Here is a 55,189-nt window from a genome sequence, read left to right as displayed (position 1 = left end):
TGATGCCGGGCAGGCGGGTGAACAGCTCGCGGAACATCACGCTCATCTCCCTGCGCGCCAGGTGGGCGCCCAGGCAGTAGTGCGGCCCGGGGCCGCCGAAGCCGACGTGCGGGTTGGGGTCGCGGGTGATGTCGAAGACGTCCGGGTCGGTGAAGACGGACTCGTCGCGGTTGGCCGAGTTGTAGAAGAGCAGCACCTTGTCGCCCTTCTTGTACGGCACGCCGTTCATCTCGTGGTCCCGGGTCAGCGTGCGGCGGAACTGGATCACCGGGGTCGCGTAGCGCACGATCTCGTCGCACGCCCGGCCGACGCGCGCGTCGAAGTCGGCCAGCAGCAGCTCCCGCTGCTCGGGATGGTCGGTGAACAGCTTCAGCCCGTAGGCGATGGCGTTGCGGGTGGTCTCGCTGCCGGCCACCACCAGCAGGATGAAGAACGAGCCCAGCTCCTGCGAGCTGAGCCGTTCCTCGCCGCCCACGAGCAGGCTGACCAGGTCGCCGGTCGGGCGTCTGCGGCGCTCGTCGCCGAGTCGGGCGGCCATCCGGTTCAGCGAGTAGCCGGCGCGCAGCAGCTTGGCCAGCCCGCGGGCGACGTTGGCGCGGCTGAAGTTCGGGTCGATGCCGGTGTACTCGGGGTCGGCGTTGCCGAGGATGACGTTGGTCCGCCGCAACACCAGGTCATGAAATTTCGGTGGGATCCCCATCATGTCGCAGATGACCCGTACGGGGAGCCGGGCGGCGACCTGCGCCACGAAGTCGCCCGGACCCTGCTCGATGGCCTCGTCCACGATCTCGGCGGCGGCCCTGGCCAGGTCCTCCTCCATCTTGGACAGGATGCGCGGGGTGAAGGCCCTGGAGACGATCCTGCGCAGGCGGGCGTGGCGCGGGTCGTCCATGTTGATCATTGAGCCGAAGTAGACGCTGAGCCAGCGCGGCATGTCGGGGATGCTGTTGGAGCACGGCTCGCTGCTGAAGACGGCCGCGTTCCTGCTGGCCTCGGTGACGTCGGCGTGACGCACGAGGGCGTGGTAGCCGGGCCCGCCGCCGATGAACGGCACGGCCTGCTCCGGCACGAAGAGGGGCCGTTCGAGCCCGCGCAGGCGGCGGAAGGTCTCCATGCGGTCCGCCTGCGGCAGTCCCCAGAACGGTATCTGCGAGATGTCCAGATCCGCGGAGAGCGTCATACCACACAAGCCTTGGGCAAGTGCTCACTTACGTCAAGGTCCGCCGCGTCGCGGCGCCCGGCTACCGGTCCCCCAGGATCAGGTCGGAGCCCTTCTCGCCGATCATGATCGCCGGGGCGTGCGTGTGGCCGCGGTTGAGCGTCGGCATGACGGACACGTCCACCACCCTGAGCCCTTCCAGGCCGCGCACCCGGAGCGACGGGTCCACCACCGACCCCTCGTCGGTGCCCATCCGGCAGGTGCCCACGGGGTGGTAGAGGGTCTCGCCGCGTTCGCGCACCCACTGGGCCAGCTCCTCGTCGCTCTCCGGCCCCCAGTACGGCGCCATCGGCCCGCCCGCGTACCGCTTCATCGCGCTCGTCGCGAACACCTGCTTGGCCGTCTTCAGCCCGGCGACCAGGCGCTTGACGTCGGCCTCCGCACTCAGGTAGCCGGGGTCGATCAGCACGTCGCGGCCGCTCAGCCCGACCCTGCCGCGGCTCTGCGGCTGCAGCAGCACGACGCCGACGGTCAGGCCGTGGCCGGTCGGCGGGGTGAGCCCGTGGTCGACGAACGGGCCGGGGGCGAAGACCAGCTCGATGTCGGGGGCGGGCTCCTCGGCCGAGGTCCGGACGAAGGCGACCGCCTCGCCGACGTTCGTGGTGAGCATGCCCGAGCGCAGCACGATGTAGCGCAGCAGGTTCACCAGGGACTCGGCCTTGGTCAGCGTCACCGGCTCCTTGCACTCGACGTACACGCCGGAGGCCAGGTGGTCCTGGAGGTTCTTGCCGACCTCGGGCAGCTCGCGCACGACCGGCACGCCCGCGTCGCGCAGCTCCTCGGCCGCGCCGACCCCGGACCGCAGCAGCAGGTACGGCGAGCCGATCGCCCCCGCCGACAGGACGACCTCCCTGGCCGCCCTGACCAGGGTGCCGCCGCTGTGCTCGATGCCGACGGCGCGGGAGCCCTCGAACACCACGCGGTCCACGGTCGCGCCGGTGAGCACGGTGAGGTTCGGCCGGGCGGCGGCCGGTCGCAGGTAGGCGTCGGCGGCGCTCCACCTGCGGCCGCGGTTCTGGGTGACGGGGGTGGGGCAGTAGCCCTCGTTGGAGCGGCCGTTCAGCTCCGGCAGCCGGGTCAGGCCCAGCTCCTCGCAGGCCCGCAGGAAGGCCGCCGTGGTGACGTTGGGGCTGCGCAGCTCGGAGACGTAGAGCGGACCGGAGGTGCCGTAGACGCCGCCGTGGTTGCTGCCGACGCGCTGCTCAGCCCTGGTGAAGTAGGGCAGGACCTCCTCGTACGTCCAGCCGGGCACGCCCCACTGGTCGTAGTCCTGCTGGCAGCCGCGCACCCACATCTGCGCGTTGAGCGAGGACGAGCCGCCGATCACCCGGCCGCGCGGCCAGTAGAGCTCGCGGCCGGACATCTCGCTCTGCTTGGCCGTCGTGAAGTTCCAGTCGTAGTCGGTCTTGAACAGCTTGGCGAAGCCGGCGGGCATGCGGATCTCCAGCTTGTCGTCATGCCCGCCCGCCTCGACCAGCGCCACCGACACCGACGGGTCCGCCGACAGCCGGTTGGCCAGCACGCACCCGGCGGACCCCGCTCCGACGATCACGTAGTCGTACTGCATGAGCACTCCAGGGGGCTAAGTAACCTGTCACTTGCTTACTCCAGGTGAGCTTTCGCGTCCATATGCATCTGTAACCTTGGTTACCTACCGGTCGGTATGGGCTGATGCCAAGATGGCGGCAAGCGCGTACAGAGGAGGAAGGCGTTCATGCTCAACTTGTCGGTCGTCCTGGAGGACAGCGCCAGAAACAACCCCGACGGCACGGCGATCGTCTTCGGCGACATGCGCCTGCCGTACGGCATGATCGACACTGTCGCCCGCCAGGTGGCGAACCTGCTCGTGTCGCGGGGCATCGGCAAGGGCGACAAGGTGGCGCTGGCCTGTCCCAACCTGCCGTACTTCCCCTTCGTCTACTTCGGCATCCTCAAGGCCGGCGCGACCGTGGTGCCGCTGAACGTGCTGCTGCAGGGCCGGGAGATCGCCTACCACCTCGACGACAGCGACGCCAAGGCGCTGTTCTGCTTCGAGGGCTCGCCGGAGCTGCCGCTGGGCGAGCGCGGCAAGGCGGGCTTCGAGGCCGCGGACGGCTGCGAGCACTTCTTCGTGCTGCCCGCCACCCCCCTGGCCACCGAGTCCCCGTACGGCGAGACGGTGTGGGCGGCGCTCAACGGCGTGCCGGCCGACTTCGAGACGGTGCAGACCGACCCCGAGGACACCGCCGTGATCCTCTACACCTCGGGCACCACGGGCCAGCCCAAGGGCGCCGAGCTCAGCCACCAGAACATGCTGATGAACGCCCTGATCAGCGACCGGATGTTCCCCCGCAGCGAGGGCGGCGACACCTACCTCGCGGTGCTGCCGCTGTTCCACTCCTTCGGCCAGACGACCGTCATGAACACCGCCTTCATGCGCGGCGCGACGGTCGTGCTGATGCCGCGCTTCGAGCCGGGCGAGGCCCTGGAGCTCATGCGCAAGGAGAACGTGACGACCTTCGCGGGCGTCCCGACGATGTACTGGGGCATGCTCACGAAGATCCACGCCGAGGGCGCCGAGGTGCCGCGCAGCCTGAAGGTGGCCGTGGCCGGCGGCGCGTCCTCGCCGGTGGAGGTGCTGAAGGACTTCGAGCAGACCTTCGGCATCGGCATCCTGGAGGGGTACGGCCTGTCGGAGACGTCCCCCGTGGCCAGCTTCAACCAGCTCGGACGGCCCACCAAGCCCGGCACGATCGGCACGCCCATCTGGGGCGTCGAGATGAAGCTGATCGACGGCGACTGGAAGACGGTCGAGGGCGAGGGCCCCGGCGAGATCGCCATCCGCGGACACAACGTCATGAAGGGCTACTACGGCCGCCCGGAGGCGACGGCCGAGGTGCTCAAGGACGGCTGGTTCCGCACCGGCGACATCGCCACCCGCGACGCCGACGGCTACTACGCCATCGTCGACCGGGCCAAGGACATGATCATCCGTGGCGGCTTCAACGTCTACCCGCGCGAGCTGGAGGAGGTGCTCATGACCCACGAGGCGGTGTCGCTGGCGGCGGTCGTGGGCGTCCCGCACGAGTCGCACGGCGAGGAGGTCAAGGCGTACGTCATCCGCACGCCCGGCTCGTCGGTCACCGAGGACGAGCTGATCGCCTGGGCCAGGGAGAACATGGCGGCCTACAAGTACCCGAGGATCGTCGAGTTCCGCGACGCCCTGCCGATGACGGCCACGGGCAAGATCCTCAAGCGCGAGCTCCGCTGACCGGCCACGGCGCGGGCCCCGGCCCGCGCCTCCCGGCCGCGCCGCCCCCTGCACCGGCCACCGGGACGGCCGGTGCGCCGACCGCTGCGCCGACCACTGCGCCGACCACTGTGTCGGCCACTGTGCCGATCATCGAGCCGACCGCTGCGCCGATCACCGAGGCCCGCCCGCTCGTGCTGTTCGACCTGGACAACACGCTGATCGACCGGCTGGCCGCATTCCGGCTGTGGGCGGCCGAGTTCGCCGCGGGGCGCGGGCTGGGCCCGGACGCCGTGGACTGGCTGGTGCGGCTGGACGCCGACGGGTCCGTGCCGATGGACGCCTTCTTCGCCCGCGTCCGCGAGCGCTTCGCGCTTGCCGAGCCCGTCGAGGAGTTGTGGCGGGCCTACCGGGCCAGGCTGCCGTACCTGGTGGAGTGCCGTGCCGAGGTGCTGGCGGGGCTGGACCGGCTGCGGGCGGCGGGGTGGGCGGTCGGGATCGTGACGAACGGGATGGCCGACAACCAGACGGGCAAGATCCGGCGTACCGGGCTGGCCGAGCGGGTGGACGGGTGGGCGATCTCCGGCGCGGAGGGCGTGCGCAAACCCGGCGCCCGGCTGTTCCGGATCGCCGCCGACCGGTGCGGATCCGTGCCGGCCGGCGGGTGGATGGTGGGCGACGACCCGGACAAGGACATCGCGGGCGGACGCGCGGCCGGATTGCGGACGATCTGGATCGACCGCGGGACGGGCGCGGCGGCTCCCCCGGCGGACCTGACGGTGGACGACGTGCTCGCGGCCATGGAGCTGATAATCGGGATGCCCGGCGGCGGGGACGCTCGCTAGTGTGGCCCGATGCGTGACAGACCCGCGGACCTGGACGAATCGCTGCTGGCGCCTGCTCTGGAGGCGTGGGGGATCAAGGCCGTCGGGCTGGCGTACGCGCCGGTGGGCTTCGGCGACCACCACTGGATCGCGACCGGCGCCGACGGACGGCGCTGGTTCCTCACCGCCGCCACCCTGTCCCCCGAACCGGACGCCGTGCCGTCCCGCGAGCCAGAACTACCGGCTCCAGCCGGCCGCCCCCACGAGCCGCGGGCGGCCGGTGACCTGGGCGGGGTGGCGCGGGTGGCGTTCGGGGAGCTGGGGCGGGCGCTGGAGACGGCGGCGGCGCTGGCCGCGACCCTGCGGTTCGTGGTCGCGCCCGTGCCGGACCTCGACGGCGGCGCGCTGCTCCGCCCGCTCGCCGCCCGGTACGCGCTGAGCGTCTTCCCGTTCATCGACGGCGTCACCGGCGGCTTCGACGACGAGCCGGCCGAGCACGACCGCGCCCAGGTCATCGACCTGCTGGCCGAGCTGCACGCCACACCCCCGCCCCCGTCGACCCCGTCCCGCCCGCTGCAACCGCCCGGACGGGCGGCGCTGGAGCGGGCCCTGACCGAGACCGGCCGCCCGTGGACCGGCGGCCCGTACGCCGAGCGGGCCCGAGCCCTGCTCGACCGGCACGCCGGAACCCTGCACGCCCGGCTGCGCCACTTCGACCGCGGCTGCCGCGACCTCGGCCCGCCCGTCGTCACCCACGGCGAACCGCACCCCGGCAACCTGCTCCGGCACGAGGGCCGCTGCCTGCTGGTCGACTGGGACACCGTCGGCCTGGCCGTGCCGGAACGGGACCTGTGGCTGGTCGCCAGGACCCCCGCCGACCTGGCCAGGTACGCGGCCGCCGGCGGCCGCACGCCCGACCCCGCCGCCCTGGCCCTCTACCGGCTGCGCTGGAGCCTCGACGACGTGGCCCAGTACGTCGCCCTGTTCCGCGGCCCGCACGGCCACACCCGCGACGCCGAGCTGAGCTGGCACTTCCTCACCCGCACGCTCGACGGCCTGGCCGCCGGCGGGCCCTGCGCCCGCTGAGCGTTCCCGGTGGTCAGGCGTTGAGCAGTTCGGCGAGCAGTTCGGCGAGCACCGCGGCCTCGCTGATCTCGGGCTGCCTGGTGGCGGTGAGCAGGGTCAGCGGGCCCTTCCCGGCGAGCTCGCGCAGGTGGGCCACCGCCTCGGCCCGCTCGGGCTCGGCCAGCTCGTCCCGGTAGCGGTGGCCGAACTCCGCGAACCGGTCGGGGTCGTGCCGGTACCAGGTGCGCAGCTCGGTGGACGGAGCGACTTGTTTGCACCATTCGTCGAGGTGGGCGCCGGCCTTGGCCAGGCCGCGCGGCCACAGCCGGTCGACCAGCACCCGGGCGCCGTCGTCCGGCGCGGGCTCGTCGTAGACCCGGCGCACCTGAACCTTGTTCCCAGCCGTCACCGTCCGCCCCTCCTGCCGACCGTGAGACCACGCTACGCCGGGCGATGCCAAGCGCCGTTCAGGGACCCGGCGGGTGACGTCCAGGATCCGGGATGTGGACGAGCCGATCCCCGACGCGCTGCTGCCCGTGCTCCGCGACCTGCGCGCCACCTGCGGGGTGCGTCCGGACCTGCGGGAGGAGACGCCGCTGTGGGGCGGCGAGCGGGTGCTCATGCTGTTCGCGCCCGACGGCAGCGGCGTGGGCCTGCGGCTCGGCGTCGCCGGTAGCCCGGCCGAGCAGGTGGCCGACCTCGCCGACCAGGTGCAGGAGTGGGCGGTCGAGGCGCTGTGGGGGCAGGGGCTGCCCGCGGTGTGGCCGGAGTGCCCCGAGCATCCCGGCACCCACCCGCTGACCGCGACGGTGGCGGACGGCGTCGCGACATGGTCGTGCCCGCACACCCGCACGCCCGTCGCCGCCGTGGGCCACCTCTGACCCCGGGCACACCCAGGTCAGCCGGCCGCTCGGACAGCACCTCGGAGCGGGGTGAGCCGTGGGGAGAGGGCGACGGGCCCTCTCCCGCCCGTCACGGCCAGTTGACCGCCGGCCGCAGCTGCACGCCGGACCTGCCGTCGTCGTCGAGCTTGACACCCAGCACCTGGTGCAGCTGGACCTTGTTGCGCTCGAAGCCCACGATGCAGCCCGCCATGTACAGGGCCCACACCCTGGCCGTGCCCATCCCGACCTCCTGGACGGCCTCGTCCCAGTTGGCGTCGAGGTTGTCGCACCAGTGGCGCAGGGTCTTGGCGTAGTGCTCGCGCAGGTTCTCCTCGTGGCGGATCTCGAAGCCGATGTCCTCCATCTGCCTGATCAGCCAGCCCACCGACTCCAGCTCGCCGTCGGGGAAGACGTAGCGGTTGATGAAGCCGCCCTTGTTGAACGTCTTCTCCTTGCCCGTCGGACGGGTGATGCAGTGGTTGAGCAGCCGGCCGCCGGGCTTGAGCTTGCCGTAGAGGAACTCGAAGTACGACGGGACGTTGTCCTTGCCGATGTGCTCGGTGAGGCCGATGGAGCTGACCGCGTCGAAGCCGGTCTCCCGCACGTCGCGGTAGTCCATGAAGCGCACCTCGGCGAGGTCCTGGAGGCCCGCGTCGGCGATCGCCTTCTGGGCCCACTCGGCCTGCTGGCGGCTCAGCGTCACGCCCAGCGCCTTGACGCCGTAGTGCTTGGCGGCGTGGATCACCATGCCGCCCCAGCCGCAGCCGACGTCGAGCAGGCGCATGCCCGGCTTGAGGTCGAGCTTCCTGGCCACCAGGTCGAACTTGGTGTACTGGGCCTCCTCCAGCGTCGCGTCCTCCTCGGGGAAGGTCGCGCACGTGTAGGCCATGGACGGCCCCAGCACCCACCGGTAGAACCGGTTGGACACGTCGTAGTGGTGGTGGATCGCCTCGGCGTCACGCTGCTTGGCGTGCCGCGAGCCGAGCCGGGCCAGGGCGCTCTGGCGCACCTCCTGCGGGGGCGGCGGCATCCGCATGAGCAGCGGCTTGACGCCCAGCGACCGTACGGCGGCCAGCTTCTCGCCCGCGGTCAGGTCGTTGGTGGTGATGTTCCACATGCGGTCGAGCAGGGTGTACAGGTCGCCGTGCACGTCGATGTGGCCCGAGATGTACGCCCTGGCCAGGCCCAGTTCCCCGGGGGCCTGCGCCAGGTAGGCCACCGCGATGGGCGACTTGACCTCAAGACCGAGGTCGGCGCCGTCGGGACCGGCCTTGCTGCCGTCGTAGGCCATGAACGAGATGTTCGCGTCAGAGCCGACGATCTTCTCAAAGATGCTTGCGAGAGCCATGCTCACCTTCCCCGTACACACTTTTCGTACAGGTCCAGCAGGCGACCGTTCGGGTCGTATTCCCGCTTGACCGGCCAATAAGCATCACCGTTGTACAGCTCCCAGAACTGCTCACGGGCGTAGAAGGAGGTCGAGTAGAGCGACTTGTGGCCGTCCAGCTCGTGTACCGAGTCCTCGATGAGCCTGTTGTAGTAGCCGTCGAACTGGCCGCGCGGCAGCGGGACCATGCCCCAGAAGCCGAAGTTGACGTAGAGCTTGCCCGGCTCCAGCGGGTACAGCGGCCACTGGGAGCCCGACCGCAGCGGGCACATCCAGACGGGGGTCATGCCCACCTTGTCGTGGAAGAACTCCAGGAACTGCGCGCCGCGCTCGATCGGCACCTCGACGTCCTGGATGACCGACTCCTGGACGGGCTGGTCGCGCCAGCGATCGATGCGGGCGGTCAGCCCGGTCCGCCGGTCGAGGGCGACGAGCTTGCGGTAGACGTCGGAGCGCATCCAGCGGCGCGGCATCAGCGAGCGGACCACCGGCTGCTGCACGCCGAACGCCCGCGAGCACCAGAACCAGTCGGTGTCCCAGCGCCACAGGTAGTCGTGGATGCTCAGCCAGTCGCGGCTGCGCTGCCTGATCGACTGGTAGTAGATGCGCATGCCGGTGTAGTCGGAGACGTAGGGCGCGCGGTCGGCGAAGCGGCCCAGCGTGATGTACATCTCCTCCGGGTCGAAGAAGACGCCGTCCACGAAGTCGACCTGCTCGCCGTCGTGCACCATGCTGTCGCAGATCTCCTGCATGGCCAGCATGCACTTGGCCGCGTCGGTGAACCTGATGTGCGTCAGGTGCACGTACGGCTGGACCTTGCGGAGCTTGATCCGGATGCGCAGGGCGTAGCCGAGCGTGCCGTAGGAGTTGGGGAAGGCGCGGAACAGATCCTGGTGCTCGTTGTCGTCGCGGGCCACGACGATGCGGCCGTCGCCGGTGAGGATCTCCAGTTCCTCCACCGACTCGTGCGGCAGGCCGTCCCGGAAGCTGGTCGACTCGATGCCGAGGCCGGTCACGGCGCCGCCGAGCGTGATCGTCTTGAGCTGCGGCACCACGTACGGCATGAGCCCGTGCGGCAACGTGGCCTCGACGAGGTGCTCGTAGGTGGTCATGCCCTGGACCTCGGCCGTCATCGTCGCCGGATCGACGCTGATGACCTCGTCGAGGTCTCTGGCCGACAGCTTGGCCGTCCTGCCTCCGTCACGGAACCTGAACAGGTTGGACGTGGACTTGGCCAACCGGGGAGCGGCGTCGCCGGGGATCTCGGCGTAGGACTGCCGGATCTGCTCTACTGCCCGTTGGTGTGTCGACATCGTCGTCGTCACGGAAGCACCCCCTTGAGCTGGTAGAGATCGTCCGTAAGACCGTATCTCCCGCGGCCCGGCTCGAACAGACCGGGGTCGTTAAAGACACGAAAACTGTTCATCGTGCCAGGTGAAACGCCTATGTGGTAGGCAAATGCGGAAATCTACGCCGAACCAGGGGTGAGACCCCATTGAGCACGGCCCGCACCTCTCGTCCCTCCAGTGCCGCCGTCAGGTTGTCCAGCACGGCCGTGAGCAGGCGCGTCGTCGCCTCGGGCGTCACCCCGGCGGCGTGCGGCGACAGCAGCACGTCCGGCAGATCGCGCAGCGGGTCGCCGGCGGGCAGCGGCTCGGTGTCGAACACGTCGAGCGCGGCCCCGCCGAGGTGCCCGTCGCGCAGCGCGGCGACCAGCGCCGCCTGGTCGACGACGCCGCCCCTGGCCGCGTTGACCAGCAGCGCACCCTGCTTCATGCGGCGCGGGTCGATCAGCCCGCGGGTCTCCTCCGACAGCGCGATCACCACGACCAGCACGTCGCTGCCGGCCACCAGCGCCTCCAGGTCGGCGCGGCCGGGCGCCTGCCGCGGGGATCTGGTCCAGTAGGAGACCTCGCAGCCCAGGGCGCCGAACAGGCGCACGCAGTTCTCGCCGATCGGGCCGTACCCGACGACGCCGACCCGGCGGCCGCTCAGTTCGCGCGGGCGCAGGCCCTGCTGCGGCCACTCCCCCGCGCGGACGGCGGCGTCGGCGGCCCCCAGCCGGCGCGACAGCGAGAGCGTGGCGGCCAGGCACCACTCCGACACCGCGACGGCGCTGACGCCCGGCGTGTTGGCCAGCGGCACCCCGGCCTCGGCCAGGGCGGCCAGGTCGTGGCCGTCGACGCCCACCGAGGGCTGCTGCACGAAGGCCAGCGCGGGCGCGTGCTTGACCGCCTCGGCGTCGAGCACGAGCGTGGAGGTCCAGTCGCCGAGCACGATCTCGGCCTCGGGCAGCGCGGCCAGCAGCCCGGCCCGGTCGCGGGTGGCGGGCACGCGGACCGTCACCCGGTCGCCGAGCGGGGCGAGCAGGCCGCGCGTCGCCTCCTCGGGCAGCGGCGGCAGGGCGAGCAGGTTCCAGGGGCTCATGCCTTCACAGTAAAGCTGTCGATCACCTGTCGCATCAGTGTCCTGTTGCGCAGCCACTGGTCCTGGGTGACCGTCCAGGACAGGATGTAGGCCGTCTCGCCGGACACCACCGCGCGGCGCACCTCGTGGTAGGTCATGCCCGGCCTGATCCAGTGCGTGCCGGCGGCGCTGGCGGCGGTCCAGGAGAACTCCCACTCGACGGCCTTGACGCCCCGGTGGTTGACCACGCGGCGGCCGCGGCTGATCACCTCCTGGCCGTCCTGCCGCAGCGTCTCCTCCGAGTCGCGCAGGATCTGGTTGGCGTCGAGGCTGGAGTACAGGGCCTCGACGCCGAGGTGGGCGTTGCCGTCGCGGCGCGTCCACTCGGTGACGGACTCGCGCAGCGCGCCCCGCCAGCCGATCGGGCGCAGGATCGACCAGCCCTCCCGCGAGGTCCACGCGCGTACGGCCGGGCGCACCCGCCGCACGGTCGGCGTGGGGGTCGCCGACGGCGTCCGGCTCGTCGTGGGCTGCTGCGAAGGCGACGGGCTCAGCGGGCTGGCCGCGGCGGCCGGCTGGGCGGTGCGCGGGGCGCCCTCCGCGGGCGTGGCGAGCTTGAAGTAGGCGACCGCGCCGCCCGCGACGACCACGACGGCGGCGGCGGCCACGGCCAGCACGGCCCGCCCGCGCCCGCTGCCCGGCTTCTTCTCCGGCAGGTCGGTGTAGGACGGCTTGGCCGCCACCTCGATGGCCGCGAGCAGCCGGTCGGCCTCCTCGGCGTCCACCCGGTCGGCGGGCTCCTTGCGCAGCAGGCCCTTCAGGATCGGGTGCATGATCGGCGGGATGCGCCGGTAGTCGGGCTCCTCGTTGAGCAGCGCGTTGATCGTCGCCATGGCCTCGCCGCGGTCGAAGGGCGAGCGGCCGACCATCGCGGCGAACAGCGTCGCGCCGAGCGACCACAGGTCGGAGGGCGGTCCGGCCTCGTCCGCGCGCACCCGTTCCGGGGCCAGGAAGCTGGGCGAGCCGGTCACCATGCCCGTCCTGGTCAGCGAGGCGTCGCCCTCGACCGTGGCGATGCCGAAGTCCATCAGCACCGCGCGGCCGTCGTCGGCGAGCAGGATGTTGGCGGGCTTGACGTCTCTGTGCAGGATCCCGGCCTCGTGGGCGGCCCTGAGCGCCGACAGCACCTGACGGCCCACGTCGGCCGCCTGCCGTACGGGCAGCGCCCCCGAGGTGGCCACGACCTCTTCGAGCGAGGGGTGCGCGACCAGCTCCATGACGATCCAGGGCCGGCCGCCCTCCTCGACCACGTCGTAGACCGAGACCACGGAGGGGTGGTTGAGTTTGGCCGCCGTACGGGCCTCGCGGGCGGTGCGCATGAGGTGGCGCTCCTGCTCGCCCGGCGACAGCCCCTCGGGCAGCAGCACCTCCTTGATGGCCACCTGCCGGTTGAGCAGCGTGTCGTAACCCTCCCAGACGACGCCCATACCCCCGCGGCCCAGTTCGCGCAGTAACTGGTAGCGCCTGGCGACAAGCCGGTTGCTCTCCGAAACCATGTCCTACCCCTGTAGCGGCGCGAGCGCCTGCTGCAGACAGCCGCTGGACGCCGGCGATCTGTAGACCACCCGAACAGTGGGCAAGTTTCCCATACCTCCCACGAGTTCGCGGGAAGGACGCAAAAGGCCGCTTGCCACGACGTGCCGAATGTTGTTCTACTGAGGCGGGTTCGGAGCCGTGAAGCCAAGCGTTCGCCTGTGCGACTGTCGAGGAGATGTCCATGTCGAAGGGTAGTGGCGGCCCGCTGGCCGGGGTGCGCGTGCTGGAGCTCGCGGGGCTGGCCCCGGGGCCGTTCGCCGGGATGATGCTGGCCGACCACGGCGCCGAGGTGCTGCGGGTCGACCGGGTGAAGGCCGTCTCCGACCGACCTCGTACGGACGTGATGGACCGCGGGAAGCGGACGATCGGCCTGGACCTGAAGTCGCCCGAGGGCGTGGCCGCCTTCAAGGAGCTGGCCCGCAACGCCGACGTGGTGATCGAGGTGTTCCGTCCCGGCGTCGCCGAACGGCTCGGCATCGGCCCCGCGGACCTGCACGCGGTGAACGAGCGGCTGATCTACGGCCGGATGACCGGCTGGGGGCAGGACGGCCCGCTCGCGCCCACCGCCGGCCACGACATCGACTACATCGCGATCTCCGGCGTGCTGTCGATGCTCGGCCGCGAGGGCGGCAAGCCCACCCCGCCGATCAACATCCTCGGCGACTTCGCCGGCGGCGGCCTCATGCTCGCCTACGGCGTGCTGCTGGCCCTGTTCGAACGCGAGCGCACCGGAAGGGGCCGGGTGATCGACGCCGCCATGGTGGACGGCGCCGCCCTGCTGTTCTCGATGTTCTACCAGGCCGCCCAGAGCGGCTTCTGGGGCCCGCGCGGCACCAACCTGCTCGACACCGGCGCCCCCCAGTACGACACCTACGAGACCGCCGACGGCGGCTTCCTGGCCGTAGGCTCGCTCGAACCGCAGTTCTGGGACGCCATGGTGAACCTGATGGGCCTGACCGGCCTGCCCGACCGGAACGACAGGACGCAGTGGCCCGCACTCAAGGCCCGGCTGGCCGAAGAGTTCGCCAAGCGCACCCGCGCCGAGTGGGAGGCCCGGTTCGAGGGCTCGGACGCCTGCGTCTCGCCCGTGCTGTCCATGGCCGAGGCCGCGCGGCACCCGCACAACGTCGCCCGGGGCGCGTTCGCCGAGGTCGGCGGCGTGACCCAGCCGGTGCCCGCGCCGCGCCTGCTCGGCGTGCCGGCCCCGGACCTGTCGCCGGCCACCCGCCTCACGGACCTGTCCGCGTGGGGGCTGCCGGCCGCGGAGGCAGAGAAGCTGCGGGAGCAGGGCGTGCTGGCCTGAGCCTTCGTCAGGGGCGGGACGTCACCGGTCGCGCGTGGGCGGCATAGTCCTTGAGCCGGATCGAGTCGTGCAGGCGCACCCCCTTGCTGCTGATCTTGGTCGCGGCCCTGGTGAGCGCGACCGGCAGGTGGTTGACCAGGCGGATGCCCTGGGTGAGCGCCCACACGTCGAAGCGGCTCCCGGGGACGATCCCCGCGGCCGCGCGGCGGGCGAAGGCGCGGCTGCGGCGCACGTACTCGCCGATCTCGGCCTCGTAGGCGGGATAGGCCGTGCGGTGGTCGCCGCCGTGCGCGGCCAGCTCGCCGGCCAGCACGTACGACCCCACGACCGCCAGGCTCGTGCTGCCGCCCACGGCCGGCCCCGGGCAGTAGCCGGCGTCGCCGGCCAACGTCACCCGGCCGCGCGACCAGGAGTCGAGCCTGAGCTGGGTGATGGAGTCGAAGTAGAAGGCGGACGTGCGGTCCACCTCGTCCAGGATCCTGGGGACGTGCCAGCCCAGGCCGCCGAACCGCTCGCGCAGCAGTTCCTTCTGGCGGGCCACGTCGCGGTAGTGGTAGTCGAGCGGCTCCGTCGTCCTGAACAGGAAGCCGGCCCGCGCGTCGTCCATGTGCGCGGCGCTGTAGACGGCGGCCATGTAGCCCTCGCCCGCCAGGGCCTCCATCCGGCCCTCGAGGCCCAGGAAGTCCGGGACGGAGGCGACGGCCAGGTACGCGCCGATCCAGGTGGCGAAGCGCTCCTCGGGGCCGAAGGTCAGGCGGCGCACGTTGGAGTGCAGCCCGTCGGCGCCGATCACCAGGTCGAAGCGGTCCTGCCGGCCGCTGTCGAAGCGCACCTCGCCGTCCTCGGAGATCGAGGCGATGGAGTCGCCGAAGACGTAGGCGGCGTCGTGCCGGGTGGCCTCGAAGAAGACCTCGCTCAGGTCGTCGCGCATGATCTCGACGTGCCGGTCGGAGACGGCGGCGAGGAGGCGGCGCAGCTCCAGCTCCACGGGCCGCGCCCGGCCCTCCCGGTGGACGCTGAGCCGGTCGGTGCCGGTCTTCTTCGCCAGGACCGCCTCCAGGAGGCCCATCTTCTCGACGATGTCCATGGCGGGCCGGAACAGGTCCACCGCGTGGCCGCCCGACTTCCTGAGCGCCGGGGCGCGTTCGACGACCGTGACCTCGAAGCCGTACCTGGTCAGCCAGTACGCCAGCACCGGTCCGGCGACGCTGGCGCCCGAGACGAGCACCTTCATGGCCACCTCCTTACTTAACGGTTGGTAAGTGCACGCTAGCACGCGTCCTTACTTAACGGTAGGTAAGGGATAAACTTCAGGCATGCCCAGTGACACCAAGTCCCGCATCCAGGCGGTGGCCCGCGAGCTGTTCGCCGAGCAGGGCGTGCAGAACACCAGCCTGCGCCAGATCTCCGACCGGCTGGGCATCACCAAGCCCGCGCTCTACTACCACTTCGCCTCACGCGACGACCTGGTGCGCAGCATCGTGCAGCCGCTGGTGGAGGACTTCGAGCGCTTCGCCGCCAGGCAGGAGCCCGGCGACCCGCGCGCGCTGCTCGACGACTACTTCGAGCTCATGTGGCGCCACCGCGACGTGACCGGGATGATGGTGCGCGACCTGTCGATCCTGGCCTACCTCGACCTGGGTCAGCGCATGTTCGAATGGCGGCGCGAGCTGATCGCCCTGCTGCTCGGTCCCGAGCTCACGCAGGCCCAGCAGATCCGCGCCACGCTGGCGCTCGGCGGCATGGCCGACTGCACGGTCGAGTACGCCGGCCTCCCCCTGGAGGAGGTCAAGCCGACGGCCGTCGCGGCGGCGGCCGAGGCGCTCGGGTTGTGACCCCTGGGCCTAGACGGCCACGTAGAGGTCGGCGCCCTCGAAGTGATGGACCTCCAGGTCCGTGGTGAAGGCGCGGGAGGGCTGGCCGCCCGACTCGGTGTGCCGCCACACCTGCTGCCACGCCTCGATCAGCGCCTGCGGCAGCTGCCCGCGGGCCTCCAGCCGGATCGACTTGGCGGCCGGCACGCGCACCGCCACCATGCCCTCGGGCAGGCGCGGCACCGTGCGCACGCCGATGCCGACGATCTGCGTGTAGGCGCCGGTGTGGTCGCTCTCGTAGTCGGTCAGCACCGCGTAGAGGTTCTCGTCGATGCGGCCCGGCACGTGCGCGAAGGCCCCCGGCGCGCCCGCCCGCTGCCACAGCGCGGGCAGCGCCGCCCGCGCCGGATCCGCCTCGTCGGCGTTGGTCGTGCGTACGGCGAAGCCGACAACGATCAGCTCGGCCCGTTCGACGATGTCCACGACATACCTCCCCCAAATGTGTCCCCGGCCGATCATAAGCCCCGGAGAACGGGGGAAACCCCTAGTTAGCCCTGTCACCCCATAAGATGGATGAACGTGAAGTTTCTCAACGACCAAGAGCCTCGTTACGATTTGACTTACAGCGACGTGTTCATGGTGCCGTCGCGCTCCTCGGTCGGATCGCGGCTCGCGGTCGACCTGTCCACGAACGACGGCACGGGCACCACGATCCCGATCGTCGTCGCCAACATGACCGCGGTCGCCGGCCGCCGCATGGCCGAGACCGTGGCCCGGCGCGGCGGGATCACCGTGATCCCCCAGGACATCCCCCTCGACGTCGTCGCCGACGTGGTCGACTGGGTCAAGAAGCGCGACCTGGTCCACGACACGCCGCTCACCCTCACCCCGCACGACACCGTGGGCGAGGCGCTGCAACTGCTGCCCAAGCGCGCCCACAACGCGGTCATCGTCGTCGACTGGGACAACCGGCCCGTCGGCGTGGTGACCGAGGCCGACTGCCAGGGCGTGGACATGTACACGCAGCTGTCCGAGGTCATGTCGAGCGAGCTGCTGACGCTGCCCGCCGGGCTCGACCCGCGCGCCGCCTTCGACCGCCTGCACGAGGGCCGCCACCGCCTCGCGCCCATCGTGGACGACGAGGGCCGGCTGGTCGGCATCCTCACCCGTACGGGCGCGCTGCGGGCCACCCTCTACCAGCCCGCGCTCGACGCCCAGGGCCGCCTGCGCATCGCCGCGGCCGTCGGCGTGAACGGCGACGTCGCCGCCAAGGCCAAGGAGCTGCTGGAGGCCGGGGCCGACTGCCTGGTCGTGGACACCGCCCACGGCCACCAGGAGAAGATGATCGCCGCCCTGCGCGCCGTCCGGGCGCTCGACCCCGGCGTGCCGGTCGCGGCGGGCAACGTGGTGACCGCCGAGGGCGTGCGCGACCTGGTCGAGGCCGGGGCCGACATCCTCAAGGTCGGCGTGGGGCCGGGCGCCATGTGCACCACGCGGATGATGACCGGCGTCGGGCGTCCGCAGTTCTCGGCGGTGCTCGAATGCTCGGCCGAGGCCCGCCGGCTCGGCAGGCACGTCTGGGCGGACGGCGGCGTCCGGCACCCCCGTGACGTGGCCCTGGCGCTGGCGGCCGGGGCGTCCAACGTGATGATCGGCTCGTGGTTCGCCGGCACGTACGAGTCGCCCGGCGACGCCCGCACCGACGCCGACGGCCGCAAGTACAAGGAGAACTTCGGCATGGCCTCCTCCCGGGCCGTACGGCTCAGGACGGCCGAGGACTCCGCCTACGACCGGGCCAGGAAGGCGCTGTTCGAGGAGGGCATCTCGACCTCGCGCATGTACCTCGACCCCAAGCGGCCCAGCGTGGAGGACCAGATCGACGGGATCGTCGCCGGCCTGCGGTCGTCGTGCACGTACGCGGGCGCGGCGAACCTGGAGGAGTTCCACCAGCAGGCCGTCGTCGGCATCCAGAGCTCCTCCGGCTACGCGGAGGGCATGCCGCTGCACCAGAGCTGGTGACCCCGGCGGCGCGCCCTTTCTCCCGGCGCCGGGCGGCCCGGCGCCGGGAGAAGGGAACGGCCCGGCGCCCCGAGAAGGGGCGGCCATGAACGACGGCCGTACCCCGACGGCATAGAGTCGTCGGGTTATTGTCATCGTCAACAGGAGCACATTCGTGGCACTCGAGAAGCCCGAGATCGACTTCCCCGAGGGCAACCCGCCCGCCGACCTGGAGATCGTCGACCTCGTCGAAGGCACTGGCCCCGAGGCCAAGCCGGGCCACAACGTCAGCGTCCACTACGTGGGTGTCTCGTTCTCGTCCGGGGAGGAGTTCGACGCGTCGTGGAACCGCGGCCAGGCGTTCGAGTTCCCGCTCGGGGGCGGTCGCGTCATCGCGGGCTGGGACCGCGGGGTCGCCGGGATGAAGGTCGGCGGCCGTCGCAGGCTCGTCATCCCGCCGCACCTCGGTTACGGCGACCGCGGCGCGCCGCCGCGCATCAAGGGCGGCGAGACGCTGATCTTCGTGGTCGACCTGCTCGGCGTCAGCTAGACCGGGAACGGGCGGGCCGCGGACAGTGGCCCGCCCGGCTACCCCTGCTTTGGAGAACCCGGGACATATCGGGTGGGGAAATGTCGGCGTGGTGAGGCACGATAGCGGTGTGCTTCTGATCGACGTGGTCCGGACCTCCGACGCGGTGACGCGCACCTCCGCACGGCTGGGCAAGGTCGGGCATCTGGCCGAGCTGCTCGCCCGGGTCGGCCCGGACGAGGCAGAGATCGCCATCGCCTACCTGTCGGGCGACCTGCCCCAGCGCCAGATCGGCGTGGGCTGGCGCTCGCTGGAGGACGTCCCGCAGCCCAAACTCGCCGCCACCGCCACCCTCACGACCGTCGACGCGCTGCTGACCCGGATCAAGGCCGTCTCCGGCCCCGGCTCGCAGGCGGCGCGCAGAGCGCTGGTCGCCGAGCTGTTCGCCGGGCTGACCAGCCAGGAGCAGCAGTTCATGCGCAGGCTGCTCAACGGCGAGCTGCGCCAGGGCGCCCTCGACGGCGTCATGATCGAAGCGCTGGCCAAGGCGTCCGGCGCGCCGTCGGCCGACGTGCGGCGGGCGCTCACCCTGCGCGGCTGGCTGCCCGCCGTGGGCGCGGCGGCGCTGACGGGCGGCGTGGCGGCGCTGCACGCGTTCAAGCTGGAGGTGGGGCGGCCGGTCTCCCCCATGCTCGCCGGCAGCGCGCCCAACGTGGCCGCCGCGCTGGAGAAGGCCGGCTCGCCGGCGTCCCTGGAGTGGAAACTCGACGGCGTACGCGTGCAGGCCCACCGCTCGGGCACGCAGGTGCGGGTCTTCACCCGCACCCTCGACGACATCACCGCGCAGGTGCCCGAGCTGGTCGAGGCGGTGCTCGGGCTCGACTCCGCCGACCTGGTGCTCGACGGCGAGGTCCTCGCGCTGCGGCCGGACGGACGTCCCCACCCGTTCCAGGTGACCGCGAGCCGCGTCTCCAGCAAGACCGACGTCGCCAGGCTGCGCGAGCAGACCCCGCTCAGCGTGTTCTTCTTCGACGCGCTGCGCGCCGACGGCGCCGACCTGCTCGACCTGCCGTACTCGCAGCGCCAGGAGGCCCTGGCCCGCGCCGTCCCGCCCGGCCTGCTGACGCCGCGGCTGATCACCGCCGACGTGGCCGAGGCGGAGAAGTTCTTCACCGACGTGGTCAAGGCGGGCCACGAGGGCCTGGTGGTCAAGGCCCTGTCCTCCCCGTACGCGGCCGGCCGGCGCGGCGCGGGCTGGATCAAGGTCAAGCCCCGGCACACGCTCGACCTGGTGGTCCTGGCGGCCGAGTGGGGCCATGGCCGGCGCGAGGGCAAACTGTCCAACCTCCACCTGGGCGCACGCGACCCCGAGGGCGGGTTCGTCATGCTCGGCAAGACGTTCAAGGGGCTCACCGACGAGCTGCTGGCCTGGCAGACCGAACGCTTCCTCGAACTCGCCGACGGCCCCACCGACGAATGGGCGGTCAAGCTGCGGCCCGAACTGGTGGTGGAGATCGCCTTCGACGGCGTGCAGCGTTCACCGCGCTACCCCGGGGGGATGGCGCTGCGCTTCGCCCGGGTGCTGCGCTACCGACCGGACAAACGCCCTGAGGACGCCGACACCGTCGCCACCGTCCGCTCCCTCATGCTCTGATCCCACCCGGCCGTCCGGCACGCGGAGACCGGCTCTCAGAGGTGGACGAGGGGTCCCCTGGTGCTGCCATCGATTCCGCCCGCGCGCACGCACGGTACGTCCGCGCGCTGACCGCCGCCCCCCTCGCCACCCCTGCCTCCTATGAGGGACTGCTCACCCAAGAAGCAGGCACAGCAGCACGCGAAGGCCGGCGAACTGGGTTGCCCGCCTTGCCACCCGATCGCAGGTCCGGTGGGGCCTTCGCGGCCGCGGAGCAGGTTCGCCCTCGGTGGGGCCTGAGGTCGGATTGGTCTGGGGCGTGGTGTTAGACGAGTTCTGTCGTTCTTCGGAAACCCCAAGATCCTCGGCGTACGCTCGGCGTTCTGGGCCTCTTGCGCCCTTAAGTGAGATATGTCACTGTATGTCGCATTAAGTTGTCTTTACCTGCTGTTTGTCGCATATGTTCTTCCTCGCCCGCCGGATCCCCCATCCCTTGCGGGCGGACAGGCCGTCACAAGCCTCTCACCCCCTTGACCTGGCCTTTCCCTTTCATGTCCCCTAGCTAGGACCGTGGTTTACCTTGGGCCAGCACTCCCACAAATCGTCCCCCAACGACCGCAAGCTCTCCCCGGGCAAGCGGCGCTGGACCGCTATCGCCGCTGGGGCCGCCGTAGTGGCCGCCGCCTCGACCACCGCCTGGGCCGCCGTCGGCAACGACGCCCCCAGCACCACCGCCGCCAAGGACGCCGCCACGGCGACCACCTCCACCGGCACCCCCAACCCGCCGGTCGCGGCCAACGTCTCCCAGCCCAGGACCACCACCCCGGCTCCCACGGCTTCGACCCCCAGCGCCTCGACCTCCACCGCTTCGGGGCCCAGCGCGAAGGGCGTCCCGAACGCCCCGCACGGCGCCAACCCTGCGCCGAAGGCCCCTGAGGCCGCCCGGCCCGACGCCACCGAATCGTCGGCCCCCGACACGGCCGCGTCCGACACGGCGGCCCCCGACACGGCGGCGTCCGACACGGCGGCGTCCGACACGGCGAAGAAGACGACCAAGACCGTCAAGCCGGTCAAGCTCCGGACCACGAAGCCGAAGGTCCGCGTCCTGTCCTCCGGGACGTGTGGCGCCTCGTACTACGGCGAGCCCCAGATGACGGCCAGCGGGGAACGCTTCAACCCCTCCGCCATGACCGCCGCCCACAAGACCCTTCCGCTGGGCAGCCGTGTCCGCGTCACCAACCCGCGCAACGGCTCGTCGGTCACCGTACGCATCAACGACCGCGGCCCGTACGTGGGCGGCCGGTGCCTCGACCTCTCCACGGCCGCGTTCGACGCGATCGGCAGCCTGGGGGCGGGCGTGATGACCGTCCGCTACGAAGTCCTGGCCCGCTGACCGCGTTCGGCCTCTCCTCGGCCGTCCATCGACGTACGTCCCTCGACCCCGATACCGCGGGCCCGATCCGGATCCCCGGTCCCCGCCATTCCCGGACGTCCCCGCAATCGCGCAGGCCGCCGGACATGCCCTCACCAGTCCCCTGCCGTTCACGGACGTCCCCCGACATCCGCTCTCCGCGGGCGTTACTTGACCAGGCGGACTGTCAGCGGGTAGCGGAAGCTGCTTTCGGCCAGGGCCGAGATGCCGCCGACGATGCCCAGGACGACGGCGGCGACCCAGATCACCGGCAGCAGCACGATGCCGATGACGGTGAGCGGCAGGATGCAGGTCGCCCCCACCACGGTGAGCTGGAAGTTCAGGGCCTCCAGCGCCTGCTGCCGCAGGTAGGGAGAGGTCTTGGCCGCCGTGAGGAGCAGGATCAACGGGCCCACCACCGGGATCCCGATGGCCATCAGCAGGTGGCCGAAGGCGGCCTGGACGCGTTCGTTGCTCTCCGAAGCCCGTTCCGGACGGACCGGCCGGGGCGTCGGCGGCGCGAATCTCGGCACCGCCATCGTCCCGTACAGCTCGTTCATGATGGGCATCAGGTCGCCGTGCGTCCGCGCGGTCATCGCGCGTTCCAGCCGGTCGTCGAACTCCAGCTTGTCGAAGCGGCCCTCCGCGTAGGCGGCCTTGACGTGCTCGACGACGTGCTCTCGGTCCTGGTGGGTGACGCGCAGATGAGCTGGCGGCACCTGTCCCGGCCCGGGGGTCTTGGGTACCCCAGCCATGATGGTCATGCCTCTCCTTGGATTCGGCAGTCAACTTTCATACTGCGTCCTCGGAGCCGGACGTGCCATCGGGAGAAACCCCGAGCTGTCCCCGAGATCATCCCCGACACCGGCGCTCCGGACGGTATAAAAAGGATCCATGAGATGGCGAGACCGCTACGGTATCCGTCGGCTGCGCGGGCAGAAGATCGCGCGGTTCGACCGCGAGGCGACCGATGCCGACATCGAAGCGCTCATCGCCTTCGCACGTTCGCGGCGTGGCGTCGAGTTCTACGTCGAGCCGGAGACGTTCGCCACCGACACGACAGCTGTGGCGGTGGCCGACGACGGCGAGTGGACCAGGCGCAGGGTCGGGTCGCCCGCGGTGATCCACAAGGTGGCCCGGGATCTGGCGTTACCGGTGTACGACGTGCAGCTGACGGGCTATCCCCCTCGGATGCGTGCGTACAACGAGCGCCGGCGCCGCGAAGAAGGCAGCCTGTAGTTCCGACGGGAAGGGTGCTGGTGGAGGCCACCGGCACCCTTTCTTCATGCGCTCCCACCCGCCCCCCGGTGCCGGTCGGGCCCCGGCGGGGACGGGACGTCGTCGAGCAGGCCGAGCATGGGGATCAGCCAGCCGCCGTTGACCGGGCCCATGGCGGTGTCGAGCTCGGCGGGGGTGGGCAGGCGGTCTCGCACGACGGCGGGTGAGAGCAGGCTCTGCAGGGCGTGCATCAGGAGGTTGGCCATCGAGTAGTGGGGGTCGGTGGTGAGGGCACGTTCGAGGGCGATGGTGGCCAGGATGTTGTCGCCCGTGCGCCAGGCCGCCATGGCCAGCAAGGAGGCGGCCGGCGGGACGAAGCGGGGCTCCAGGCGGCGAGTGAGGTCTTTCCACAGGGGCAGGTGGGCCTCGCGCATCATGGTCCAGGCTTCGTCGCGGACTCTGATCACGGTCAGGGCCAGGCCCAGCCGGGCGGCTGCGAGGTCGTCGAGGCGGGCGCCGCGGGCGTGGGCGGTCAGGGTGGCGCGGACTTCGGCGAGCGCCTCGGCGACGTAGCCGCGGGCGAAGGTGTCCAGGTCTGGGGCGGCCACCAGGCGGGCTCGCACCTCGGCGACGGCGGTGGCGGTGGCCTGACGCATCGCCAGGCGGACCGGGCCGGCGGCGGGGGCGATCGTGCGTTCGAGACTGCGGCGGTCGGGGAGGGCGACCAGGCCGCGCACGGTGGCCTCGGCGGCGATCTGGCTGGTGGTCGGGTCGTACGGGGTGCCTTCCGGCGGGCAGCAGCGGGGCAGGTCGCAGACGTAGGACCAGTAGCGGCCTTCGTGGGCGCGGAGCGCCTCGCCCACACGGATCTCCAACGCGGCGGCCAGCCGCCTGGCCTCGTCGACGGCGGGCGTGACGGTGTCGCCTCTGCCGTAGCCGACGATGACCAGCTCGGTGACGCCTTCGCGGGACAGCAGGCCGGTAAGGGGGTCGAGGGTGCCCTGGGGGAACGGGAGGTCCCACCTCGCCGCCACCTTGGCCTGGCCCCGGTGGAGGCCGATCACGACCAGGCTGTCGTGGGGGTGGAAGCCGACCAGGTAGGGGACGGCGGCCAGGATGTCGGCCGGGCTGGTGAGCGTGAGGCAGGAGGCCGGGGCGTTGGTCGTCATGAGCGTCAAGGGTGCCGGGGAGGCACGTCCCGAAAACGCCCGAGCGCGATTCTGTGGATGACGAGCGCCCCGACACCTCATCCTGTGGACGGCAGCGCGGGTGGAACAACCCAGCAGGTCAGGGGATGGGCTGCGGGTGGGGACCAGCCTGGTGGGGGTTACGCGGGTAGGAGTCAGGCCGCTGGGAGCACGCGGGCGGAGGTCACGTCGGTGGGATCACGTGGGTGGGGTTGGGGGTGGGGTCGGGGGGTGGGGTGGGGGATATGCGGGTGCGTACGAGGAGGGCGGCGCCGGCCACCGCGGCCGGCATGGCCACCACCGCCACGAACGGCACCAGGAACAGCAGGAACCCCACCACCCCGAACCCCAGCGTGACCCCCATGTTCCGGCGCAGCAGCGCGAAGCGTTCCTTCCTGGCCACCCCCCGGCGTTCGAGGGCCAGCGTGGTCAGCTCGACCGTCAGGAAGAACCCGGAGATGAAGGCGCCGATCACCGGCACCACCGTCTGGCCGATCACCGGCACGAACCCCAGGAAGAACAGCGGCACGGTGAACAACAGCACGTAGAACAGGGTGACCAGGCTGTCCCTGATCGAGCGGGGCAGCGTACGCCACCACGGCTGCTCCACCGCGCCGGGCAGCGGGTCGGCCTCGGCCGATAGACGTTCGTAGAACGGCTCGCCGATCGCCAGCGTCAGCGCCGTGAACGTCAGCACCGCCAGCGCCAGCCCGCCGAGGAAGAGCGCGATGCCCACCAGCGTGCGGAACAGGTCGGCCCAGCTCCACGAGTCGGCGAACGGGGTGAAGAACTCGGCCAGGTCGCGCGCGTGGGTGCCGAGCAGGATCAGCGCCGCCACGTAGACGGCGAACGCGATCACCGCAGGGATCAGCCCGAACAGCCACCACCGGCCGTGCCGCGACACCCATCCCAGACCCTGGAAGAAGAAGCCGACGCCGGCGGCGAAGTCGCGCAGAGATCGCATGCCCGGCAGGCTAGCGCCAGAACGACGTGACCGCGTAACCCAGCTCGTCGAACAGCTCGCGCAGCAGCGGCAGGGACACCCCGAGCACGTTGCCGTGGTCGCCCTCGATGCCCTCGACGAACCAGCCGCCGCGCCCCTCGATGCTGAACCCGCCGGCCAGGCCGAGCGGCTCGCCGGTGGCGACGTAGGCGGCGATCTCCTCCTCCGACGGCTGGCCGAAGCGCACCACGGTGGTGGCCACCTGCGCGGCCTGCCGGCCGGCCGGCACGTCGATCACGCAGTGGCCGGTCACCAGGCGGCCGGTGCGCCCGCGCATGATGCGCCAGCGCTCGACGGCCTCCTCGGGCGTGCCGGGCTTGCCGTAGGGGCGGCCGTCGAGTTCGAGGATCGAGTCGCAGCCGATGACCAGCCCCTCCTCCAGCCCGCTCGCGACGGCCTGCGCCTTGGCCTTGGCCAGGACGAGGCTGAGCGCCGCCGGCGAATGCGCGGAGAAGGCGTCCTCGTCGACCCCGGAGACGATCACCTTGGGGTCGAGGCCGGCGTTGCGCAGCACGGTGAGGCGGGTGGGCGAGGCAGAGGCCAGAACGATCACCGTCCCAGCTTACCGAAGGCCCGCGCGGTCACCAGTCGTGGTTGGGGGTGCCCCTCGCGGGCTGCCGGTCGGCCGGGTCGTACGGGCCGCCCTGGGCCGGGACGGTGCCGCCGAAGATGCCGCTCAGCAGGCCGTCGAGCAGGTGGCCGAGGCCGCCGGGCAGCGAGGCGTGCTCCTCGCGCAGCTCGGCGGCCAGGGCGGAGGCGTCCATGTTGGCCTTGGCGGCGCGGGCCGCCAGGAGGGACATGACCATGGGGGCGACCAGCGGGAGCAGCCGCATGATGGTGCCGGAGCTGACGCCGGCCAGTTGCGAGAGCCCGGCCGCGGCCCGTTCGGTGCCCTGGCCGCCGAGGACGTGGCCGAGGATGCTGTGGCCGTCGCGGGTCAGCGAGGCGACGTCGCCGTTGAAGGGGTCGGCGTCGACGTGGTCGTCGAGGGCGGCGCGCAGGGCCTCGGCGCCGTCGGGGTGCTCGGCGTTGCGGGCCATGCCGCCGATCACGGTGCCGGCCACGGCCTCGACGACCTTGCGCGCCGTGGCCGTGTCGGTGCCGAGCATGCCGGCGATCTGGTCTACGCCTGAGTCGCCGAGCTGGGTGAGGAGCTCGTCATTCAGTGTCAAGGCAGTCCCCCGATCCGAGTCGCGGGAGACGTTCCCCGGCCGTGATCGAGGCAAGGCCGGGGTTCCGCTAAGTCTCGGGAAAGGCGGGTCTGCCGGGGCTCAGTCGAGTGCGGGCTGCTTGCTGCCGCTGGTCAGGCCGGCGGCGGCGTACGCGCTCGCCTCGTCGAGCGTCTCGTGTTCGAGCAGGGCCGCCACGATGCCGTCGAGCCGTTCGCGGTTCTCGGTGAGCACCTGGACGGCGCGCTCGTAGCACTCGTCCACGATGCGCCGGGCCTCCTCGTCGACGGTGGCCAGCGTGGCCGGCGACGCCTGCGGCGAGGAGCCGTCGTTGGGCAGGATGGTCAGCGGGCCGATCTTCTCCGACATGCCCCAGCGGCCCACCATGCCGCGCGCGATCATGGTGACCTGTTCGAGGTCGTTCTCGGCGCCGGTGGTGATGATGCCGTAGACGACCTGCTCGGCCGCCATGCCGCCGAGCGCGCCGGTGATGCGCCCGCGCAGGTACGGCTCGTCGTAGGCGTAGCGGTCGGTGTCGGGCGTGGACAGCGTGACGCCGAGCGCCCGGCCGCGGGGGATGATCGAGATCTTCCTGACCGGGTCGGCGCCGGGCTGGAGCATGCCGAGCAGGGCGTGTCCGGCCTCGTGGAAGGCGGTGCGGGTGCGCTCCTCCTCCGGCATCACGATGCTGCGGGCCGCGCCGAGCTGGAGCTTCTCCAGCGCGTCCGCGAAGTCGGACATGTCGACCTTCTCCTTGCCGCGCTTGGCGGCGAGGAGTGCGGCCTCGTTGACCAGGTTGGCCAGGTCTGCGCCGGTCATGCCGGGGGTGGTCTTGGCGATGCGGTCGAGGCTGACCTCGCCGTCGAGCGGCACGCCGCGCGAGTGGACCTCCAGGATGGCCGTGCGTCCGGCCGCGTCGGGCAGGCCCACCTGCACCGTACGGTCGAAGCGCCCGGGACGCAGCAGCGCCGGGTCGAGGATCTCGGGCCGGTTGGTGGCCCCGATGACGATCACGCCCTCGGCGCCGGAGAAGCCGTCCATCTCGGTGAGGATCTGGTTCAGCGTCTGCTCGCGCTCGTCGTGGCCGCCGATGCCGCCCGCGCCGCCGCGGGCCCGTCCGATGGCGTCGATCTCGTCGATGAACACGATCGAGGGCGCGACCTTGCGGGCCTCCTCGAACAGGTCGCGGACGCGCGAGGCGCCCACGCCGACGATCATCTCGATGAACTCGGAGGCGCTGGCCGAGAAGTACGGCACCTTGGCCTCGCCCGCCACGGCCCTGGCCAGCAGCGTCTTGCCGGTGCCGGGAGGGCCGGCGAGCAGCACGCCCTTGGGCAGCTTGGCGCCCAGCCTGCGGTACTTGCCGGGGTCCTTCAGGTAGTCGACGACCTCGACGAGCTCGTTCTCCACCTCGTCGATGCCGGCGACGTCGTCGAACGTGACGCGCACCTTGCCGGCCTCGACCGGCTTGGCGGCCTTGGACTTGCCGAGCCCGCTCAGGCCGCCGCCCATCATGCTGGCGCCGCGGCGCATGATCCAGATCCACAGGCCGGCCAGCAGCAGCACGGGCAGCAGCGACAGCAGCAGGTTGGAGAAGAAGCCGCGGGTCAGCGGCTTGGACGTGGTCTCCACCTGGGCCGACTTGAGCTGCTGGTCGAGCTGGTCGGTGTTGGCGAAGGCGGGGATCTCGGTCTGGAACTTGGTGTAGGACTCGTTGCTCTCGGGGTTCTTGGCCGCGCTCCTCAGGTCGCCCTCGACCGACAGCCCCTGGGCGTAGATGTCCTTGACGTTCTTCGCCTCGACCTGCTTGGTGAACTCGGTGTAGGAGATCGTCTCGACCGAGTTGTTGTCGACCAGCGAGGAGACGACGAAGAAGCCCGCGTACACGACGAGCAGGGTGACGACGAAGCGCCACCAGTTGATCTTCGGCCGCCCGCCTGGCGAACCGGGCAGGCCTTCCGAGCGCCAGGGCGGCTTGACCTTGCCCTTGTTCGGTGCCTGCGGCGGTCCAGAGCGTTCCACGGCGTCACTCCCCCACATCGCCGCATACATGATCTTTCTAGCCTAGAACACGCACTCCTGAGACGACGCGGCCAATATCACGCCAGCGCTTTCTCTGCGAGTCAGGCACTGTGACGAACGCAAGTCCCGGCTTGCTCATTCCCCCGTCCATCACCACGACGGCCGCTCGAGAGGAATGTTTGCCGTATTTGACGCGGTATACGAGCATCCATCCGGTTTTGACGCGTTGTGAGGCGAGCCAGCTGATCTTGGAGCCCTTGGGGTGGTGGTTGAGCGTCCAGCGCGCGGCCAGCAGCGCCGTGTCGCGCGGCGACTTCTGCTCCATGATCGGCAACGGGCAGGTCACCAGCATGCCGCGCAGCCTGCCGCCGCGCACCGCCGGCAGCACCTGCTTGCTGGTGAACGGCGCCGCCCCGTGCGTCTTCCACGGCTTGCCCAGCCGCGGCACGGCCAGGCCGGTGCGCCGGTCCTTCATCAGCCGCCTGGCCGGCCGGGGCAGGGCCATCCGCTTGACCCGGCCGGTCAGGCGGGGCACCCGCGGGTCGGCGTACAGGGCCTGCATGGCGGTGTAGCCGGGCGCGAGCGAGGCGCCCGGCGACGGCGACGGGGTCGCCGTGAGCGCCGACGTCGGCGTGAGGGAGGAGGTCGGCGTGGCGGACGACGTCGGCGTGGGGGTGGCCGACGGGGTGGGGGCCGGCGCGGATGGGGCCGGTGCGGACGAGGCGGGTGCGGCCGGCGGCGCGGTTACCGGCCCCGCCACGACCTCGTCCGGCCCGGACGGGAGCGCCAGGACGATCACCGTGGCGCCGACCGCCACGGCCGCCACGACGGCGAGCCCCCGATAGATCGACCGCATGCGGACATCGCCGATGCGGGAGCGCCTGGGCGGTGAAACAGGGTTCGCAGGGCGGTCTGTGGTTCTCACTCGTGAACCCTCGGTCTCATCTTCCCCATGGAGCACGACGGGAGCGTACGACATATCCCGCCATTGCGTGTGTGAAGCGACCGAAGTGCAATCATGGCGGGGTGGAACAGGTGGAACTGCGGTTCGGCGAGGACTCCCGGTTCGCCCAGACGCACACGAATCTCTCCGCGGTCAGGTGGGAGCCGTCGGGCCTGTGGGTGGCCGGCGACGAGACCGCCACCGTCGAGCGGCTCACCTGGACCGGCGACCACTACGGCGACGAGCGCTCGTTCTTCCTGGCCGACTACGTGAACCTGCCCGCCGGACGCTTCGACGAGGCCGACATCGAGGGCCTGGCCAGGGCCGACGGCCATCTGTGGGCGGTCGGCTCGCACAGCCTCAAGCGCCGCAAGGCCAAGCCGGGCTCGCCGGAGAAGTCGATCAGACGGCTGGGCACGGTCGTCCGCGAGGAGAACCGGTTCATCCTGGTCCGCCTGCCGCTGGACGGCACCGGCGAGCGCCCGCTGCCCGGCGCGATCCTGTCCGGCGAGCGCAACGTCGCCGCCATGCTGGCCGATGACCGCCATCTGGCGCCGTTCCTGGCGCTGCCGGGCAAGGACAACGGGCTCGACATCGAGGGCATCGCGGTCGTGGGCGAGCGGGTCTACCTCGGGCTGCGCGGGCCGGTGCTGCGCGGCTGGGCGGTGGTGCTGGAGATCCGTCCGGTGGACGACGGCGGCGGCCGGTTACGGCTCGACGGGCCGTACCGCAAGCACTTCCTCGACCTCGGCGGGCTGGGCGTGCGGGACATGTGCCCGCACGGCGGCGACCTGCTGCTGCTCACCGGCCCCACGATGAGCCTGGACGGCCCGGTCCGGGTCGTGCGCTGGCGGGAAAGGCAGGACGGCGGCCTCGTGCCCGCGCACGACCTGGAGACGGTCCTGGAGCTGCCCTACGGCGTCGGCGACGACCATCCGGAAGGGCTGGCCGTGCTGCCCGACGGCCGGCTCATGGTCGTCTACGACAGCCCGTCGCCCGCCCGCATCACCCCGGCGGGCGGCGTGCTGGCCGACGTCTTCACGATCTAGCGACCCGCCCGAGCAGCCAGGGCGCCTCGGCGACGAACGTGCACGAACCCGGCTCGATCTCGGTGAACCCGGCGTCGCGCACCACGGGCAATCCGGCGGCCACCTTGGCGTCGAAGTCGTCCCTGCCGGACGCGGCGCGCACGGAGACCGCCAGGCCGTCCGCCCGCCAGGCGGCCCGCTCGGCCTCGTCGCTGGCCCACCAGGCGAGCTGCGCGGCGTGCCCGGCCTGGGCCATGGCCTTGCCCGCCGACATGGTCAGCGCGGGGTTCTCCCACAGGACCGGCGGCCCGGCGGGCGGCTCGCCGGGCTCGGCGGCGTCGCTCAGCTCGGTGCCGCCCACCTGGAGCCGGGCCAGATCCTTGGGCCAGGCGTCGAGCGGGACGGGCGGGTGCACCCGCACCTGCGCCGTGCGGTGCTCGACCGTGCGGCCGGGGAGCGCGGCGGCCCTGCGCCACTCGGCGCCCCTGGCGCGCCGCACCACCTTGCGGATCTTGCCGGTGGACTGCCAGGCGTGCAGCTCCGCGGCCCACTCCCCCGGGTCGTCCAGCAGGCTCAGCACGGCCATGGCGGCGGCCTCCAGCGCGTCGGTGCGCTCGGGGGGAGCGGCCCTCTCGATCCTGACCACGAGGGGGAGGACCATCAGTTCGGTCTCGTTCATCACCGTCTAGCATGCCGGATGGCCAGAGACATTCCCGCGGCCAGCAGGCAGAGGGCGCCGGCGGCGTACCAGGCCAGGTCGTAGGCGCCGAGGTGGTCGCGGGTCAGGCCGGCGCCCACGGCGGCGACGGCGGCGCCCACCTGGTGGGAGGCGAACACCCAGCCGAACACGACCGCGCCGTCCTGGCCGTAGATCTGGCGGCACAGGGCGACGGTCGGGGGCACGGTGGCCACCCAGTCCAGGCCGTAGAACACGATGAAGATCAGCATGCTGGGCTCGGTGGTGGCCGCGAACAGGCCGGGCAGCAGCATCAGCGACAGGCCGCGCAGGCCGTAGTAGACGCCGAGCAGCAGCTTGGGGTTGACCTTGTCGCTGAGCCAGCCGGAGGCGACCGTCCCGGCGATGTCGAAGATCCCGATGATGGCGAGCAGGCCGGCGGCGACCGGCTCGGCCATGCCGTGGTCGTGCGCGGCGGGGATGAAGTGCGTGCCGACCAGGCCGTTCGTGCTCATGCCGCAGATCGCGAAGCCGCCGGCGAGGAACCAGAAGGGCCGCGTGCGCGCGGCCGAGCGCAGCACCGTCAGCGCCCGCGCCGCCGCGTTCCCGCCGGCCGGCCCGGTCCGTACGGCGCCCGCCTCGGCGCCGAACGCCGTCGTGCCCACTTCCTCGGGGTGGTCGCGCAGCAACCACCAGACGAACGGCACCACCGCGAGCGCGGCGCCCGCCACCGTCAGGGAGGCCACCCGCCAGCCCGGCCCCTCGGCGAGCCAGGCCAGCACGGGCAGGAAGATGAGCTGCCCGGTCGCGCCCGCCGCGGTCAGGATGCCGGTGACGAGCCCCCGGTGCCGGACGAACCAGCGGTCGGTCACCGTGGCGGCGAACACCAGCGCCATCGACCCGGTGCCGAGCCCGATGAACACGCCCCAGAACAGCAGCAGGTGCCAGCTCGCCGTCATGATCACGGTGAGCCCGCTGCCCACCGCGACCAGCAGCAGGGCCAGCGACACCACGCGGCGCATGCCGAAGCGGTCCATCAGCGCGGCGGCGAAGGGCGCGGTGAGCCCGTAGAGCACCAGGTTGATCGACACTGCCAGCGAGATCGTGCCCCTGCTCCAGCCGAACTCGTCGTGCAGCGGGGTGATCAGCACGCCGGGGGTGGCGCGGAAGCCGGCCGCGCCGAGGATGGCCACGAAGGCCACGGCCGCGACCCACCAGGCGCGGTGGATCCTGTGGGTCCGCGTGGGGGTGGGGGTGGTGCTCAACGTCATGCGCCAATCCTGATTCATCGCATTTTGACGGCGCGAGTGGCCCGAAAGCCAATATGTGCAAGAATCGGGCCATGGCCCATCGTGTCGCGGTCGTCGTGCTGAACCACTTCGCCCCGCTCGACCTCGGCGTGCCCGGCCAGGTCTTCGAGTCGGCCGAGACGCCGGACGGCGAGAAGCTCTACGAGGTCGTGACCTGCTCCCCCGACCGCGAGCCGGTCCGCTGCACGGCCGGTTACACCGTGCTGCCCGACCACGACCTCGACGTGCTGGACACGGCCGACACGGTGCTGGTCCCCGGCATCCACGCGGGCCGGGCGATGAAGGACGGCACGATCACCGCCACCCTGCGCGCCGCCCTGCAGGACCGGCCGCGGGTCATGTCGATCTGCACGGGCGCGTTCGTGCTGGCCGCGGCGGGCCTGCTGGACGGCCGTCCGGCCACCACGCACTGGCGCGAGGCGGCCCGGTTCGCCGCCCTGTTCCCCCAGGTCAAGCTGGACCCCGACGTGCTCTTCGTGGACGACGGCGACGTGCTGACCTCGGCCGGGGTGGCGGCGGGCCTCGACCTGTGCCTGTACGTGATCAAGCGCGACCACGGCACCGAGGTGGCCAACCGGGCCGCCCGCCGCTGCGTGATGCCGCCCTGGCGGGACGGCGGCCAGGCGCAGTACATCGAGCGCCCCCTGCCGCACGACGGCGCCGGCGGCACCGCCGCGACCCGCGACTGGATGCTGGCCCACCTCGACGCCCCGCTCGACCTCAACGCGCTGGCCGCGCACGCCAGGATGAGCGTGCGCACCTTCACCAGGCGCTTTCGCGAGGAGACCGGGATGAGCCCGGCCAAATGGCTGTCCGGCCACCGCGTCCGCCACGCCAGGCGGCTGCTGGAGACCACCGACCTCGGCGTGGAGGAGGTGGCCAGGCGCTCCGGCTTCGGCACGGCGGTCTCGCTCCGGCAGCACCTGCACGCGGCCGTCGGCGTGGCGCCGCTGACCTACCGGCACACCTTCCGCAGCTCCTGAGAGCCCCTACTCGAACAGGTCGGGCTGCTCGCGCACGATCTGGTCGTGCAGCGGCTGGTAGTTGATCCAGCCGGCCAGGTCGTTGCCGATCTGCTGGTGGGTCAGCGCGGCGTTGTCGGGCTCGATGGGCACGACCTGGCCGGCGGCCTTGGCCAGGAGCTGCACCTGGGCCGAGCGTTCCATGGTGATGAACCACCAGGCGGCCGCGTCGACCGTGTCGCCGACCGTCAGCAGGCCGTGGTTGCGCAGCACGAGGGCCTTGTTGCCGCCCAGCGTCGCGGCGATGCGCTTGCCCTCCTCCAGGTCGGTCACGACGCCCGTGTAGTCGTCGAACAGCGCGTTGTCCCGGTAGAAGGCGCAGGCGTCCTGGGTGATGGGCTCGATGGTCTGGCCGAGCGCGGACAGGGCGCGGCCGTGGATCGAGTGGCTGTGGGCGGCCGCGACGACGTCGGGACGGGCCTGGTGCACCTGGGAGTGGATGGCGAAGGCGGCCTCGTTGACGTGGTGGCGGCCCTCGACGACCTGGCCCTCGTGGTTGACCAGGATGAGGTCGCTGACCCTGACGTGCTTGAAGGACATGCCGAACGGGTTGACCCAGAAGTGGTCGCTCAGCTCGGGGTCGCGGGCGGTGATGTGCCCGGCCACGCCCTCCTCGAAGCCGAACCTGCCGAAGATGCGCAGCGCCGCCGCGAGCCGTTCCTTGCGGTGCCGCCGCTCCTCCTCGATCGTCTCGAACGTCGGCGGCAGGCGGAAGATGAGGTTGTCCGGCAAGGTTCTCCTTGTGCACAGAATGTTGTTCTGACCGCAGACTAACGCCTGACGGCACGCCCGCCGTCCATGCCGCTGCCTACGCCGCCACCTCCACACCCTTGCCGAACCAGGTCTCCAGCGCCTGGGTCAGCGTCTCGTCCGGCGTGCCCGCCCAGGCCACGTAGCCGTCGGGGCGCACCAGGACGGCCTCGGCCGGGCACGACGGCATGGTGACCGTCTCGACCCGCTCGTGGCGCACGCGCAGCTCGCCGGTGCGGTCGAGCAGCAGCGGGCGGGCCCGGGAGGCGGGCTCGGCGGGCAGGTCGGCCAGGAACCGGCCGGCGAGGGGATGCGCGCTGCCGGGCGCCTGGTAGGGCAGGTCGGAGCCCGCCATGAGCGCCGCGACGCGCCGCCGGTTGGCGTCGTCGTCCAGCAGCTCGGCGAACAGCGTGCGCAGCGCGGTGACGTCGGGGCCGGGCGCGGCCAGGGCGAGCTGGGCGCTGGAGTGCACGGCCACCCGCTCGGCGGCGGGCCTGCGCTCGGCGTCGTAGGTGTCGAGCAGCCCCTCGGGCGCCCAGCCCTGGAGCGCGGCGGCCAGCTTCCAGGCCAGGTTGGCGGCGTCCTGGAGGCCGAGGTTGAGCCCGGGCGCGCCCATGGCCGAGTGCACGTGGGCGGCGTCGCCGGCCACGAACACGCGGCCGGCCCGGTAGCGGTCGGCCACCCGGGTCTCGCGGCCGTTCAGCCGCCGGAGCAGGTGGGGGCCCTCGCCGGTGGGCGGGGCGAGCGGCAGGTCGGCCCCGAGCACGCGGGCCAGGCTCGCGCGCAGCTCGCCGATCGTCATCGGCACGTCGTCGCCGGGGGCCTCGCCGTCGCCGGAGGTCTCGCCGCTCCACTCCATCGCGGTGACCGAGAGCACGCCCGGCCCCGTGGGCAACATCGCGTACGCGCCGCGCTCGGTCCGGTGCCAGGTGTAGAGCACGAACGTGCCGTGGCCGGGCACCTCCATCTCGGCCGTGCCACGCCGCACGACCGCTCCGGGCACGGTGACGTGGGCCGTGCGGCTGATGACGTCGGGCGCGCTCACTCCCGGGAAGCCGATGCCGGCCCGCTTCCTGACCAGGCTGTGGGCGCCGTCGCAGCCCACCAGGTAGCACGTGCGCAGCTCGTAGGGGCCCTCGGGGCCTGTCACGGAGAGCGTGACGCCGTCGGCGTCCTGCTCGAAGCCGGTCAGCTCGTGGCCGCGCCGGATCTCCACGCCCAGCTCGGCGGCCCGCCGCTCGAACAGCTCCTCCAGCTCCGGCTGCCGGACGTGCAGCGCGCGCAGCGGGTTGTCGTCGAGCCTCGCCAGGTCGAGCGGCATGGCGCCGAAGACGAACGCCGGCACCGGCACGGGCGCCGCGGCCAGCCCCCGCTGGTGCAGCAGGCCGACGACCTGGCCGACGATGCCGTTGGCCTTGGGCCGGTCGCTGCGGGCGGGCAGGCGTTCGAGCACGACGGGCCGGACTCCGGCCAGGCTGAGCTCGCAGGCCAGCATCAGGCCGTTGGGCCCGGCGCCGACGATGACGACGTCGGCGACCGTGGGGTCCGCTGCGGTCATGGGGTGTCTCCTTCGGTTCGGGGGTGGGGGGCGGGCAGCCCCGCGGCCAGGCGGTGCAGCGCCTCGCGCAGCACCGGCACCAGCGGGACGGGCGGGTCGGAGCGCAGCCAGTGGCCGACGGCCACCTGCACGGCGGCGCTTACGGTGGCCGCCACCAGGTGCGGGTAGAGGTCTCGGTCCGGATCGGCGCCCGTGCGCTCGGCCACGGCCGCGGCCAGCTCGCCGTCGGCCGCGAACTGGGCCTTCAGCGCCTCGGCGCGCAATGCGGGCTCCTCGGCCAGCAGCCTGGTGAGGGCCAGCCGGTCGGCGCCGGGCGGCCCCGGGCTGGTCAAGGCGTGTTCCCAGGGCTCGGCGACGGCCGCGATCAGCGCCTCCCACAGCGGCTCTGCCGCCGGGCGGGCCCGCAGCACGGTCACCGTCCGGCGGACGCGGTCGGTGTGGCGGGCGGCGAGGGCCTCGTACTTGCTGGAGAAGTAGTTGTTGAACGTGCGCGGCGACACGCCGACCAGCTCGGCGACGTCCTCCACCCGGACGTTCTCCAGGCCGCGTTCCAGGGCCAGCCGGAGCGCCGCGTCCATCAGCGCCTCGCGGGTCGCCTGCTTCTTCCGTTCCCTCAATCCGGTCACCCTTTCAGATTACGCAGTTTTTCCGATCACGCAATCTTTCTGGTTAAGCAATTTTTTGCCTAACGGGGGCACGAGCCAGCTGCCGTTAGATTGGAGGCATGTCCACCACGCTGACCATGGAGTTCGCCGGCACGGTCAGGGCCGACCGCTCCGGGCCCGTCGACCGGCTGCGCGACGCCGCCGCGATGACCGAATGGCTCCGCGAGCACGCGGCCGACCTGGACGTGCCGCCCGGCTTCACCGCCACGGAGGAACTGCGCGAGCAGACCGTACGGCTGCGCCAGGCCGTCCGGGCGCTGCTGGCCAAGGCGATCGCCCCGGCACCGCCGAGCGTCGCGGACGCGGCCGGCCTGCCCGGTTTCGCCGAGTCGCTGGCCCTGGTCAACGCGACCGCCCTGGCCGCCCCCACGGCCCCGCAACTGTCGTGGACCGGCGAGCCGGCGCTGACCATGGCCCCCGCGACCAAGGCGAACCCGTCCACGCGCCTGCGGGGGCGGCTCGCCGTCGCGGCGGTGGAGTTCCTGGCCGGGCCCGACCGCGCCCTGCTCCGCACCTGCGGGGCCCCGCGCTGCGTGCTCTATTTCGTCAAGGAGCACCCGCGCCAGGAGTGGTGCTCACCGGCGTGCGGCAACCGCGCGCGGGCGGCCAGGCACTACCGGGAGCACAAGAAATAGCCTCCTCTAACGCCAACGACCTACTTTTGCCGTTATATTGATTTCTAACGGCCAATCAGTCGTGCAACCGTTAGACGAGGAGAGTCGTATGTCATTCCGGACCGGGCACGTCGGGCTCAACGTCACCGACCTCGACAGGTCGAAGGAGTTCTACGGCCGCGTCTTCGGCTTCACCGTCGCCCACGAGTCCGCCGAGGACGGCCGCCGCTACGCCCTCCTCGCCCAGGACGGCGAGCTCGTCGTCACGCTCTGGCAGCAGAGCGACGGCCGCTTCCCCACCGCCCTGCCCGGCCTGCACCACCTGTCCTTCCAGGTGGCGGACCTCGACGCGGTGCGCAGGGCCGAGCAGGTCGTCAGGGAGGTCGGCGCGAAGCTGCACCACGACGGCGTGGTCCCGCACGGCGAGGGCGCCTCCTCCGGCGGCGTGTTCTTCGAGGACCCCGACGGCATCCGGCTGGAGATCTCCGCCCCCGGCGCGGCGGGCGATCGTCCCGCTCCCACCGCCGGCGCCCCCACCTGCGGGTTCTTCTAAATGAGACATCCAGGCGAGATCGCCGTCCAGGCCCGCGCCGGGGTGCGGACGCCGGGCGCGTTCGGCAGCTCGCGCACCCGACCCGAGATCCCCGAGGTGGCCGCCGCGTTCCTGCGGGCGCAGCACCTGCTGGTCGCGGGCGCGGCCGACGACCTCGGCCAGGTGTGGGCCGACGTGCTGACCGGGCCGCCCGGGTTCGCCGACGCCGACGACGACCGCACGATCACCGTCCGCGCCCTGCCCGCGGCGCCGCTGCGGGGCCTGTTCACGGCGGAGCGCGACATCGGGCTGCTGGCCATCGAGCCGCACACCCGGCGCCGGATGCGCGTGAACGGCACCGCCGTGCAGGCGGGCGAGGGCCTGGTGGTCTGGACGGAGCAGGTGTACTCCAACTGCCCCAAGTACATCCAGGCCCGCGAGCCCACCGCCGCGCCCGGCGTCCCGGAGGTCGTCGGCGGCGGGACGCGGCTCGCGCCGGGCCACGTCGGGTGGATCGAGCGGGCCGACACGTTCTTCATCGCCACCCGCGCCGCGGGCCTGGGGGCCGACGTCTCCCATCGCGGCGGCAACCCGGGGTTCGTCCGGGTGACCGGGCCGGGGTCGCTGGAGTTCCCGGACTACGTCGGCAACTCCATGTACATGACGCTCGGCAACCTGGAGCTCGACCCGGCCGCCGGGCTGCTGTTCGTCGACTGGGACGCCGGCCGGACCCTCCACCTGACCGGCCGGGCGGAGGTGGACTGGGCCGCGGAGCAGCGGTCGGTGCGGTTCGAGCTGACCGCGTACACGGAGGTGGACGGCACGGTCGGGGCGGGCTGGACGCCGCCGGAACACCACCGCTTCAACCCGCCCGTCACCCGCTGACGCCGGGCGGCGGGCTCAGAGGTTCTCGGGCATCGAGGTCATGCCGTTCAGCAGCGGGACGAGCTGTTCCTCCTCGTAGTCCAGGTGGGCCTCCAGCTCGGCGGCCAGCCGGTCGAGCTCGTCGCCCGCGCTCGCGCCCGCGCCGGCCAGGTCGCGGACGCGGGCGACCAGCCGGGCAACCACGCGGTGCTCGGCGCCCAGCCGGGCCAGGACGTCGGCCAGCTCGGGACGCTCGGCGGCCAGGTGCGGGAACAGCACCGCGTCCTCGCCCTCGTGGTGGGCGTGCAGGGCGTCGCAGAACGCCAGGCAGTGCGTACGCAGGTCGAAGCCGTCGCCGCCGGCCCGCAGGCGTGCCAGCTCCCGCCGGAAGCCGTCGTGCAGCTTGACCAGTTCGTCGCCCCACGCGATCAGGCGCTGTTCCTCGCTCATGCCCACGCCACCGCCCTCGCCCGGTGGACGGCCGCGAACACGGCGGCCAGCAGGGCGGCCCCGGCGGCGACGCCGAAGCTCCAGCCCGCTCCCCCGGCGGCCGACACGGCCGCGCCGACGGCTCCGGCCACGCTGCTGCCCACGACCCTGACCAGCGCGTTCACCCCTCCGGCCGCCGCGGTCTTGGCCGGTTCGACGTGCTCGACGGCCATCGTGCCGAGCGCCGCGTACACCAGGCCGACGCCGAGGCCGAGGACGGCGGCGGCCCCGTACAGGTCGGCCGCGGTGTCGCGGAAGACCGCCAGCCACACCGCGGCGGCGGTGACCAGCGCGGAGCCGCCGGAGACCAGCGCCGCGGCCGGGAAGCGCCGCATCAGCGGCCCGGCCAGCATCGAGACGGCGAGCATCAGCACCGTGGTCGGCAGCAGGTACAGCCCCACCTGCAGCACCGAGGCCCCGAGAGAGCCCTGGGCGACCGCCGACAGCGTGGTGATCGCCCCGAACAGCGCGAACCCGATGAGGAACGAGGCCACCGTGGCCCCGACCGTGCCGCGGTGCAGCAGCATGGGGATCTCGATCAGCGGCGAGGCGGTGCGCCGGGCCGTGACCACCCACGCGACCGCGAGCACGACCGCCCCCGCGAGCAGCCCCAGCGTCGGCGGCGACGTCCAGCCCCAGGCGCCGCCCTTGCTGATCGCGAGCAGCAGGCAGACCAGCCACCCGGCGACGAGCACGGCCCCCACCAGGTCGGGACGCCCCGCGCGTCCGGCCGGCGCCGCCTCTCGCACCAGCGCCGCCACCAGGACGAGGCTCAGCGCGCCCAGCGCCGCCAGGATCCAGAACATGGCCCGGTGGTCGCCGCCCACCAGCCCGGCCAGGATCATGCCGCCGCCGCTGCCCACGCCGATGGTGGCGCTCAGCACGCCGATCGCCGTGGCCAGCCGCTGGGCGGGGACCGCCTGCCTGGCCAGCCCCATGGCCAGCGGGAGCAGCGCGGCGGACACGCCCTGCAGCGTCCGTCCGGTGACGACCGCGCCGAGCGTGCCGGACAGCGCGGCGACCGCCGAACCGGCCACGAGCAGGGCGAGCGCGGACAGGGCGACGGCGCGGCGGCCGTACATGTCGCCGAGCCGGGACAGCAGCGGGATCGCGACCGCGCCGGACAGCAGGCCGGCGGTGAGCGTCCAGGAGATGGAGGTGGACGACGCGCCGAACTGCCTCTGGAGCAGCGGGAGCAGCGGGACGACGACGGTCATCTGGAGTGACCCGACGGCGACGGCGAACGCCAGGACCACCACCGTCGTCCACGGCGATGTCTTTTTATACATGTATAGAAAGTAACATGACGGCATGCCCGCACGCACTGGAAGGCCGCCCCGGATCTCGCGGGCCGACATCGTGGCAGCGGCGCACCGGGTCATCGAGGCCGACGGCGTCGGCGGGCTGACCATGCGCAGGCTGGCCAAGGAGGTCGGCAGCACGCCGATGGCGCTCTACCACCACGTCCGCGACAAGGAGGAGCTCCTGCTGCTCCTGCTCGACGAGTACGCGGCCGGGCTGCCGCGCCCCGACCTGCCCGCCGACCCGCGCGAACGCGTGGTCGTGGTGGCCCTGGCCATGCGCGACGGGGTGGCCGGCTGTCCCTGGGCGGTGGACGTGCTGCGCGCCGACGACCTGCTCGCGGTCGGCGCGCTGTGGTACCCGGAGAAGATCATCGACGCGGCCCTCGACGCGGGCCTGACGGCCGAGCGCGCCGTGCACCTCTACCGGATCATCTGGCACTACACGGCCGGCGAGATCGCCATCCGCGCGGCGGCCGGGCGCAGGCGCGAGGAGGGCCGGCCGACCTACCGCGACCAGGTCTTCGCCGGCCTCGACCCGGCGGCCCTGCCCCGCCTGGCCGAGCTGGGCGGCCGCTGGGCCGAGCTCACCGCCGCGGACACCTACGAGCTGGGGCTGCGCGCCCTGGTGGACGGCCTGCTCCCCGGCCACACGGCGAGGGGTTGAGTCAGGGGCCGAAGGCGCGGCGGTAGGCGGAAGGGGAGGTGCGCATCGCGCGGGTGAAGTGGTGGCGGAACGTCGCCGGGCTCTCGAACCCGACCGCCGCCCCGACCTCCTCCACCGGCGCCGCCGTCGACTCCAGCATCGGCAGGCTCGCGGCCACCCGCTGCGAGATCACCCACCGCAGCGGGCTGGTCCCGGTCTGCCGCTTGAAGTGCCTGATGAACGAGCGTTGCGACATGTGCGCCACCGCGGCCAGGTCCGCCACGCCGATCGGCTCGGCCAGGTGGTCGAGCGCCCACCCCATCGCCCTGGCCACGCCGCCGTCGTCGGCCACCGGCGTGACGGCGGCCTCGATGAACTGGGCCTGACCGCCCTCCCGGTGCGGCGCGACGACCAGGCGGCGGGCCACCGCGTTGGCCACGTTCGGCCCGTGGTCGGTGCGTACCAGGTGGACCAGCAGGTCGAGGCCGGCGGCGCTGCCCGCGCTGGTCAGCACGTCGCCGCCGTCCACGTACAGGACGGAGGGGTTGACGCGGACGGCGGGGAAACGCCGCTGGAGCAGGTCGGCGTACTTCCAGTGGGTGGTGGCCTCGCGGCCGTCCAGGAGACCGGCGGCGGCCAGGGCGAACGCGCCGGAGCAGATCGACACCATCCGGGCGCCCCGGCCGTGGGCCTGGCGCAGCGCCTCGACCAACTCGCCGGAGACCTCGCCCCGGACGTCGGCCACGCCGGGCACGATCACCGTCCCGGCCCCGGCCAGGACGTCGAGCCCGTGCCCGGCCTGCATGGTGAACCCGCCGACCACGCGCAGCGGCTCGGCGGTCTCGGCGCACACCTTCAGGTCGTACCAGGGGACGTCCAGCTCGGGCCTGGGCAGCCCGAAGAACTCCACGACGCAGCCCAGCTCGAACGGCGCCATCCCGTCGAAGGCCAGCACCGCGACCGTGGGCAACCGGGCGGGAACCGGCAGCCGGGCGGGGGCCGGTAGCGGGGCGGGGGCCGGTAGCGGGGCGGGGGCCGGTAGCGGGGCGGCGGAGATCATGGGCGGTCGGCCGGAGGTCGGAAGCGGCACATACGCATATTAACCGCCCATATCCGGCGCGAGCAGGTTAGCGCTCCCCTCCCTGCGGCAGGAGTGATATATGCATATTTCGGGGGTAGAGACCGTTTTCCCCGATCACCGCTACGAGCAGGCGGAGATCACCGAAGCGTTCTCCCGTCTGACGGACTGCGACGAGGAGTTGCTGCGGCGCTTCCACGCGGCCACCGGCGTCGTGGGCCGCAACCTCGCACTCCCGCTGGACGGCTACACCAAGCTCGACTCCTTCGCCCGCGCCAACGCCATGTACGTCGAGATCGCCCTCGACCTGGGCGAGCAGGCCGTCCGAGGCGCCCTCGAAAAGGCCGACGTGCCGCCGGGGAAGATCGACCACCTGCTGTTCTGCTCGACCACCGGCCTGGCCACGCCCTCGCTGGACGCCAGGCTCGCCCAGCGCCTCGGGCTGCGCGGCGACGTCAAGCGGGTGCCCGTGTTCGGCCTCGGCTGCGCGGCCGGGGCCTCGGGCCTGTCACGTCTGCACGACTATTTGCGCGGCTGGCCCGATCACGCCGCCGTGCTGGTGTGCGTGGAGCTGTGCTCGCTGACCATCCAGCGCGACGACTCCTCGATCGCCAACATGATCGCCAGCGGCCTGTTCGGCGACGGCGCGGCGGCCGTCGTCGCCACCGGGCGCGGCCAGGGCCCCGAGGTCGTCGCCACCCGCAGCAGGCTCTACCCCGACACCGAGCACCTGATGGGATGGGAGGTGGGCGACCACGGCTTCCACATCGTGCTCGACGCCGACCTCACCCACTTCGTGGACCAGGTGCTGGCCGACGACATCAGGGCCTTCCTGGCCGACTACGGCCTGACCCCCGACCAGGTGCCGACCTGGATCTGCCACCCCGGCGGCCCCAAGGTCATCGACAAGATCGTGCAGAGCCTCGACCTCGACCCCAGGGCGCTGGACGTGACGTGGCGGTCGTTGCGGACGTACGGGAACCTGTCGTCGGTCTCGGTGCTCCACGTGCTCCAGGAGACCCGCGGGCACTCCGGCCGGCCCGCCGTCCTGATGGCCCTGGGCCCCGGCTTCTCCGCCGAACTGCTCCTGCTCCACTGGTGAGGACGACCGGCCGACGAACGGGCGAAGGCCGATAACGACCGGGCGACGGCCGGTAACAACGGGGAGACGGCGGCCTGCTCCGGGTCCGCGCCGCAGATCCCATCAATTCTGATTTGTCACAACTGATCACGTGACGATCGCGGTTTGTGCTCGCTTGCGTCTCCGGCCCGGCCGCTGCCACACGGATCTCCGTCATAGGACGCGGAGGTGGTTGCGATGAGATGTCGCCCCTTAGCCATTCGTCCCCTGGCCATCAGCGTCGGGCTCGCCGCGCTTCTCGGACTCGCCGCGTGCGGCGGCTCCGGCGGATCGTCCAGCGGCAGCGCCGCGCGGGCCCCCCTGTCCGACACGCAGCGGCAGCCCGCGCCGAGCGCGTCCCCGGCCGGCACCCAGGAATCCGAGAAGGACACGACCACGGCGCAGATCTCCACCTTCGCCCTGGACGTGGACACCGCCTCGTACGGCTACGCCCGCCGTACGCTCCAGGAAGGCCGCTGGCCCGCGCCCGGCGAGATCCGCCCCGAGGAGTGGGTCAACGCCTTCGGGCAGGACTACCCGCAGCCCTCCGACGACGGCTTCGCCGTGCACGTGGACGGCGCGCGGCTGCCCGCCCGCGACGAGGCCGTGCTCCGCGTGGGCCTGCAGACCCGCGCCTCCGACCCGGGCGCGCGCCGCCCGGCCAACCTCACGTTCGTGGTCGACGTGTCCGGCTCGATGGCCGAGACCGGCCGCCTGGACCTGGTCAAGTCGGCCCTGCACAAGCTGCTCGACCAGCTCGCGCCCGGCGACCAGGTGTCGCTCGTGGCCTTCAGCGACGAGGCCGAGGTGCTGGCCTCCATGACGCCGCTCACCGCCAGGAGCCAGCTCCACGCCGCGGTGGACGAGCTGGCCACCGCCGGCGGCACGAACCTGCAGAGCGGCGTCCTGACCGGGTACCGCGAGGCGTCCCAGGCGTTCCGGGCCGCCGCCACGAACCGGGTCGTCCTGCTCTCCGACGGCCTGGCCAACCAGGGCGACACCGAGTGGCGGACCATCGTGGAGCAGGTCAAGGAGTACGCGGGCAAGCAGGTCACGCTGCTCACCGTCGGCGTCGGCCGCGAATACGGCGACGAGCTGATGGAGCAGCTCGCCGACAACGGCGACGGCATGGCCGTCTACGTGGACTCCGAGCAGGAGGCCGAGAAGGTCTTCACCACCCAGCTCCCGGCCACCATCGAAGTACGGGCCCGCGACGCCAAGGCGCAGGTCGTCTTCAACCCCTCGGTCGTGGAGAGCTACCAGCTCATCGGCTACGAGAACCGCGCGATGTCGGCCGAGGAGTTCCGCGACGACAGCCGCGACGGCGGCGAGATCGGCCCCGGCCACTCGGTCACGGCCCTGTACGCCCTCCACCTCAAGCCGGGCGCGCGTGGACAGCTCGCCCAGGCGACCGTGCGCTGGCTGGACCCCGACACCCGGGCGGCCTCCGAGGCCGGCAAGTCGCTGCGGGCCGACGACCTGAAGCCCTCGATCTGGACCGGCACGCCGATCCGGCTGCAGGTGGACGTGGTCGTCGCGGCCTTCGCGGTCTACCTGCGCGACAGGAAGGCGTTCGGCCTGGACCTGCCGGCGCTGCGCGAGCACGCCGAGCGCCTGTCGGGGAGCTCGGAGGACCCGATGGTCGCCGAGCTGGTCAGGCTGATCGACATGGCCCGCTCGGTCGGCTGACCGCCCGCCGGGGTCAGGCGGGGTCGGGGGCCGGCCGGGAGGCGACGAAGCCCTGGTGGGGCGAGCGCGAGACGGGCAGTGTGCCCGCGTAGAGCTCCCCCACCAGCGGCATGGGCTCAGGGTGGCAGAACACCGACGAGCCCGTGCGCAGGATCGCCGGGCTGTTCAGCACCAGCGGCAGCCCGGCCAGCAGGAAGGGCAGCGCGTTCGCGGCCTGCTCGGGGGTGAGCTCCCGGCCGCCGACAAGCGGCAGCACCGCCGCCACGCAGCGCGCGCGGAACGCGGCGTCCTTGGCGGCCAGCCGCTCCAGCTCCCGACGGGAGCGCCGGTAGGCGCGGTTGCCGGCCAGCTCGTTCCAGTCGAAGACGGTGGCGTTGGCCGCGCCCATGCCTTCGAGCACCCGGATCACCCGGTTGCGCGTGTTGTTGGCCGCCGACCGCGCCTTGATCAGCGCCGCCCCGGACGGCAGCCCGCGCGCGACCAGCGTGCCGGCCAGCTCGACGCCCGGCACGAGCACGTGCACGCCGGTGAACGTGCGGGTCGCCCACTCCAGCAGGCTGCGGATGGCCCGCAGGGTGAAGAACCCGTTGAACGCGCTGACCTCGACGACGGCATGCTCACGAGCGGCGAGGATCTTCGCGCACCGCGGGGTCAACGGGACGGCCTGCACGCTGGACATGGCACGGAGAGTAGCAAGATTTGACTCAGCGTATGCCTGGTACGCGCATGTGTGTCGCGGGTCCCGGAGTCCGATACACTTGTGACCGCAGCAAGGGGCTATGGCGCAGTTGGTAGCGCGCCTCCATGGCATGGAGGAGGTCTGGGGTTCGAATCCCCATAGCTCCACCCCTCATCCACCCGGGCGTTCGCCCGGGTCACTCCCTCTCCCGCAGCTCGTAGTCCAGGGTGTAGGAGTGCGAGCCGTCCGGGGCGATGGTGATGTTCATCCGTCCCGTGATGCCGGTCAGCTCGCCCACGCCCGAGTCGGGCACGATCGTGATGGTGAGCGACTGCCCGCCGCGGTCGCTCAGCGCCTGGTGCGCCACGACGAAGCCGCCCTTGCGGCCCTCCAGGGTGCCCTCGATGCGTTCCATCGCCACGTACGCGCGCGACTCCTCCACCGGGGTCGAGGCCACCATCAGATGGACGACGCTCGTCCCGGTCAGGTCGCCGTGGAAGGTCTTGGTCATGCTGACGAGGCCGAGCGCGACGCCGTCGCGGTCGTCGAAGGGCGGCTTGGCGTCCCAGCCGGCGGTGTCGAAGGTTCCCTGTGCGGTCATGGGAGCCATCCTGCCGGTCTTACCTGTCAGCTTCCGTCAGGTACCGGCCAGCCGTTCCACGACGGGCGCGAAGGCGTCGACGAACTGGGCGTTCACCGTCACGTACGAGATCCCGAGCCGGTCCCTGCGCCGCCGCAGGACGTCGGCCATCTCGTCGGGGGTGCCGGTGAGCAGGCCGGTGGCCTCGGGGCCGAGCGGGCCGAAGCGGCCGGCCAGCCAGGCGGGCGGCTCGCCGCCGGCGGCCACCAGGTTCATGCCGAGCTCCAGGTCGTGGAAGCGGTCGCCGGCCAGCTCGTAGAGCTCGTCCAGCTTGGCGGCGAGCTGGTCCTCGGTGTGCTGCGGCGGCACGCCGAGCGCCACCGTGTCCGCCTTGCGCGCGGCCAGGCCGAGCACGCGGGCGCCCGTCGCGGCGACCAGGATCGGCACGTCCTTGACCGCGTCGATCGTGGCGGCCAGGCGGGCCACGCGCTCGGCCGGGGTGCCGAACGGCACGCCGAGCGCCGCCGCGTCCTGCTCGGCGCCCGGACGGCCGGCGCCCAGCCCGAGCTCGAAGCGTCCGCCGGTGAGCGTGTGCAGGGTGGCGGTCTCCCAGGCGACGGTCTCGGGCGTGCGGTACGGGGCGCTGACCACGTACGTGCCGACGCGCAACGTCGAGGTGACGGCGGCGGCCGCGGCCGCGGCGGCGAACGGCGACAGCGTCCCGAGCGTGTCCGGGACGAGCAGGGTGGAGAAGCCCAGGCTCTCGACCCTGCGGGCCAGCCCGGTCCAGGCCTGCGCGGTGGGGGCGTAACCGGCGACGGCCCCGAATCTGAACGGGTGATCGGTCATGCGCTCCACGATGCCGCGACGGCCCGGCCGGCACATCGTCCGCCGGACCGGTGGCCCGCTACGACGGCGGGCGCACGCCCGGCGCGGCCCGCTACTCCCCCAGCAGTAGCCGGACGAAGTCGTTGGCGAACTTGCCCGCCGGGTCCAGCCGCCCGGCCAGCTCGCGGAAGCCGGCGGGGCAGGCGGGGCGGCGGATGAACAGCTTGCCCCAGTGGGGCCGCGGGTCGAAGGGGGCGAGCGTCCGCTCGACCAGGTCGATCGCCGGGAGCACGGCGGCGACGTCCCTGATCCAGGTGAAGTGCACGCCGACGCTGTCGCGGTCGCGGAACGGGCTGAGCCACAGGTCGTCGGCGGCGATCGTGCGCACCTCGGAGATCTGCAGGGCCGGGCGGACGCGGTCGCCGACGGCGTACAGCGCGCGCAGCGCCGCGACCGCGTGCGCGCGGGGCAGCAGGAACTCCGACTGGAGCTCGTCGCCGGCGCCGCTCGGCGGGGCGTCGGGCCGGAAGTGCGGCAGCCGCTCGTGCCAGGGGCCCGGCACGCCGAGCTGCGTGGTGCAGGCGTCGGCGGGCATCCCGGGCAGCGGGTGGCGGGGTTCGGGGGCGGGGCGGGTGCCGTGCCAGGAGCCGGCGGTGAACTCCTCGCGGCGCTTCAGCCAGATCCTGGTGTCGCGCCAGTCGGTGAACAGGCTGACGCTGTGGCCGCCGGCCATGATGGCGTCGAACCCGTCGAGCGCGTCGGGCGTCAGGTCCTCGCGGACGTACTGGCGCAGCTCGAAGGCCGGTACGAGGTCCAGCGTCAGCGTGTGGACGACGCCGAGGGCGCCCAGCGCGACGACCGCGCCGGCGAAGTCGTCGTCCCCGCGGGACAACGAGAGCAGCGAGCCGTCGGCGGTGACCAGCTCCAGCCCGGACACGGCGGCGGCCAGGCAGCGGTTGGCGTCGCCGGAGCCGTGCGTGCCGGTCGCGACCGAGCCGGCGACCGAGATGTGCGGCAGCGAGGCCATGTTCTCCAGCGCGAACCCGGCCGCGTGCACCGCCTCGGCCAGCCGCGCGTACGTGGTGCCGGCCGCGACCCGGACCTTGCGCGCCGCGCTGTCGATCTCGATCGTGGCGGGCATGCGGTCGAGCACGACGAGGTCGCCGGTGGTGTCGGCGACGTCGTTGAAGGAATGACCGCTGCCCAGGGCCCGCACCCGGTCGCTCCCGGCCACCAGGCCGCGCAGCTCGTCGAGCGAGGCGGGGTGGTGGACGGCTCGCGCCCGGAAGGCGGTGTTGCCCGCCCAGTTGGTCAACATCACGGCTTCACCCTATTCATCCGGTTTCCCTTGCCGTCTCCCCCGCCCGTCACTACGTTCGGCCCCGTGCTGTATCTGTCCGAGGCCATGGGCCTGGCCACCCTCGTGTTGTGGCTCTACTGCCTCTTCGACGTGATCACCACGCCGGACGCGGTCTGCAGGAACCTGCCCAAGATCGTATGGGTGCTGGTGGTCCTGCTGTTCCCGCTGGTCGGCTCGGTCATCTGGCTCGTGGCCGGCCGTCCCGAACGTGCCCCGCAGGCGACCTCGCGGCCGAGCGCGTTCCCCGAGTACGACCGCCCGGGGCGGTTCGCCGCCACCGACCCCGACGACGACGCGGAGTTCCTGCGCCGCTGCCGCGAACGTGCCGAGGAGCAGCGCAGGAACGCCCCGAAGAAGCCGCCCGAGGACTAGAAGCCCTGGGCGAGCCGGTAGTACGCCTGGTTCCAGCGCAGCTCCTTGGTGAACTGCGCCGTCGTGGTGTCCTTGTCGATCACCAGCAGCTCCACGCCGAGCATGTCGGCCAGGTCCGTCAGCTCCTCGCGCCCGACGGCCGTGGACAGCACCGTGTGGTGCGGCGCGCCGGCGGTCAGCCACGACTCGGTCGAGGTGCGCAGGTCCGGCCGCGGCGACCAGACGGCGCGGGCCACGGGCAGCTTCGGCAGCGGCTGCGGCGGCGCGACGACGTCGATCTCGTTGGCCACCAGGCGGAACCTGTCGCCCATGTCGGCCAGGCCGACGACGATGCCGGGGCCGGGCGCGGCGTCGAACACCAGCCGCACCGGGTCCTCCCGCCCGCCGATGCTCAGCGGGTGGATCTCGCACGACGGCGTCCCGGCGGCGATGGACGGGCACACCTCCAGCATGTGCGCGCCGAGGATGAGCTCGTTGCCGGGCGTCAGGTCGTAGGTGTAGTCCTCCATGAACGACGTGCCGCCCGGCTTCATGGCCTTGAGGGTGCGCAGCAGGACCGAGGTCTTCCAGTCGCCCTCGCCGCCGAAGCCGTAGCCGTCGGCCATCAGGCGCTGCACGGCCAGGCCGGGGAGCTGGCGCAGGCCGCCGAGGTCCTCGAAGTTCGTGGTGAAGGCGCGGAAGCCGCCGCGCTCCAGGAAGCCGCGCAGGCCGAGCTCGATCCTGGCGGCGTACCGCAGGGACTCCTGGCGCTCGCCGAGCAGTTCGGGCGCCACCCGGTACAGCTCGGCGTACTCCTTGACCAGTGCCGACACGTCGGCGTCGGAGGCCGCGTCCACGGCCTCGACCAGCTCGTTGACGCCGTAGGTGTTGACCGAGACGCCGAAGCGCAGCTGCGCCTCGACCTTGTCGCCCTCGGTCACGGCCACGTCGCGCATGTTGTCGCCGAAGCGGGCCAGCCGCAGCGCCCGCACCTCGGCCACGCCCCTGGCCGCGCGCGCCCACGCCTCGACGCGCGCGCCGACGGCCGGGTCGCTGACGTGCCCGGCGACGGTCTTGCGCGGCACGCCGAGCCGGGTCTGCACGAACCCGAACTCGCGGTCGCCGTGCGCGGCCTGGTTGAGGTTCATGAAGTCCATGTCGATGGAGCTCCACGGCAGCTCGACGTCGGCCTGCGTGTGCAGGTGCAGCAGCGGCTTGCGCAGCGCGTCGAGACCGGCGATCCACATCTTGGCCGGGGAGAAGGTGTGCATCCAGGCGATGACGCCGGCGCACTCGTCGTCCGCGTTGGCCTCCAGCATGACGCGCCTGATCGCGGCGGCGTCGGTCAGCACCGGCCGCCACTGCACGGGCACGGGAAGCTGCTCGGCGATGCGCCGCGACTGCTCGGCCACCTGGCTCAGCGTGTCCTCGCCGTACAGTCCCTGGCTGCCGGTCAGAAACCAGATGTTCAACGCGGGCTCCTCTGTCCGTAGACGTTCTGATAACGGTCGTACAGGCGGTCGATGTGGGCCGGGCCGATGGGCAGCGGCGTGCCGAGCTGCCTGGACACGTGGACGGTGCGGGCCACGTCCTCGCACATCACGGCGGCCTTGACGGCGGCCTTGGGGTCCTTGCCGATGGTGAAGACGCCGTGGTTCTGCATGAGGACGGCCGGCGAGCGGTGGCCCTTGAGCGTCTCCACGACGCCCTGGCCGATGGAGTCGTCCCCGATCAGCGCGAACGGGCCGACCGGGATCTCGCCGCCGAACTCGTCGGCCATGGCCGTCAGCACGCACGGGATGGGCTCGCCGCGGGCCGCCCACGCCGAGGCGTAGGTCGAGTGGGTGTGCACGACGCCGCCCACCTCGGGCATCTCGCGGTAGACGTAGGCGTGCGCGGCGGTGTCGCTGGAGGGCGCGTGGGCCCCCTCGACGAGGTTGCCGTCGAGGTCGCAGACGACCATGTTCTCCGGGGTCAGCTCGTCGTAGGAGACCCCGGACGGCTTGATGACGAACAGGTCCTCGCCCGGGACGCGGCCCGAGACGTTGCCCGCGGTCCAGACGACCAGGCCGTAGTGCACCAGCTCGGCGTGCAGCCCGGCGACGGTCGCTCTCATTTCCTCGTGGTTCACTTGGCGGCCTCGTTCCTGATCGCGCGGAGGGTGTGCAGCATGCGCCCGTCCCCGAAGTGGTCGTGCAGGTCGCGGTACTGGGCGTACAGGCGGTCGTAGGCGTCGGCGCGGGCCTCGTCCGGCACGTACGCCGCCCGCGTGCGCTTGCCCATCGCCGCGGCGGCCTCCTCGATGCCCGGGTAGGCGCCGGCGGCGACGGCCGCGTGCACGGCCGAGCCGAGCGCGGGGCCCTGGTCGGAGCCGATGACCGACAGCGGGCGGCGCAGCACGTCGGCGTAGACCTGCATGAGGAAGCGGTTCTTCAGCAGCCCGCCGGCGACCACGAACTCCTCCACGGGCACGCCGGACTTCTCGAACGTCTCGGCGATCATGCGGGCGCCGTACGCGGTGGACTCGATGAGCGCGCGGTAGACGTCCTCGGGCCTGGTGGCGAGGGTCTGGCCGACGATCACGCCGGACAGGTCGTGGTCCACGAGCACCGAACGGTTGCCGCCGAACCAGTCGAGCGCGACCAGCCCGTGCGCGCCGACGGCCTGGCGCTCGGCCAGCTCGGTCAGGCGCTCGTGGCCGTCGGTGCCGAAGGTGTCGACGTACCAGGCGAAGATGTCGCCCACGGCGGACTGGCCGGCCTCGTAGCCCCACAGGCCGGGCACGATGCCGTCCCGGACGACACCGCACATCCCGGGCACCTCGGCCAGCCGGTCGCTGGGCATGATGTGGCAGGTGGAGGTGCCCATGATGGCCACCATCTGGCCGGGGCGCACGGCGTCCGCGGCGGCGGCGGTGACGTGGGCGTCCACGTTGCCGACGGCCACGGCGATGCCCTCGGGCAGGCCGGTCCATCCGGCCGCCCGCGCCGTCAGCACGCCGGCCAGGCCGCCGAGGGGAGCCAGGGTGACGCCGCCGACGTCGTCGCCGACCACGCCGGTCGCCAGTTTGCCGGCGAAGCCGGAGAAGCCCGGGTTGAGCGCGGCGAGGAAGTCCTCGGAGGGGTAGCTCCCGTCCTGGAAGACGCCCTTGTAGCCGGCGGTGCAGATGTTGCGGCTCTCGACGCCGGACAGCTGCCAGACGATCCAGTCGGCCGCCTCGATCCAGCGCTCGGCCCTGGCGTACACCTCGGGGGCCTCCTCCAGGACCTGCAGGGCCTTGGCGAACTCCCACTCCGAGGAGATCTTGCCGCCGTAGCGCGGCAGCCAGCTCTCGCCCCGCCGCGCGGCCAGCTCGTTGATGCGGTCGGCGTGCGGCTGGGCGGCGTGGTGCTTCCACAACTTCGGCCAGGCGTGCGGCTGCTCGGGCGTCTCGAAGCACAGGGGCGTGCCGTCGGCCGTGGTCGGCAGGACGGTGCAGGCGGTGAAGTCGGTGCCGATGCCGATCACGTCCTCGGCGGCGACCCCGGCGGCGGCCAGGGCCCCGGGCACGGCCACGCGCAGCACGTCCAGCCAGTCGCGCGGCGACTGCAGCGCCCAGTCGGGGCCGAGCCGCACGCCGGTGCCGGGGAGCGTGTGCTCGATGACGCGCTCGGCGTACTCGTGGACGGCGCTGCCCAGCTCCGCGCCGTCGGCCACGCGGACGACGACCGCGCGCCCCGACAGCGTGCCGAAGTCCACTCCGACCACGAACTTGTTAGCGTTCACATTGCACTCCAGAGAGTTGTCTGTTCGCCTGCCGGCTATCGGGCCGGCGCGGTGCTGGACCTGACGACGAAGCTGGGACGCACCACCATGCGCTCGTACGCCGCCGGCCCGGCGTCGATCTGCCGCAGCAGCACCTCGATGCAGTGGCGGCCCACCACGTCGAAGTCCTGCCGGACCGTGGTGAGCGGCGGCGAGAAGAACTCGGACTCGGGGATGTCGTCGAAGCCCACGACGCTGATCCGCCCGGGGACGGGCACCCCGGCCTCGCTGAGCGCGCGCAGCACGCCCAGCGCCATCTGGTCGTTGGCGGCGAACACCGCGGTGACCCCGTCCATCCCGGCCAGGCGCCGGCCGGCCGCGTACCCGGCGCGCGGGCTCCAGTCGCCGGGCAGCGGCTCGGGCACCGGCCGGCCGGCCGCCTCCAGCGTCGAGCGCCAGCCCTCGACGCGCCCCTCGGTCTCCAGCCAGTCGGACGGCCCCGCGACGTGCCAGACCGTCTCGTGGCCCAGGTCGAGCAGGTGCTGGGTGGCGAGCCTGGCGCCCTCGACCTGGTCGATGCAGACCGCGGAGACGTCGGCGCCGTGCGCGCCCTCGACCACGACCGCCGGAACCCCGGCCGGCAGGCTCTCCAGGGCGGAGGCGGCCGAGCGCTGCGGCGCCACCACCACCACCCCGTCCACGCTCTGCTCGGCCAGGTAGTCGAGCGCGTCGCGGACGCTGGCCGCGTCGATCGACTTCAGGCTCACGATGCTGACGAAGTAACCCGCGGTCCTGGCCGCCTGCTCGATGCCGTAGACCATGCTGGCCGGTCCGTACAGGGTGGTGTCGAAGCTCACCACCCCGAGGGTGCGCGACCGCTTGGTGACCAGCGCGCGGGCGACCAGGTTGCGCCGGTAGCCCAGCCGGACGATCGCCTCCTCCACCCGGGCACGGGTGTCGGCCCGGACGTTCGGGTGGTCGTTGAGCACCCGTGAGACCGTCTGGTGCGACACGCCGGCCTCCTTGGCCACGTCGGCCATGACCGGCGGACGCGGCCTGGGGCTCGGTACCACGGGTTCTCCTTTCGCGGGGCTTGCCGGGCCTGCGGTGGTCAGCGGGAGGCGCCGGCGCGCCGCTTGGTCCACACGTCGAACGCGACGGCGGCCAGCAGCACGGCGCCCTTGACGAGCATCACCCGCTCACTGGGCGAGCCGATGAGCGACATGCCGTTGTTGATGACAGCCATGATCAGACCGCCGGTGATCGCGCCGACGACCTTGCCCACGCCGCCCTGGACGGCCGCGCCGCCGATGAAGGCCGCCGCGATGGCGTCCAGCTCGAAGCTGTTGCCCGCGGTCGGGCCCGCCTGGTTGAGCCGGCCGGCGAAGATGATGCCGGCGACGGAGGCCAGCACGCCCATGTTGACGAAGATCCAGAAGACCACCGACTTGACCTTGACGCCGGACATGACCGCCGCCTGGAGGTTGCCGCCGATGGCGTAGATCTGCCGGCCGAAGACCGTGCGGTTGGCCATCAGCGAGTACGCCAGCACCAGCGCGGCCAGCAGCACCAGCACCCACGGCAGGTTCTTGAAGCGGGCGAGCTGCACGACCAGGAACAGGATCAGCGCGGCGCCGGCCGCCATCTTCAGCGCGAACACGGCCATCGGCTCGACCGACTGGCCGTAGCCCCTGCGGGCGTTGCGGGTGCGCCACTGCGCGGCGACCATGCCGCCGATCGCGACCAGGCCGATGAGCAGGCTGAACAGGTCGGCGCCGCCCAGCGGGCCGAGGCCCACGTTGCCCAGGTAGCCGTCGGTGAAGCCGTTGGCCAGCGTACGGACCTGGTCGGGGAACGGGCCGATGCCCTGGTTGCCGAGCACCGTCATGGTGAGCGCGCGGAACAGCAGCATGCCGGCCAGCGTGACGATGAAGGCCGGGATGCCGAAGTAGGCGATCCAGTAGCCCTGCCAGGCCCCGATCAGGGCGCCGGCGGCGACCGTGATCAGCAGGGCCAGCGGCCACGGCAGGCCCATGTTCACCATGAGCACGGCGGCCAGCGCTCCGGTGACCGCCACCACCGAGCCGACCGACAGGTCGATGTGCCCGGCGATGATGACCAGGATCATCCCGATCGCCAGGATCAGGACGTAGGAGTTCTGGACGATGATGTTGGAGATGTTCTGCGGCTGGAGCAACGCGCCGTCGGTGAGCACCGAGAACAGCACGATGATCAGCGCGAAGGCGATGTAGATGCCGCTCGAACGCAGGTTCAGCGACATGCCGCCCAGCGACACCCGGCCGGGCCGCCGCGGCGCTCCCCCGTCGCCTCCCGCGCCGACCTGCACGTCGGCGGGCGTGATGCTGCTCATCGGAGCTACTCCTGTCCCTTGGTCATGAGATGCATGAGGCTTTCCTGGGTGGCCTCCCGGCGGGGGACCTCGCCGGTGACGCGACCTTCGGAGAGCGTGTAGATGCGGTCGCACAGGCCGAGCAGCTCAGGCAACTCACTGGAGATCACCAGCACGGCCTTGCCCTGGTCGGCGAGGCGGTTGATGATCGTGTAAATCTCGTACTTGGCGCCGACGTCGATGCCGCGGGTGGGCTCGTCGAGAATGAGCACGTCAGGCTGCGTCAGGATCCACTTGGAGAGCACGACCTTCTGCTGGTTGCCGCCGCTCAGCTTGCCGACGACGCTGTTGACGCTGGGCGCCTTGATGTTCATGCTCCGGTGGAACTCCTCGGCGACCTTGTACTCCTCGTTCTCGTTCACCCAGCCGCGCCGGGCCAGGCCCTTGAGCCCGGCCGCGCTGATGTTGCGCTTGATGTCCTCGATGAGGTTGAGGCCGTACCGCTTGCGGTCCTCGGTGGCGTAAGCCAGGCCGTGGCGGATCGCGTCCTGCACGTTGCGGATCTCGATCGGCTTGCCGTCCTTGAAGACCTTGCCGGAGATGTGCACGCCGTAGGTGCGGCCGAACAGGCTCATCGCCAGCTCGGTGCGCCCGGCGCCCATCAGGCCGGCCAGGCCGACGATCTCGCCCCTGCGCAGGGTGAGCGAGGCGCCGTCCACGACCTTGCGGCCGGGCTGGCTCGGGCTGTGCACCGTCCAGTCCTCGATCCGCAGGACCTCCTCGCCGATCGTCGACTCGTGCGGCGGGAAGCGGTTGTCCAGCGCGCGGCCGACCATGCCGGAGATGATCCGGTCCTCGGTGACGTGGTCGGTGGCCATGTCCAGGGTCTCGATCGTGCGACCGTCGCGGATGATCGTGACGGAGTCGGCGATCGCGGTCACCTCGTTGAGCTTGTGCGAGATGATCACGCAGGTGATGCCCTCGTCCCGCAGGCCGCGCAGCAGGTCGAGCAGGTGGGCCGAGTCGTCGTCGTTGAGGGCGGCGGTCGGCTCGTCGAGGATGAGCAGCTTCACCTCCTTCGACAGCGCCTTGGCGATCTCGACGAGCTGCTGCTT

At 72.2% G+C, this 55,189-nt stretch carries 54 protein-coding genes and 1 tRNA gene (2 of these 55 running past the window's edge); 21 read left to right on the top strand and 34 right to left on the bottom strand.

Annotated features, from left to right (window positions below):
- Both AB0J76_RS43130 and AB0J76_RS43125 read right to left on the bottom strand, forming a co-directional pair.
- Window positions 1–1,180: the 5' portion of a cytochrome P450 gene (locus AB0J76_RS43130; RefSeq protein ID WP_352325217.1), read on the bottom strand. Its footprint begins 74 nt before the window's first position; 1,180 of the gene's 1,254 nt are visible here — the first part of the coding sequence; its start codon is at window positions 1,178–1,180; its stop codon lies beyond the left edge, outside the window.
- A gap of 61 nt (window positions 1,181–1,241) precedes the next feature.
- On the bottom strand, window positions 1,242–2,786 hold the full coding sequence (locus AB0J76_RS43125; RefSeq protein ID WP_352325216.1) for a GMC family oxidoreductase N-terminal domain-containing protein: 1,545 nt from the start codon (window positions 2,784–2,786) through the stop codon (window positions 1,242–1,244).
- A gap of 147 nt (window positions 2,787–2,933) precedes the next feature.
- Here AB0J76_RS43125 and AB0J76_RS43120 point away from each other — a divergent pair, with 147 nt between their 5' ends.
- From AB0J76_RS43120 to AB0J76_RS43110, 3 genes are all read left to right on the top strand, one after another.
- Window positions 2,934–4,469: a long-chain fatty acid--CoA ligase gene (locus AB0J76_RS43120; RefSeq protein ID WP_352325215.1), complete on the top strand. Its 1,536-nt coding sequence runs from the start codon at window positions 2,934–2,936 to the stop codon at window positions 4,467–4,469.
- Window positions 4,470–4,591: 122 nt separating this feature from the next.
- Window positions 4,592–5,293, top strand: a complete 702-nt coding sequence (locus AB0J76_RS43115; RefSeq protein WP_352325214.1) for an HAD family hydrolase — start codon at window positions 4,592–4,594, stop codon at window positions 5,291–5,293.
- 9 nt (window positions 5,294–5,302) lie between these two features.
- Window positions 5,303–6,358, top strand: coding sequence for a phosphotransferase (locus tag AB0J76_RS43110; protein WP_352325213.1), 1,056 nt, complete (start codon window positions 5,303–5,305; stop codon window positions 6,356–6,358).
- Between the two features lie 13 nt (window positions 6,359–6,371).
- Here AB0J76_RS43110 and AB0J76_RS43105 read toward each other — a convergent pair whose 3' ends face one another.
- The gene (locus AB0J76_RS43105) at window positions 6,372–6,746 is read right to left on the bottom strand and encodes a DUF488 family protein (RefSeq protein ID WP_352325212.1); all 375 of its coding nucleotides are present in this window, start codon (window positions 6,744–6,746) and stop codon (window positions 6,372–6,374) included.
- Window positions 6,747–6,840: 94 nt separating this feature from the next.
- Between AB0J76_RS43105 and AB0J76_RS43100 the strand changes: the two genes are divergently transcribed.
- Window positions 6,841–7,218 carry a hypothetical protein gene (locus AB0J76_RS43100; protein WP_364393217.1) on the top strand — a complete coding sequence of 126 codons (378 nt, stop codon included), beginning with the start codon at window positions 6,841–6,843 and terminating at the stop codon, window positions 7,216–7,218.
- A gap of 91 nt (window positions 7,219–7,309) precedes the next feature.
- On the opposite strand, the gene AB0J76_RS43095 is transcribed toward AB0J76_RS43100, so the two are convergent.
- The 4 genes from AB0J76_RS43095 to AB0J76_RS43080 form a co-directional block, all read right to left on the bottom strand.
- Window positions 7,310–8,569: a cyclopropane-fatty-acyl-phospholipid synthase family protein gene (locus AB0J76_RS43095; RefSeq protein WP_352325209.1), complete on the bottom strand. Its 1,260-nt coding sequence runs from the start codon at window positions 8,567–8,569 to the stop codon at window positions 7,310–7,312.
- A gap of 2 nt (window positions 8,570–8,571) precedes the next feature.
- Window positions 8,572–9,921 (bottom strand): FAD-binding oxidoreductase, encoded by a 1,350-nt coding sequence (locus AB0J76_RS43090; protein ID WP_352325225.1) that lies wholly within the window; start codon window positions 9,919–9,921, stop codon window positions 8,572–8,574.
- 130 nt (window positions 9,922–10,051) lie between these two features.
- The gene (locus AB0J76_RS43085) at window positions 10,052–11,035 is read right to left on the bottom strand and encodes a 2-hydroxyacid dehydrogenase (RefSeq protein ID WP_352325208.1); all 984 of its coding nucleotides are present in this window, start codon (window positions 11,033–11,035) and stop codon (window positions 10,052–10,054) included.
- Window positions 11,032–12,570, bottom strand: coding sequence for a protein kinase (locus AB0J76_RS43080; protein WP_352325207.1), 1,539 nt, complete (start codon window positions 12,568–12,570; stop codon window positions 11,032–11,034). Before AB0J76_RS43080 ends, AB0J76_RS43085 begins: the two co-directional genes overlap by 4 nt.
- 221 nt (window positions 12,571–12,791) lie before the next feature.
- Here AB0J76_RS43080 and AB0J76_RS43075 point away from each other — a divergent pair, with 221 nt between their 5' ends.
- On the top strand, window positions 12,792–13,913 hold the full coding sequence (locus AB0J76_RS43075) for a CaiB/BaiF CoA-transferase family protein (protein WP_352325206.1): 1,122 nt from the start codon (window positions 12,792–12,794) through the stop codon (window positions 13,911–13,913).
- A gap of 7 nt (window positions 13,914–13,920) precedes the next feature.
- Here the strand turns inward: AB0J76_RS43075 and AB0J76_RS43070 are convergent, their stop codons facing one another.
- Window positions 13,921–15,147, bottom strand: a complete 1,227-nt coding sequence (locus AB0J76_RS43070; RefSeq protein WP_352325205.1) for an FAD-dependent monooxygenase — start codon at window positions 15,145–15,147, stop codon at window positions 13,921–13,923.
- An 82-nt stretch (window positions 15,148–15,229) separates the two neighbouring features.
- On the opposite strand from AB0J76_RS43070, the gene AB0J76_RS43065 reads away from it, so the two are divergent.
- Window positions 15,230–15,748, top strand: coding sequence for a helix-turn-helix domain-containing protein (locus tag AB0J76_RS43065; RefSeq protein WP_352325204.1), 519 nt, complete (start codon window positions 15,230–15,232; stop codon window positions 15,746–15,748).
- 9 nt (window positions 15,749–15,757) lie between these two features.
- Here the strand turns inward: AB0J76_RS43065 and AB0J76_RS43060 are convergent, their stop codons facing one another.
- Entirely contained in the window at window positions 15,758–16,210 is a 453-nt protein-coding gene (locus tag AB0J76_RS43060) for an effector binding domain-containing protein (protein WP_352325203.1), read from the bottom strand.
- Window positions 16,211–16,306: 96 nt separating this feature from the next.
- On the opposite strand from AB0J76_RS43060, the gene AB0J76_RS43055 reads away from it, so the two are divergent.
- From AB0J76_RS43055 to AB0J76_RS43040, 4 genes are all read left to right on the top strand, one after another.
- Window positions 16,307–17,746, top strand: coding sequence for a GuaB1 family IMP dehydrogenase-related protein (locus tag AB0J76_RS43055; RefSeq protein ID WP_352325202.1), 1,440 nt, complete (start codon window positions 16,307–16,309; stop codon window positions 17,744–17,746).
- 154 nt (window positions 17,747–17,900) lie between these two features.
- Entirely contained in the window at window positions 17,901–18,275 is a 375-nt protein-coding gene (locus AB0J76_RS43050; protein ID WP_352327812.1) for an FKBP-type peptidyl-prolyl cis-trans isomerase, read from the top strand.
- Between the two features lie 109 nt (window positions 18,276–18,384).
- On the top strand, window positions 18,385–19,908 hold the full coding sequence (locus AB0J76_RS43045; RefSeq protein WP_352327811.1) for an ATP-dependent DNA ligase: 1,524 nt from the start codon (window positions 18,385–18,387) through the stop codon (window positions 19,906–19,908).
- Between the two features lie 559 nt (window positions 19,909–20,467).
- Entirely contained in the window at window positions 20,468–21,280 is an 813-nt protein-coding gene (locus tag AB0J76_RS43040) for a septal ring lytic transglycosylase RlpA family protein (RefSeq protein WP_352327810.1), read from the top strand.
- 185 nt (window positions 21,281–21,465) lie between these two features.
- Here AB0J76_RS43040 and AB0J76_RS43035 read toward each other — a convergent pair whose 3' ends face one another.
- Window positions 21,466–22,062, bottom strand: a complete 597-nt coding sequence (locus AB0J76_RS43035) for a DUF1707 and DUF4870 domain-containing protein (RefSeq protein WP_352327809.1) — start codon at window positions 22,060–22,062, stop codon at window positions 21,466–21,468.
- 130 nt (window positions 22,063–22,192) lie between these two features.
- Between AB0J76_RS43035 and AB0J76_RS43030 the strand changes: the two genes are divergently transcribed.
- Entirely contained in the window at window positions 22,193–22,537 is a 345-nt protein-coding gene (locus AB0J76_RS43030; protein WP_352327808.1) for a hypothetical protein, read from the top strand.
- 44 nt (window positions 22,538–22,581) lie between these two features.
- On the opposite strand, the gene AB0J76_RS43025 is transcribed toward AB0J76_RS43030, so the two are convergent.
- The 6 genes from AB0J76_RS43025 to AB0J76_RS43000 form a co-directional block, all read right to left on the bottom strand.
- The gene (locus AB0J76_RS43025; protein WP_352327807.1) at window positions 22,582–23,685 is read right to left on the bottom strand and encodes a DUF4192 domain-containing protein; all 1,104 of its coding nucleotides are present in this window, start codon (window positions 23,683–23,685) and stop codon (window positions 22,582–22,584) included.
- Between the two features lie 202 nt (window positions 23,686–23,887).
- The gene (locus tag AB0J76_RS43020) at window positions 23,888–24,667 is read right to left on the bottom strand and encodes an EI24 domain-containing protein (RefSeq protein WP_352327806.1); all 780 of its coding nucleotides are present in this window, start codon (window positions 24,665–24,667) and stop codon (window positions 23,888–23,890) included.
- A gap of 10 nt (window positions 24,668–24,677) precedes the next feature.
- Window positions 24,678–25,259, bottom strand: a complete 582-nt coding sequence (locus AB0J76_RS43015; RefSeq protein WP_352327805.1) for a nucleoside triphosphate pyrophosphatase — start codon at window positions 25,257–25,259, stop codon at window positions 24,678–24,680.
- A gap of 28 nt (window positions 25,260–25,287) precedes the next feature.
- On the bottom strand, window positions 25,288–25,878 hold the full coding sequence (locus AB0J76_RS43010; protein ID WP_352327804.1) for a DUF937 domain-containing protein: 591 nt from the start codon (window positions 25,876–25,878) through the stop codon (window positions 25,288–25,290).
- A 99-nt stretch (window positions 25,879–25,977) separates the two neighbouring features.
- Window positions 25,978–27,897 (bottom strand): ATP-dependent zinc metalloprotease FtsH, encoded by a 1,920-nt coding sequence (ftsH, locus tag AB0J76_RS43005; RefSeq protein ID WP_352327803.1) that lies wholly within the window; start codon window positions 27,895–27,897, stop codon window positions 25,978–25,980.
- A gap of 37 nt (window positions 27,898–27,934) precedes the next feature.
- A complete protein-coding gene (locus AB0J76_RS43000) occupies window positions 27,935–28,753 on the bottom strand; it encodes a hypothetical protein (RefSeq protein WP_364393207.1) in 819 nt (272 codons plus the stop codon).
- Between the two features lie 170 nt (window positions 28,754–28,923).
- Between AB0J76_RS43000 and AB0J76_RS42995 the strand changes: the two genes are divergently transcribed.
- A complete protein-coding gene (locus AB0J76_RS42995; RefSeq protein ID WP_352324660.1) occupies window positions 28,924–29,889 on the top strand; it encodes a DUF3616 domain-containing protein in 966 nt (321 codons plus the stop codon).
- Here AB0J76_RS42995 and AB0J76_RS42990 read toward each other — a convergent pair.
- On the bottom strand, window positions 29,879–30,547 hold the full coding sequence (locus AB0J76_RS42990) for a peptidyl-tRNA hydrolase (protein WP_352324659.1): 669 nt from the start codon (window positions 30,545–30,547) through the stop codon (window positions 29,879–29,881). The two genes, AB0J76_RS42995 and AB0J76_RS42990, sit on opposite strands and share 11 nt — an antisense overlap.
- A complete protein-coding gene (locus tag AB0J76_RS42985) occupies window positions 30,547–31,815 on the bottom strand; it encodes an MFS transporter (RefSeq protein ID WP_352324658.1) in 1,269 nt (422 codons plus the stop codon). The genes AB0J76_RS42990 and AB0J76_RS42985 overlap by 1 nt, the downstream gene beginning before the upstream one ends.
- A 71-nt stretch (window positions 31,816–31,886) precedes the next feature.
- On the opposite strand from AB0J76_RS42985, the gene AB0J76_RS42980 reads away from it, so the two are divergent.
- Entirely contained in the window at window positions 31,887–32,837 is a 951-nt protein-coding gene (locus AB0J76_RS42980) for a DJ-1/PfpI family protein (RefSeq protein WP_352324657.1), read from the top strand.
- A 6-nt stretch (window positions 32,838–32,843) separates the two neighbouring features.
- On the opposite strand, the gene AB0J76_RS42975 is transcribed toward AB0J76_RS42980, so the two are convergent.
- From AB0J76_RS42975 to AB0J76_RS42965, 3 genes are all read right to left on the bottom strand, one after another.
- Complete coding sequence (locus AB0J76_RS42975) at window positions 32,844–33,608, bottom strand: class II aldolase/adducin family protein (RefSeq protein WP_352324656.1); 765 nt, start codon at window positions 33,606–33,608, stop codon at window positions 32,844–32,846.
- 76 nt (window positions 33,609–33,684) lie between these two features.
- Window positions 33,685–35,184, bottom strand: a complete 1,500-nt coding sequence (locus AB0J76_RS42970) for an FAD-dependent monooxygenase (RefSeq protein ID WP_352324655.1) — start codon at window positions 35,182–35,184, stop codon at window positions 33,685–33,687.
- On the bottom strand, window positions 35,181–35,810 hold the full coding sequence (locus AB0J76_RS42965) for a TetR family transcriptional regulator (RefSeq protein ID WP_352324654.1): 630 nt from the start codon (window positions 35,808–35,810) through the stop codon (window positions 35,181–35,183). Before AB0J76_RS42965 ends, AB0J76_RS42970 begins: the two co-directional genes overlap by 4 nt.
- Window positions 35,811–35,908: 98 nt before the next feature.
- Here AB0J76_RS42965 and AB0J76_RS42960 point away from each other — a divergent pair, with 98 nt between their 5' ends.
- The 3 genes from AB0J76_RS42960 (at window position 35,909) to AB0J76_RS42950 (ending at window position 37,880) form a co-directional block, all read left to right on the top strand.
- Entirely contained in the window at window positions 35,909–36,484 is a 576-nt protein-coding gene (locus AB0J76_RS42960; RefSeq protein WP_352324652.1) for an ABATE domain-containing protein, read from the top strand.
- A gap of 88 nt (window positions 36,485–36,572) precedes the next feature.
- A complete protein-coding gene (locus tag AB0J76_RS42955) occupies window positions 36,573–37,016 on the top strand; it encodes a VOC family protein (RefSeq protein WP_352324651.1) in 444 nt (147 codons plus the stop codon).
- Window positions 37,017–37,880 (top strand): pyridoxamine 5'-phosphate oxidase family protein, encoded by an 864-nt coding sequence (locus AB0J76_RS42950; RefSeq protein ID WP_352324650.1) that lies wholly within the window; start codon window positions 37,017–37,019, stop codon window positions 37,878–37,880. It abuts the gene before it with no gap.
- A gap of 15 nt (window positions 37,881–37,895) precedes the next feature.
- Here AB0J76_RS42950 and AB0J76_RS42945 read toward each other — a convergent pair whose 3' ends face one another.
- Together AB0J76_RS42945 and AB0J76_RS42940 are read right to left on the bottom strand one after the other, a co-directional pair.
- On the bottom strand, window positions 37,896–38,309 hold the full coding sequence (locus AB0J76_RS42945) for a hemerythrin domain-containing protein (RefSeq protein ID WP_352324648.1): 414 nt from the start codon (window positions 38,307–38,309) through the stop codon (window positions 37,896–37,898).
- Window positions 38,306–39,637 (bottom strand): MFS transporter, encoded by a 1,332-nt coding sequence (locus tag AB0J76_RS42940; RefSeq protein WP_352324647.1) that lies wholly within the window; start codon window positions 39,635–39,637, stop codon window positions 38,306–38,308. The genes AB0J76_RS42945 and AB0J76_RS42940 overlap by 4 nt, the downstream gene beginning before the upstream one ends.
- A gap of 22 nt (window positions 39,638–39,659) precedes the next feature.
- Between AB0J76_RS42940 and AB0J76_RS42935 the strand changes: the two genes are divergently transcribed.
- Complete coding sequence (locus tag AB0J76_RS42935; RefSeq protein WP_352324645.1) at window positions 39,660–40,316, top strand: TetR/AcrR family transcriptional regulator; 657 nt, start codon at window positions 39,660–39,662, stop codon at window positions 40,314–40,316.
- 1 nt (window position 40,317) lies between these two features.
- Here the strand turns inward: AB0J76_RS42935 and AB0J76_RS42930 are convergent, their stop codons facing one another.
- Window positions 40,318–41,385: a helix-turn-helix domain-containing protein gene (locus tag AB0J76_RS42930; RefSeq protein ID WP_352324644.1), complete on the bottom strand. Its 1,068-nt coding sequence runs from the start codon at window positions 41,383–41,385 to the stop codon at window positions 40,318–40,320.
- Window positions 41,386–41,455: 70 nt separating this feature from the next.
- Between AB0J76_RS42930 and AB0J76_RS42925 the strand changes: the two genes are divergently transcribed.
- Both AB0J76_RS42925 and AB0J76_RS42920 read left to right on the top strand, forming a co-directional pair.
- The gene (locus tag AB0J76_RS42925; protein ID WP_352324643.1) at window positions 41,456–42,475 is read left to right on the top strand and encodes a 3-oxoacyl-[acyl-carrier-protein] synthase III C-terminal domain-containing protein; all 1,020 of its coding nucleotides are present in this window, start codon (window positions 41,456–41,458) and stop codon (window positions 42,473–42,475) included.
- 216 nt (window positions 42,476–42,691) lie between these two features.
- On the top strand, window positions 42,692–44,182 hold the full coding sequence (locus AB0J76_RS42920) for a von Willebrand factor type A domain-containing protein (RefSeq protein ID WP_352324642.1): 1,491 nt from the start codon (window positions 42,692–42,694) through the stop codon (window positions 44,180–44,182).
- Window positions 44,183–44,195: 13 nt separating this feature from the next.
- Here AB0J76_RS42920 and AB0J76_RS42915 read toward each other — a convergent pair whose 3' ends face one another.
- Window positions 44,196–44,861, bottom strand: a complete 666-nt coding sequence (locus AB0J76_RS42915; protein WP_352324641.1) for a tRNA-dependent cyclodipeptide synthase — start codon at window positions 44,859–44,861, stop codon at window positions 44,196–44,198.
- A 94-nt stretch (window positions 44,862–44,955) separates the two neighbouring features.
- Here AB0J76_RS42915 and AB0J76_RS42910 point away from each other — a divergent pair.
- Window positions 44,956–45,028 (top strand) — tRNA-Ala (locus tag AB0J76_RS42910).
- 29 nt (window positions 45,029–45,057) lie between these two features.
- On the opposite strand, the gene AB0J76_RS42905 is transcribed toward AB0J76_RS42910, so the two are convergent.
- From AB0J76_RS42905 to AB0J76_RS42895, 3 genes are all read right to left on the bottom strand, one after another.
- On the bottom strand, window positions 45,058–45,462 hold the full coding sequence (locus AB0J76_RS42905) for a DUF3224 domain-containing protein (protein WP_352324640.1): 405 nt from the start codon (window positions 45,460–45,462) through the stop codon (window positions 45,058–45,060).
- A gap of 36 nt (window positions 45,463–45,498) precedes the next feature.
- Entirely contained in the window at window positions 45,499–46,290 is a 792-nt protein-coding gene (locus tag AB0J76_RS42900; protein ID WP_352324639.1) for an LLM class flavin-dependent oxidoreductase, read from the bottom strand.
- 91 nt (window positions 46,291–46,381) lie between these two features.
- Window positions 46,382–47,587, bottom strand: a complete 1,206-nt coding sequence (locus tag AB0J76_RS42895; protein WP_352324638.1) for an FAD-binding protein — start codon at window positions 47,585–47,587, stop codon at window positions 46,382–46,384.
- A 66-nt stretch (window positions 47,588–47,653) separates the two neighbouring features.
- Here AB0J76_RS42895 and AB0J76_RS42890 point away from each other — a divergent pair, with 66 nt between their 5' ends.
- Window positions 47,654–48,001: a PLDc N-terminal domain-containing protein gene (locus AB0J76_RS42890; RefSeq protein ID WP_352324637.1), complete on the top strand. Its 348-nt coding sequence runs from the start codon at window positions 47,654–47,656 to the stop codon at window positions 47,999–48,001.
- Here AB0J76_RS42890 and araA read toward each other — a convergent pair.
- The 6 genes from araA to mmsA form a co-directional block, all read right to left on the bottom strand.
- Entirely contained in the window at window positions 47,998–49,452 is a 1,455-nt protein-coding gene (araA, locus tag AB0J76_RS42885) for an L-arabinose isomerase (RefSeq protein ID WP_352324636.1), read from the bottom strand. The two genes, AB0J76_RS42890 and araA, sit on opposite strands and share 4 nt — an antisense overlap.
- Window positions 49,449–50,096 carry an L-ribulose-5-phosphate 4-epimerase gene (locus AB0J76_RS42880; protein WP_352324635.1) on the bottom strand — a complete coding sequence of 216 codons (648 nt, stop codon included), beginning with the start codon at window positions 50,094–50,096 and terminating at the stop codon, window positions 49,449–49,451. The genes araA and AB0J76_RS42880 overlap by 4 nt, the downstream gene beginning before the upstream one ends.
- 11 nt (window positions 50,097–50,107) lie before the next feature.
- Window positions 50,108–51,727 carry a ribulokinase gene (gene araB, locus AB0J76_RS42875; RefSeq protein WP_352324662.1) on the bottom strand — a complete coding sequence of 540 codons (1,620 nt, stop codon included), beginning with the start codon at window positions 51,725–51,727 and terminating at the stop codon, window positions 50,108–50,110.
- A gap of 53 nt (window positions 51,728–51,780) precedes the next feature.
- Window positions 51,781–52,764, bottom strand: a complete 984-nt coding sequence (locus AB0J76_RS42870) for a LacI family DNA-binding transcriptional regulator (protein WP_364393262.1) — start codon at window positions 52,762–52,764, stop codon at window positions 51,781–51,783.
- A 71-nt stretch (window positions 52,765–52,835) separates the two neighbouring features.
- On the bottom strand, window positions 52,836–54,095 hold the full coding sequence (gene mmsB / locus AB0J76_RS42865) for a multiple monosaccharide ABC transporter permease (protein WP_352326445.1): 1,260 nt from the start codon (window positions 54,093–54,095) through the stop codon (window positions 52,836–52,838).
- Between the two features lie 5 nt (window positions 54,096–54,100).
- On the bottom strand, window positions 54,101–55,189 hold the 3' portion of the coding sequence (gene mmsA, locus AB0J76_RS42860) for a multiple monosaccharide ABC transporter ATP-binding protein (RefSeq protein ID WP_352326443.1). Its footprint extends 441 nt past the window's final position; 1,089 of the gene's 1,530 nt are visible here — the last part of the coding sequence; its start codon lies beyond the right edge, outside the window; it ends in the stop codon at window positions 54,101–54,103.

The organism is Nonomuraea sp. NPDC049624, assembly GCF_040675255.1.
Lineage (GTDB): Bacteria > Actinomycetota > Actinomycetes > Streptosporangiales > Streptosporangiaceae > Nonomuraea.
Note: the sequence above shows the minus strand (reverse complement) of the source record. Positions and strands in the feature narration are given on the sequence as shown.

What these genes read in the sequence shown, in the direction of transcription:
- AB0J76_RS43125 (WP_352325216.1), bottom strand. Translation starts at nt 2,786, where the DNA reads ATGCAGTACGACTACGTGATCGTCGGAGCGGGGTCCGCCGGGTGCGTG.
- AB0J76_RS43120 (WP_352325215.1), top strand. Translation starts at nt 2,934, where the DNA reads ATGCTCAACTTGTCGGTCGTCCTGGAGGACAGCGCCAGAAACAACCCC.
- AB0J76_RS43110 (WP_352325213.1), top strand. Translation starts at nt 5,303, where the DNA reads ATGCGTGACAGACCCGCGGACCTGGACGAATCGCTGCTGGCGCCTGCT.
- AB0J76_RS43095 (WP_352325209.1), bottom strand. Translation starts at nt 8,569, where the DNA reads ATGGCTCTCGCAAGCATCTTTGAGAAGATCGTCGGCTCTGACGCGAAC.
- AB0J76_RS43090 (WP_352325225.1), bottom strand. Translation starts at nt 9,921, where the DNA reads ATGTCGACACACCAACGGGCAGTAGAGCAGATCCGGCAGTCCTACGCC.
- AB0J76_RS43085 (WP_352325208.1), bottom strand. Translation starts at nt 11,035, where the DNA reads ATGAGCCCCTGGAACCTGCTCGCCCTGCCGCCGCTGCCCGAGGAGGCG.
- AB0J76_RS43080 (WP_352325207.1), bottom strand. Translation starts at nt 12,570, where the DNA reads ATGGTTTCGGAGAGCAACCGGCTTGTCGCCAGGCGCTACCAGTTACTG.
- AB0J76_RS43075 (WP_352325206.1), top strand. Translation starts at nt 12,792, where the DNA reads ATGTCGAAGGGTAGTGGCGGCCCGCTGGCCGGGGTGCGCGTGCTGGAG.
- AB0J76_RS43070 (WP_352325205.1), bottom strand. Translation starts at nt 15,147, where the DNA reads ATGAAGGTGCTCGTCTCGGGCGCCAGCGTCGCCGGACCGGTGCTGGCG.
- AB0J76_RS43065 (WP_352325204.1), top strand. Translation starts at nt 15,230, where the DNA reads ATGCCCAGTGACACCAAGTCCCGCATCCAGGCGGTGGCCCGCGAGCTG.
- AB0J76_RS43035 (WP_352327809.1), bottom strand. Translation starts at nt 22,062, where the DNA reads ATGACCATCATGGCTGGGGTACCCAAGACCCCCGGGCCGGGACAGGTG.
- AB0J76_RS43030 (WP_352327808.1), top strand. Translation starts at nt 22,193, where the DNA reads ATGAGATGGCGAGACCGCTACGGTATCCGTCGGCTGCGCGGGCAGAAG.
- AB0J76_RS43025 (WP_352327807.1), bottom strand. Translation starts at nt 23,685, where the DNA reads ATGACGACCAACGCCCCGGCCTCCTGCCTCACGCTCACCAGCCCGGCC.
- AB0J76_RS43020 (WP_352327806.1), bottom strand. Translation starts at nt 24,667, where the DNA reads ATGCGATCTCTGCGCGACTTCGCCGCCGGCGTCGGCTTCTTCTTCCAG.
- AB0J76_RS43000 (WP_364393207.1), bottom strand. Translation starts at nt 28,753, where the DNA reads ATGCGGTCGATCTATCGGGGGCTCGCCGTCGTGGCGGCCGTGGCGGTC.
- AB0J76_RS42990 (WP_352324659.1), bottom strand. Translation starts at nt 30,547, where the DNA reads ATGAACGAGACCGAACTGATGGTCCTCCCCCTCGTGGTCAGGATCGAG.
- AB0J76_RS42985 (WP_352324658.1), bottom strand. Translation starts at nt 31,815, where the DNA reads ATGACGTTGAGCACCACCCCCACCCCCACGCGGACCCACAGGATCCAC.
- AB0J76_RS42980 (WP_352324657.1), top strand. Translation starts at nt 31,887, where the DNA reads ATGGCCCATCGTGTCGCGGTCGTCGTGCTGAACCACTTCGCCCCGCTC.
- AB0J76_RS42970 (WP_352324655.1), bottom strand. Translation starts at nt 35,184, where the DNA reads ATGACCGCAGCGGACCCCACGGTCGCCGACGTCGTCATCGTCGGCGCC.
- AB0J76_RS42960 (WP_352324652.1), top strand. Translation starts at nt 35,909, where the DNA reads ATGTCCACCACGCTGACCATGGAGTTCGCCGGCACGGTCAGGGCCGAC.
- AB0J76_RS42955 (WP_352324651.1), top strand. Translation starts at nt 36,573, where the DNA reads ATGTCATTCCGGACCGGGCACGTCGGGCTCAACGTCACCGACCTCGAC.
- AB0J76_RS42950 (WP_352324650.1), top strand. Translation starts at nt 37,017, where the DNA reads ATGAGACATCCAGGCGAGATCGCCGTCCAGGCCCGCGCCGGGGTGCGG.
- AB0J76_RS42945 (WP_352324648.1), bottom strand. Translation starts at nt 38,309, where the DNA reads ATGAGCGAGGAACAGCGCCTGATCGCGTGGGGCGACGAACTGGTCAAG.
- AB0J76_RS42940 (WP_352324647.1), bottom strand. Translation starts at nt 39,637, where the DNA reads ATGTATAAAAAGACATCGCCGTGGACGACGGTGGTGGTCCTGGCGTTC.
- AB0J76_RS42935 (WP_352324645.1), top strand. Translation starts at nt 39,660, where the DNA reads ATGCCCGCACGCACTGGAAGGCCGCCCCGGATCTCGCGGGCCGACATC.
- AB0J76_RS42925 (WP_352324643.1), top strand. Translation starts at nt 41,456, where the DNA reads ATGCATATTTCGGGGGTAGAGACCGTTTTCCCCGATCACCGCTACGAG.
- AB0J76_RS42920 (WP_352324642.1), top strand. Translation starts at nt 42,692, where the DNA reads ATGAGATGTCGCCCCTTAGCCATTCGTCCCCTGGCCATCAGCGTCGGG.
- AB0J76_RS42915 (WP_352324641.1), bottom strand. Translation starts at nt 44,861, where the DNA reads ATGTCCAGCGTGCAGGCCGTCCCGTTGACCCCGCGGTGCGCGAAGATC.
- AB0J76_RS42905 (WP_352324640.1), bottom strand. Translation starts at nt 45,462, where the DNA reads ATGACCGCACAGGGAACCTTCGACACCGCCGGCTGGGACGCCAAGCCG.
- AB0J76_RS42900 (WP_352324639.1), bottom strand. Translation starts at nt 46,290, where the DNA reads ATGACCGATCACCCGTTCAGATTCGGGGCCGTCGCCGGTTACGCCCCC.
- AB0J76_RS42895 (WP_352324638.1), bottom strand. Translation starts at nt 47,587, where the DNA reads ATGTTGACCAACTGGGCGGGCAACACCGCCTTCCGGGCGCGAGCCGTC.
- AB0J76_RS42880 (WP_352324635.1), bottom strand. Translation starts at nt 50,096, where the DNA reads ATGAGAGCGACCGTCGCCGGGCTGCACGCCGAGCTGGTGCACTACGGC.
- AB0J76_RS42870 (WP_364393262.1), bottom strand. Translation starts at nt 52,764, where the DNA reads ATGGCCGACGTGGCCAAGGAGGCCGGCGTGTCGCACCAGACGGTCTCA.
- mmsB (WP_352326445.1), bottom strand. Translation starts at nt 54,095, where the DNA reads ATGAGCAGCATCACGCCCGCCGACGTGCAGGTCGGCGCGGGAGGCGAC.